The organism is Streptomyces sp. NPDC001443, assembly GCF_053597355.1.
The window spans coordinates 1-57,671 of the sequence record NZ_JBSFIA010000029.1 but is presented as its reverse complement, the minus strand read 5'-3'; the positions used below and the strand labels follow the sequence as shown (position 1 = coordinate 57,671).

General features: G+C 71.0%; 45 protein-coding genes and 1 riboswitch (1 of these 46 running past the window's edge). Of the genes, 32 read left to right on the top strand and 13 right to left on the bottom strand.

Annotated features, from left to right (window positions below; translation table 11 throughout):
* On the top strand, positions 1-1,725 hold the 3' portion of the coding sequence (locus ACWC24_RS27070; protein WP_450665482.1) for an ATP-dependent DNA helicase. Its footprint begins 261 nt before the window's first position; the window shows 1,725 of its 1,986 coding nt (coding positions 262-1,986); its start codon lies off the left edge, out of view; the stop codon is at positions 1,723-1,725.
* A 230-nt stretch (positions 1,726-1,955) separates the two neighbouring features.
* Here ACWC24_RS27070 and lexA read toward each other — a convergent pair whose 3' ends face one another.
* Entirely contained in the window at positions 1,956-2,735 is a 780-nt protein-coding gene (lexA, locus tag ACWC24_RS27065; protein WP_351621887.1) for a transcriptional repressor LexA, read from the bottom strand.
* Between the two features lie 613 nt (positions 2,736-3,348).
* On the opposite strand from lexA, the gene nrdR reads away from it, so the two are divergent.
* Both nrdR and ACWC24_RS27055 read left to right on the top strand, forming a co-directional pair.
* Positions 3,349-3,930, top strand: a complete 582-nt coding sequence (gene nrdR / locus ACWC24_RS27060) for a transcriptional regulator NrdR (protein ID WP_450665481.1) — start codon at positions 3,349-3,351, stop codon at positions 3,928-3,930.
* Between the two features lie 162 nt (positions 3,931-4,092).
* A complete protein-coding gene (locus ACWC24_RS27055) occupies positions 4,093-6,996 on the top strand; it encodes a vitamin B12-dependent ribonucleotide reductase (protein ID WP_450665480.1) in 2,904 nt (967 codons plus the stop codon).
* A 130-nt stretch (positions 6,997-7,126) separates the two neighbouring features.
* Here the strand turns inward: ACWC24_RS27055 and ACWC24_RS27050 are convergent, their stop codons facing one another.
* Positions 7,127-7,660 (bottom strand): TerD family protein, encoded by a 534-nt coding sequence (locus ACWC24_RS27050; protein ID WP_450665479.1) that lies wholly within the window; start codon positions 7,658-7,660, stop codon positions 7,127-7,129.
* Positions 7,661-7,814: 154 nt separating this feature from the next.
* Between ACWC24_RS27050 and ACWC24_RS27045 the strand changes: the two genes are divergently transcribed.
* From ACWC24_RS27045 to ACWC24_RS27035, 3 genes are all read left to right on the top strand, one after another.
* Entirely contained in the window at positions 7,815-8,420 is a 606-nt protein-coding gene (locus tag ACWC24_RS27045; RefSeq protein WP_450665478.1) for a YdbC family protein, read from the top strand.
* 280 nt (positions 8,421-8,700) lie between these two features.
* Entirely contained in the window at positions 8,701-9,360 is a 660-nt protein-coding gene (locus ACWC24_RS27040; protein WP_450665477.1) for a histidine phosphatase family protein, read from the top strand.
* Positions 9,361-9,372: 12 nt separating this feature from the next.
* Positions 9,373-10,281: an ADP-ribosylglycohydrolase family protein gene (locus tag ACWC24_RS27035; protein ID WP_450665476.1), complete on the top strand. Its 909-nt coding sequence runs from the start codon at positions 9,373-9,375 to the stop codon at positions 10,279-10,281.
* 90 nt (positions 10,282-10,371) lie between these two features.
* Here ACWC24_RS27035 and ACWC24_RS27030 read toward each other — a convergent pair whose 3' ends face one another.
* Positions 10,372-11,922: an MFS transporter gene (locus ACWC24_RS27030; protein WP_450665475.1), complete on the bottom strand. Its 1,551-nt coding sequence runs from the start codon at positions 11,920-11,922 to the stop codon at positions 10,372-10,374.
* Between the two features lie 184 nt (positions 11,923-12,106).
* Here ACWC24_RS27030 and ACWC24_RS27025 point away from each other — a divergent pair, with 184 nt between their 5' ends.
* From ACWC24_RS27025 to ACWC24_RS27015, 3 genes are all read left to right on the top strand, one after another.
* Positions 12,107-12,730, top strand: a complete 624-nt coding sequence (locus tag ACWC24_RS27025) for a TetR/AcrR family transcriptional regulator (protein WP_450665474.1) — start codon at positions 12,107-12,109, stop codon at positions 12,728-12,730.
* Between the two features lie 81 nt (positions 12,731-12,811).
* Positions 12,812-13,513 (top strand): ribonuclease HII, encoded by a 702-nt coding sequence (locus ACWC24_RS27020; protein WP_450665473.1) that lies wholly within the window; start codon positions 12,812-12,814, stop codon positions 13,511-13,513.
* A gap of 68 nt (positions 13,514-13,581) precedes the next feature.
* Entirely contained in the window at positions 13,582-14,211 is a 630-nt protein-coding gene (locus ACWC24_RS27015) for a hypothetical protein (protein WP_450665472.1), read from the top strand.
* A gap of 614 nt (positions 14,212-14,825) precedes the next feature.
* Here ACWC24_RS27015 and ACWC24_RS27010 read toward each other — a convergent pair.
* Positions 14,826-15,446, bottom strand: coding sequence for a hypothetical protein (locus tag ACWC24_RS27010; protein WP_450665471.1), 621 nt, complete (start codon positions 15,444-15,446; stop codon positions 14,826-14,828).
* Between the two features lie 307 nt (positions 15,447-15,753).
* The gene (locus tag ACWC24_RS27005; protein WP_450665470.1) at positions 15,754-17,919 is read right to left on the bottom strand and encodes a RecQ family ATP-dependent DNA helicase; all 2,166 of its coding nucleotides are present in this window, start codon (positions 17,917-17,919) and stop codon (positions 15,754-15,756) included.
* 215 nt (positions 17,920-18,134) lie between these two features.
* Between ACWC24_RS27005 and ACWC24_RS27000 the strand changes: the two genes are divergently transcribed.
* The 8 genes from ACWC24_RS27000 to ACWC24_RS26965 all read left to right on the top strand — a co-directional run bounded on the left by ACWC24_RS27000 (position 18,135) and on the right by ACWC24_RS26965 (position 30,246).
* On the top strand, positions 18,135-19,640 hold the full coding sequence (locus ACWC24_RS27000; RefSeq protein ID WP_450665469.1) for a DUF4192 domain-containing protein: 1,506 nt from the start codon (positions 18,135-18,137) through the stop codon (positions 19,638-19,640).
* 47 nt (positions 19,641-19,687) lie between these two features.
* Entirely contained in the window at positions 19,688-19,864 is a 177-nt protein-coding gene (locus ACWC24_RS26995) for a hypothetical protein (RefSeq protein WP_450665468.1), read from the top strand.
* Positions 19,865-20,554: 690 nt separating this feature from the next.
* The gene (locus ACWC24_RS26990; protein WP_450665467.1) at positions 20,555-22,453 is read left to right on the top strand and encodes a glycogen debranching N-terminal domain-containing protein; all 1,899 of its coding nucleotides are present in this window, start codon (positions 20,555-20,557) and stop codon (positions 22,451-22,453) included.
* A 156-nt stretch (positions 22,454-22,609) separates the two neighbouring features.
* On the top strand, positions 22,610-23,368 hold the full coding sequence (locus ACWC24_RS26985; protein WP_450665466.1) for an NUDIX hydrolase: 759 nt from the start codon (positions 22,610-22,612) through the stop codon (positions 23,366-23,368).
* A 127-nt stretch (positions 23,369-23,495) separates the two neighbouring features.
* A complete protein-coding gene (locus ACWC24_RS26980; RefSeq protein ID WP_450665465.1) occupies positions 23,496-26,201 on the top strand; it encodes an ATP-binding cassette domain-containing protein in 2,706 nt (901 codons plus the stop codon).
* Between the two features lie 162 nt (positions 26,202-26,363).
* Positions 26,364-27,251, top strand: coding sequence for a FadR/GntR family transcriptional regulator (locus tag ACWC24_RS26975; RefSeq protein ID WP_450665464.1), 888 nt, complete (start codon positions 26,364-26,366; stop codon positions 27,249-27,251).
* Between the two features lie 434 nt (positions 27,252-27,685).
* Positions 27,686-29,236 (top strand): RNA polymerase sigma factor, encoded by a 1,551-nt coding sequence (locus ACWC24_RS26970; protein WP_450665463.1) that lies wholly within the window; start codon positions 27,686-27,688, stop codon positions 29,234-29,236.
* Positions 29,237-29,370: 134 nt separating this feature from the next.
* On the top strand, positions 29,371-30,246 hold the full coding sequence (locus tag ACWC24_RS26965) for a S1 family peptidase (RefSeq protein ID WP_450665462.1): 876 nt from the start codon (positions 29,371-29,373) through the stop codon (positions 30,244-30,246).
* Positions 30,247-30,531: 285 nt separating this feature from the next.
* Here the strand turns inward: ACWC24_RS26965 and ACWC24_RS26960 are convergent, their stop codons facing one another.
* Positions 30,532-30,762 (bottom strand): DUF7455 domain-containing protein, encoded by a 231-nt coding sequence (locus ACWC24_RS26960; protein WP_450665461.1) that lies wholly within the window; start codon positions 30,760-30,762, stop codon positions 30,532-30,534.
* 442 nt (positions 30,763-31,204) lie between these two features.
* On the opposite strand from ACWC24_RS26960, the gene ACWC24_RS26955 reads away from it, so the two are divergent.
* From ACWC24_RS26955 to ACWC24_RS26930, 6 genes are all read left to right on the top strand, one after another.
* Positions 31,205-33,325 (top strand): DNA gyrase/topoisomerase IV subunit B, encoded by a 2,121-nt coding sequence (locus tag ACWC24_RS26955; protein ID WP_450665460.1) that lies wholly within the window; start codon positions 31,205-31,207, stop codon positions 33,323-33,325.
* Between the two features lie 305 nt (positions 33,326-33,630).
* On the top strand, positions 33,631-34,155 hold the full coding sequence (locus tag ACWC24_RS26950) for a DUF1453 domain-containing protein (protein WP_450665459.1): 525 nt from the start codon (positions 33,631-33,633) through the stop codon (positions 34,153-34,155).
* Positions 34,152-35,303 carry a sensor histidine kinase gene (locus ACWC24_RS26945; RefSeq protein WP_450665458.1) on the top strand — a complete coding sequence of 384 codons (1,152 nt, stop codon included), beginning with the start codon at positions 34,152-34,154 and terminating at the stop codon, positions 35,301-35,303. The genes ACWC24_RS26950 and ACWC24_RS26945 overlap by 4 nt, the downstream gene beginning before the upstream one ends.
* Entirely contained in the window at positions 35,300-35,983 is a 684-nt protein-coding gene (locus ACWC24_RS26940) for a response regulator transcription factor (protein WP_450665457.1), read from the top strand. The genes ACWC24_RS26945 and ACWC24_RS26940 overlap by 4 nt, the downstream gene beginning before the upstream one ends.
* Positions 35,984-36,052: 69 nt before the next feature.
* A complete protein-coding gene (locus tag ACWC24_RS26935; RefSeq protein WP_450665456.1) occupies positions 36,053-36,622 on the top strand; it encodes a DUF485 domain-containing protein in 570 nt (189 codons plus the stop codon).
* The gene (locus tag ACWC24_RS26930; RefSeq protein ID WP_450665455.1) at positions 36,619-38,211 is read left to right on the top strand and encodes a solute symporter family protein; all 1,593 of its coding nucleotides are present in this window, start codon (positions 36,619-36,621) and stop codon (positions 38,209-38,211) included. The genes ACWC24_RS26935 and ACWC24_RS26930 overlap by 4 nt, the downstream gene beginning before the upstream one ends.
* 69 nt (positions 38,212-38,280) lie before the next feature.
* On the opposite strand, the gene ACWC24_RS26925 is transcribed toward ACWC24_RS26930, so the two are convergent.
* A complete protein-coding gene (locus ACWC24_RS26925) occupies positions 38,281-38,973 on the bottom strand; it encodes a response regulator (RefSeq protein ID WP_450665454.1) in 693 nt (230 codons plus the stop codon).
* A gap of 160 nt (positions 38,974-39,133) precedes the next feature.
* Here ACWC24_RS26925 and ACWC24_RS26920 point away from each other — a divergent pair, with 160 nt between their 5' ends.
* The 3 genes from ACWC24_RS26920 to ACWC24_RS26910 all read left to right on the top strand — a co-directional run bounded on the left by ACWC24_RS26920 (position 39,134) and on the right by ACWC24_RS26910 (position 41,956).
* Positions 39,134-39,949 carry an ABC transporter ATP-binding protein gene (locus ACWC24_RS26920; RefSeq protein ID WP_450665453.1) on the top strand — a complete coding sequence of 272 codons (816 nt, stop codon included), beginning with the start codon at positions 39,134-39,136 and terminating at the stop codon, positions 39,947-39,949.
* Positions 39,939-40,814, top strand: a complete 876-nt coding sequence (locus ACWC24_RS26915; protein ID WP_450665452.1) for an ABC transporter permease — start codon at positions 39,939-39,941, stop codon at positions 40,812-40,814. Before ACWC24_RS26920 ends, ACWC24_RS26915 begins: the two co-directional genes overlap by 11 nt.
* Before the next feature lie 80 nt (positions 40,815-40,894).
* On the top strand, positions 40,895-41,956 hold the full coding sequence (locus ACWC24_RS26910) for an ABC transporter substrate-binding protein (protein WP_450665451.1): 1,062 nt from the start codon (positions 40,895-40,897) through the stop codon (positions 41,954-41,956).
* Between the two features lie 97 nt (positions 41,957-42,053).
* Here ACWC24_RS26910 and ACWC24_RS26905 read toward each other — a convergent pair whose 3' ends face one another.
* The 3 genes from ACWC24_RS26905 to ACWC24_RS26895 all read right to left on the bottom strand — a co-directional run bounded on the left by ACWC24_RS26905 (position 42,054) and on the right by ACWC24_RS26895 (position 46,148).
* On the bottom strand, positions 42,054-43,730 hold the full coding sequence (locus ACWC24_RS26905) for an ATP-binding protein (RefSeq protein WP_450665450.1): 1,677 nt from the start codon (positions 43,728-43,730) through the stop codon (positions 42,054-42,056).
* An 86-nt stretch (positions 43,731-43,816) separates the two neighbouring features.
* Entirely contained in the window at positions 43,817-44,758 is a 942-nt protein-coding gene (locus tag ACWC24_RS26900; RefSeq protein WP_450665449.1) for a sucrase ferredoxin, read from the bottom strand.
* 133 nt (positions 44,759-44,891) lie between these two features.
* Positions 44,892-46,148, bottom strand: a complete 1,257-nt coding sequence (locus tag ACWC24_RS26895) for a citrate synthase family protein (protein WP_450665448.1) — start codon at positions 46,146-46,148, stop codon at positions 44,892-44,894.
* A gap of 98 nt (positions 46,149-46,246) precedes the next feature.
* Between ACWC24_RS26895 and ACWC24_RS26890 the strand changes: the two genes are divergently transcribed.
* Positions 46,247-47,413, top strand: coding sequence for a citrate synthase/methylcitrate synthase (locus tag ACWC24_RS26890; RefSeq protein WP_450665447.1), 1,167 nt, complete (start codon positions 46,247-46,249; stop codon positions 47,411-47,413).
* Between the two features lie 174 nt (positions 47,414-47,587).
* Here ACWC24_RS26890 and ACWC24_RS26885 read toward each other — a convergent pair whose 3' ends face one another.
* A complete protein-coding gene (locus tag ACWC24_RS26885; RefSeq protein WP_351607391.1) occupies positions 47,588-47,824 on the bottom strand; it encodes a hypothetical protein in 237 nt (78 codons plus the stop codon).
* 144 nt (positions 47,825-47,968) lie between these two features.
* Complete coding sequence (locus tag ACWC24_RS26880) at positions 47,969-48,520, bottom strand: DUF6082 family protein (protein ID WP_450665446.1); 552 nt, start codon at positions 48,518-48,520, stop codon at positions 47,969-47,971.
* A gap of 319 nt (positions 48,521-48,839) precedes the next feature.
* Here ACWC24_RS26880 and ACWC24_RS26875 point away from each other — a divergent pair, with 319 nt between their 5' ends.
* Positions 48,840-49,913: a CobW family GTP-binding protein gene (locus ACWC24_RS26875; protein WP_450665445.1), complete on the top strand. Its 1,074-nt coding sequence runs from the start codon at positions 48,840-48,842 to the stop codon at positions 49,911-49,913.
* A 28-nt stretch (positions 49,914-49,941) separates the two neighbouring features.
* Here the strand turns inward: ACWC24_RS26875 and ACWC24_RS26870 are convergent, their stop codons facing one another.
* Complete coding sequence (locus tag ACWC24_RS26870; protein ID WP_450665444.1) at positions 49,942-52,398, bottom strand: DNA gyrase/topoisomerase IV subunit A; 2,457 nt, start codon at positions 52,396-52,398, stop codon at positions 49,942-49,944.
* Between the two features lie 269 nt (positions 52,399-52,667).
* On the opposite strand from ACWC24_RS26870, the gene ACWC24_RS26865 reads away from it, so the two are divergent.
* The 4 genes from ACWC24_RS26865 to ACWC24_RS26850 all read left to right on the top strand — a co-directional run bounded on the left by ACWC24_RS26865 (position 52,668) and on the right by ACWC24_RS26850 (position 57,490).
* Positions 52,668-54,071, top strand: coding sequence for a M16 family metallopeptidase (locus ACWC24_RS26865; protein ID WP_450665443.1), 1,404 nt, complete (start codon positions 52,668-52,670; stop codon positions 54,069-54,071).
* Entirely contained in the window at positions 54,068-55,456 is a 1,389-nt protein-coding gene (locus ACWC24_RS26860; protein WP_450665442.1) for a M16 family metallopeptidase, read from the top strand. Before ACWC24_RS26865 ends, ACWC24_RS26860 begins: the two co-directional genes overlap by 4 nt.
* A 200-nt stretch (positions 55,457-55,656) precedes the next feature.
* A riboswitch (cyclic di-AMP (ydaO/yuaA leader) is annotated at positions 55,657-55,816 on the top strand.
* 12 nt (positions 55,817-55,828) lie between these two features.
* A complete protein-coding gene (locus ACWC24_RS26855) occupies positions 55,829-56,581 on the top strand; it encodes a M23 family metallopeptidase (protein WP_450665441.1) in 753 nt (250 codons plus the stop codon).
* A 213-nt stretch (positions 56,582-56,794) separates the two neighbouring features.
* Positions 56,795-57,490 (top strand): GntR family transcriptional regulator, encoded by a 696-nt coding sequence (locus tag ACWC24_RS26850; RefSeq protein WP_450665440.1) that lies wholly within the window; start codon positions 56,795-56,797, stop codon positions 57,488-57,490.
* The last annotated feature ends 181 nt before the right edge of the window (positions 57,491-57,671 follow it).

The following is a 57,671-nucleotide window of genomic DNA, read 5'->3' as shown; positions in this document are numbered from 1 at the left end:
ACGGTCGACGCGCTGCACCCGCTGCTGCGCCGCCGCCCGGAGTTCGCCATGCTCAAGGGCAGATCGAACTACCTGTGCCTGCACCGCCTGCACGAGGGGGTCCCGCAGGACGAGGAGGAGGGCCTCTTCGACCAGTTCGAGGCGGCCGCGCCCAGCAGCAAGCTGGGCCAGGACCTGCTGCGCCTGCGCGACTGGGCCGACGAGACGGAGTCCGGCGACCGCGACGACCTGACTCCCGGCGTCTCCGACCGGGCCTGGGGCCAGGTGTCGGTCTCGTCCCGGGAGTGCCTGGGTGCTACGAAGTGCGCGTACGGCGCGGAGTGCTTCGCGGAGAGTGCGCGTGAGCGGGCCAAGCTGGCCGAGGTCGTCGTCACCAACCACGCGCTGCTCGCGATCGACGCCATCGAGGGCGCCCCGGTCCTCCCGCAGCACGAGGTGCTGATCGTCGACGAGGCGCACGAACTGGTCTCGCGGGTCACCGGGGTCGCCACCGGCGAGCTCACTCCGGGCCAGGTCAACCGCGCGGTGCGCCGCTCCGCCAAGCTCGTCAACGAGAAGGCCGCCGACCAGCTCCAGACCGCCGCCGAGGGCTTCGAACGGCTGATGGAGCTGGCGCTGCCCGGCCGACTGGAGGAGATCCCGGAAGACCTCGGCTACGCGCTGATGGCGCTGCGCGACGCCGCCCGTACGGTCATCTCCGCCATCGGCGCGACCCGTGACAAGTCCGTCCAGGACGAGGACGCGGTCCGCAAGCAGGCCCTGGCCTCGGTGGAGAGCGTGCACGACGTGGCGGAGCGGATCGTGAACGGCTCCGAGTGGGACGTCGTCTGGTACGAGCGGCACGACCGCTTCGGCGCCTCCCTGCGGGTGGCCCCCATGTCCGTGTCGGGCCTGCTGCGCGAGAAGCTCTTCGCCGACCGGTCGGTGGTGCTGACCTCCGCGACCCTGAAGCTCGGCGGCGACTTCAACGGCGTGGGCGCCTCCCTGGGGCTCGCCCCCGAGGGCACGGCGGGCAAGGATGACGAGGACGTCCCCCAGTGGAAGGGGGTCGACGTGGGATCCCCCTTCGACTACCCGCGGCAGGGGATCCTCTACGTCGCCAAGCATCTGTCCCGTCCCGCGCGCGACGGTGACCGGGCGGACATGCTCGACGAGCTGACCGAACTGATCCAGGCGGCCGGCGGCCGTACGCTCGGCCTCTTCTCCTCCATGCGCGCGGCCCAGCTGGCCGCCGAGGAGCTGCGCGGCCGGATTCCCGAGTTCCCGATCCTCCTCCAGGGCGAGGAGACCCTCGGCGAGCTGATCAAGAACTTCGCGGCGGATCCCCGTACGTGCCTGTTCGGCACGCTGTCGCTGTGGCAGGGCGTCGACGTGCCCGGTCCGAGCTGCCAGCTGGTCGTCATGGACAAGATCCCGTTCCCGCGTCCGGACGACCCCTTGATGAGCGCCCGGCAGAAGGCGGTGGAGGACGCCGGCGGCAACGGCTTCATGGCGGTCGCGGCCACGCACGCGGCCCTGCTCATGGCCCAGGGCGCCGGTCGACTCGTACGGGCGTCGGGGGACCGGGGTGTGGTCGCCGTACTGGACCAGCGACTGGCCACCGCGCGTTACGGAAGCTATCTGAAGGCGTCACTGCCCGATTTCTGGTACACCACGGACCGTAACCAGGTGCGCAGGTCGCTGGCGGCCATCGACGCGGCGGCGAAGCAGTCGGAAACGGAGTGACGGCCATGGGCCGGTCCGCGCCACGACCGCGCCGGGCCGTCCCGTGATCGTGGGGGCGCCTGCGTAGGGTCCCGTGCCGGGCGCCGCCCCACAGCACCGTGCGGGAGCCCGTGGCAGGCCCTGCCTCGGCGGCGGGAGGCGGTCCCGGACAACGCAGGGCCCCGGAACCGGCGCAGGGGTCCCGGGGCCCAGTCAGGTGGCGGGTCGGTGCGATCGACCCGCCGTTGTCCTCACACGCGGCGCAGCACGGCGACGACCTTGCCGAGGATGGTCGCGTCGTCGCCGGGGATCGGCTCGTAGGCCGCGTTGTGCGGGAGCAGCCAGACATGGCCGTCCTCGCGCTTGAAGCGCTTGACGGTGGCCTCGCCGTCGAGCATCGCCGCGACGATGTCGCCGTTCTCGGCGACGGGCTGGCGGCGGACGGTGACCCAGTCGCCGTCGCAGATCGCGGCCTCGATCATCGAGTCGCCGACGACCTTCAGGACGAACAGTTCACCGTCACCGACCAGCTGCCTCGGGAGCGGGAAGACGTCCTCGACGGATTCCTCGGCGAGGATCGGGCCACCGGCGGCGATACGGCCCACCAGGGGGACGTACGACGCGGCAGGCTTGCCCGCGGTGTCCGTGGGCTGCACGGAGGCGGCCTGGTCGGAGCCGCGGACCTCGTACGCGCGCGGGCGGTGCGGGTCGCGCCGCAGGAAGCCCTTGCGTTCCAGTGCCATGAGCTGGTGTGCGACCGACGAGGTGCTGGACAGGCCGACCGCCTGGCCGATCTCCCGCATCGACGGCGGGTAGCCCCGCCGCTGCACCGAGTCCCTGATGACCTCGATCACCCGGCGCTGCCGGTCGGTGAGTCCCGAGCTGTCCGCCCGGATCCCTGGAGGTCGGCCCGGCAGGGAGCGCTTGTGCCCCTCGGGACTCGTGGCTTCGTTCATCGCATGCACCGGCTCGAGTCGGCCCTGGGAGCGGTCCTGGTCAGTGATGGTGGCACTGTCTGCGGTGGTGGTCACGTCGGCCCCTCTCGATGGTCTCCCTGCTGGACAACGGTAGTTGCTTTCGAAAGGTTGCGCCAAACACACGTTCGAGTGAAAAATCGCGGATTCACTGCCGCGATCATGTGTCTGGGTGTATGGCTGACGCGCTGTCCGGCTGGTGGAAGGGGCGCTCGTTGTACCCTTCTTCGTCGGGGTCGACGACCTGCCGGGGTGTCGCCCCAGTCTGCCATCCGCGATCCCGTCGACCGTGAAGCGCTCGTGTCCCCGTGCGGGAGTGCCGTGCCCCTCCGTGTGCCGCTCACGCTATCCCTGTCGGTGCCGAAACGGTACGTCCGTGTCCCCCGTTCGCCGCGTACGGCGCCCGCGCATCCGGGTGAAGGGCCGGGTCCGCGCGTGCTGCGGGGTGGTACGGGCGTCCGGCACGTGCCAATCCTCATGTCACACACGTGTTCGGCGTGTTTGTATGAGTCGAGCCCCACATCTAGTGGTTGGATTGCTGTCCTGGCCCAGAAGTTGTGGTCCCATGGGTCTCGCGGCCCTCGGCGATCGCCTATGCTTGGGGCTGCTTCGAGGGGGCCGGGAGGGCTTCCGAGGATGTTGAGTCTGCTGTGAGGAGGGTTCGGAGTTCATGCACTGCCCCTTCTGCAGGCACCCCGACAGCCGCGTCGTCGACAGTCGTACCACCGACGACGGCACATCGATCCGCAGGCGCCGCCAGTGCCCCGACTGCTCCCGTCGTTTCACGACCGTGGAGACGTGCTCGCTGATGGTGGTGAAGCGGTCCGGGGTCACCGAACCGTTCAGCCGGACCAAGGTCATCAACGGCGTGCGCAAGGCGTGCCAGGGGCGGCCTGTCACCGAGGACGCGCTCGCGCAGCTCGGCCAGCGGGTCGAGGAGGCCGTGCGGGCCACCGGGAGCGCCGAGCTGACCACTCACGACGTGGGGCTGGCGATCCTCGGCCCGTTGCAGGAGCTCGACGTCGTCGCGTATCTGCGATTCGCCTCGGTCTACCGGGCGTTCGACTCGCTCGAGGACTTCGAGGCCGCGATCACGGAGCTGAGGGAACACACGGGACACCCCGCCGCGGTCAATGAGGACCGCGAGGGCTGCGCGTGCCGCGAGGGCGATGCGGTCGCGGGGAGCCGGGAAGACCGGCGCGGGCACGGCGGGACCGACCAGGTCCCCGGGCCCGCCCACGCCGCCGACTGACCGGCGGGCCGGGACCGGGCGGAGGCACCGGAACCGGCCGGCGGCGGCGATCCAAGACTTGTTGCGGGCGGCGGTACGAGGGTGCCCGCAGCACCAGAGAGAACACCGTGCCACGGGAACATCGGGGCACTTCAGGGCGTTTTGCCCGTAATGGGAGGCGGCATGACAGAGACGGCGAGCGGTCCGGCACGGAGTTCCCGCGCCAAGGGCACCAAGGCGAACAAGGGGCTGCGTGTCGAGCGCGTCCACACCACTCCCGGCGTGCACCCGTACGACGAGGTGGCCTGGGAGCGCCGTGACGTCGTCATGACCAACTGGCGCGACGGCTCGATCAACTTCGAGCAGCGTGGCGTCGAGTTCCCCGACTTCTGGTCGGTGAACGCGGTCAACATCGTCACCAGCAAGTACTTCCGGGGTGCCGTCGGCACCCCGCAGCGCGAGACCGGTCTCAAGCAGCTGATCGACCGCATCGTGAAGACGTACCGGAAGGCCGGTGAGGACTTCAAGTACTTCGCCTCGCCCGCCGACGCCGAGATCTTCGAGCACGAGCTGGCGTACGCCCTCCTGCACCAGATCTTCAGCTTCAACAGCCCCGTCTGGTTCAACGTGGGCACCCCGCAGCCGCAGCAGGTCTCCGCCTGCTTCATCCTGGCCGTCGACGACTCCATGGAGTCGATCCTCGACTGGTACAAGGAAGAGGGCATGATCTTCAAGGGCGGCTCCGGCGCCGGCCTGAACCTCTCCCGCATCCGCTCCTCCAAGGAGCTGCTCTCCTCCGGTGGCAACGCCTCCGGCCCGGTCTCCTTCATGCGCGGCGCCGACGCCTCCGCCGGCACGATCAAGTCCGGTGGTGCCACCCGCCGCGCGGCCAAGATGGTCATCCTCGACGTCGACCACCCCGACATCGAGGACTTCATCGAGACCAAGGTCAAGGAGGAGGAGAAGATCCGCGCCCTGCGTGACGCGGGCTTCGACATGGACCTGGGCGGCGACGACATCACGTCCGTCCAGTACCAGAACGCCAACAACTCGGTCCGCGTGAACGACGAGTTCATGAAGGCCGTCGAGAACGGCGGCAAGTTCGGCCTGCGTGCCCGTATGACCGGCGAGGTCATCGAGGAGGTCGACGCCAAGTCCCTGTTCCGCAAGATGGCCGAGGCCGCCTGGGCCTGCGCCGACCCGGGCATCCAGTACGACGACACGATCAACCAGTGGCACACCTGCCCGGAGTCCGGTCGTATCAACGGCTCGAACCCGTGCAGCGAGTACATGCACCTGGACAACACGTCCTGCAACCTCGCCTCGCTGAACCTGATGAAGTTCCTCAAGGACGACGGCAAGGGCCACCAGTCCTTCGACGTCGAGCGCTTCGCCCAGGTCGTCGAGCTCGTCATCACCGCGATGGACATCTCCATCTGTTTCGCGGACTTTCCGACCCAGAAGATCGGCGAGAACACGCGCGCGTTCCGCCAGCTCGGCATCGGCTACGCCAACCTCGGCGCCCTGCTGATGGCGACCGGCCACGCGTACGACTCCGCGGGCGGCCGCGCCCTCGCCGGCGCGATCACCTCCCTGATGACCGGCACGTCGTACCGCCGTTCGGCCGAACTGGCCGCGGTCGTCGGCCCGTACGACGGCTACGCCCGCAACGCCGACGCCCACCAGCGCGTCATGAAGCAGCACGCCGACGCCAACGGCACGGCCGTGCGCATGGACGACCTGGACAGCCCGATCTGGGCCGCCGCCACGGAGGCCTGGCAGGACGTCGTCCGCCTCGGCGAGCAGAACGGTTTCCGTAACTCCCAGGCGTCCGTCATCGCCCCGACCGGCACCATCGGTCTCGCGATGTCCTGCGACACCACCGGCCTGGAGCCCGACCTCGCCCTGGTCAAGTTCAAGAAGCTGGTCGGCGGCGGCTCGATGCAGATCGTCAACGGCACCGTCCCGCAGGCCCTGCGCCGCCTGGGCTACCAGGAGGAGCAGATCGAGGCGATCGTCGCCCACATCGCCGAGCACGGCAATGTCGTCGACGCCCCCGGCCTCAAGCACGAGCACTACGAGGTCTTCGACTGCGCCATGGGCGAGCGCTCCATCTCCGCGATGGGCCACGTCCGCATGATGGCCGCGATCCAGCCGTGGATCTCGGGCGCCCTCTCCAAGACGGTCAACCTCCCCGAGACCGCCACCGTCGAGGACGTCGAGGAGGTCTACTTCGAGGCCTGGAAGATGGGCGTCAAGGCGCTCGCCATCTACCGCGACAACTGCAAGGTCGGCCAGCCCCTCTCCGCGAAGACCAAGGAGAAGGAGAAGTCCGCGACCGACGCCGTCACGGCGAAGGCCGAGGACACCATCCGTACCGCGGTCGAGAAGGTCGTCGAGTACCGCCCGGTCCGCAAGCGCCTCCCGAAGGGACGCCCCGGCATCACCACGTCCTTCACCGTCGGCGGCGCCGAGGGTTACATGACCGCCAACTCCTACCCGGACGACGGTCTCGGCGAGGTCTTCCTGAAGATGTCCAAGCAGGGTTCCACCCTCGCGGGCATGATGGACGCCTTCTCCATCGCGGTCTCCGTCGGCCTCCAGTACGGCGTGCCGCTGGAGACGTACGTCTCGAAGTTCACCAACATGCGCTTCGAGCCGGCCGGCATGACGGACGACCCGGACGTGCGGATGGCGCAGTCGATCGTCGACTACATCTTCCGCCGCCTGGCGCTGGACTTCCTGCCCTTCGAGACCCGCTCCGCGCTCGGCATCCACTCCGCCGAGGAGCGCCAGCGCCACCTCGAGACCGGCTCCTACGAGCCGGCCGAGGAAGAGGAGGTCGACGTCGAGGCGCTGGCCCAGTCCGCCCCGCGCCAGACGGACCTGAAGGCCGTCGTCGTGCCGAAGGCCGAGGAGCCCCGGCCGGCCGCCCCCAAGCAGGCCCACACCAGCGCCGAGCTGGTGGAGATGCAGCTGGGCATCCAGGCCGACGCCCCGCTGTGCTTCTCCTGCGGCACCAAGATGCAGCGGGCCGGCTCCTGCTACATCTGCGAGGGCTGCGGCTCGACCAGCGGTTGCAGCTGACCCGCGGACAGGACGGCGAGTGCCTTGAATCTCTGAGGCAACCGGCGTCGGGTTCCTGAGAAGAGGGGTGCCGACCACGTGTCGGCACCCCTCTTCCCGTCGGCGCCCGCGGTGCCACGGGGGGTGTGGGTCAGGGCCGTTCCGGCCGGCCCATGGTCCGGGTGAAGGTCGCGGGGTCGCCGTCGAAGCCCTCGACACCCGGGCGGAAGATCCAGCCCCCCGACGGGTCACGGACGAACTCCGCGACCGTCGCCCCCGTCGCGCCGAGGACACTGCCGAAGTCGGTCACGGCCAGGACCTGGTAGCCCTCGCGGATGCGCAGCCCCGGGTTGAGGACGCCGACGAACGTCCGGTCGGCGGTGCGCTGCTGGATGACGACGCCGACCACCACGCGCGCGTACCGGGCGTCGAGCCGGTCGAGCTCCAGGGTCATGACCTCGTCCCAGCCGAACCCCTTGCCGTCCTTGCTGTCCCGGTTGAGGTAGATCGTGCCGTCGGGGGAGCGACTGTCGAAGTACACCGCGTAGGCCGGGGTGCCGTGCGGATCGCTCGCGAGATAGGTCGCGGCGACGATGTCCAGGTCGGTGGGGGGCTCCCCCGGCGGACTCGGATCCCACTTCAGCGCGACTTCGACCTTGCGGATGCCTTTGCTGAGGCCGCTCACCGGACTCCCCTTCCCCGTACGCCCTGCTGTTCCCGGGCCGAACTGCCCTTTCCGCAGGGCTGTTTGTCCATCCTGCCACGCACGCGTGGCGATCGGGCGGCTGCTCTCGGCCGCACCGTGACGGAGGCCACGCTCCGGGCCGTACGATGGCGCGGTGCTGGTCAAGTGGATTCGCTGCACCGTGGTGGACCGCCGCGGCTTCGAGCGGGGGCAGCGAAAGTGGGCGGGGCTTCTCGGCGAGCCGGGGTTTCGGGGGCAGGGCGGGGGCTGGAGCAGGGCACGGCCCTCGGTCGCGCATGTCTTCGCGTTCTGGGAGAGCCGCGCCTTCTACGACTCCTTCATGGCCCGTTCCCACGACCGACTGGCGGCGTCGCAGGCCGGCACGTTCAAGGACAGCCAGGTCAAGCTGTTCGACCACCGCTTCGACGTGAAGACCGGCTTCGAGCCGCGCTTCACCGACGCGGACCTGATCCGGGTGGCTCTCTGCCGAGTCCACGAGGAGCGCGCCGAACACTTCACCCTGATGCAGGAGAAGGTCTGGAACCCCGCGATGGCCGGTTCGCCCGGCATGGTCCGCGGGCTGTTCGGCGAGGCGCCGGGGCCCGAGTTCATGGTCCTGTCCATGTGGCGCTCGGAGGCCGAGCACGGCAAGTACCGCACCGAGCGGGTGGAACGGCTCGCGCTGCGGGCCCAGTTGGAGGCGGACGTCGCCGCGCTGACCGGGGACATCGTTGAGATGGAGCCGGGCTGGACGGTGTGACGGGCGCCGGGACGGTGATCGGGGGGCCTTCCGTGCCGTAGGACGGTCGGGCCGTCGTGCGGACGCAGGGAATCCGACTCGGCGACCGAATCGAATTTTCGTACGATAACGAGCGAGCCGATCGGCTGCTTTCGTGCGGCTTCGACAGGGTCGACCTGGGCGGGGACCGGTTCGGACGACGTGGTGCTGATGTGGTCCCAGGTGTGAGATCTGTGTGACCTGCGCCGTATGTGGGCCGTAGAAGTCTTCGCCGAGCCGTCACTCGATCTAGGGTTTTGGCATGGCACGACCACGGCGCATCGTTCTTGTCCGGCACGGCGAGTCGACGGGCAATGTTGATGACACCGTCTACGAGCGGGAGCCCGACCACGCCCTCGCCCTGACCGAACGGGGCTGGCGGCAGGCCGAGGAGACGGGCAAGCGCCTGCGCGAGGTGTTCGGCCGCGAGCGCGTCAGCGTGTACGTCTCCCCCTACCGACGCACCCACGAGACCTTCCGGGCCTTCCACCTCGACCCCGAGTTCATACGAGTACGCGAGGAGCCGCGACTGCGCGAGCAGGACTGGGGAAACTGGCAGGACCGCGACGACGTGCGGCTGCAGAAGACCTATCGGGACGCCTACGGGCACTTCTTCTTCCGCTTCCCCCAGGGCGAGTCGGGCGCCGATGTGTACGACCGGGTCGGCGGCTTCCTGGAGAGCCTGTTCCGCAGCTTCGAGGACCCCGACCACCCGCCGAACGTGCTCCTGGTGACCCACGGACTGGCCATGCGGTTGTTCTGCATGCGCTGGTTCCACTGGACGGTCGCGGAATTCGAGTCGCTGTCGAATCCGGGGAACGCGGAGGTCAGGATGCTCGTTCTGGGGGACGACGACCGGTACACGCTGGACCGGCCGTTCGTACGCTGGCGAGATCCGGAGCCGTACGGGATCACCGGATAGAGTGGGAGAGCGATGACCCCTGATTCCTCACGTGACGGGCGCATGGACCGCGCCCTGGCGAGCCTGCGCGGACTGGCGGTGGGGGACGCACTCGGCTCGCAGTTCTTCGTGCCCGTGAACTATCCCCTGCTCAAGCAGCGAGAGCTGCCGCCCGGCCCCTGGCAGTGGACCGACGACACCGAGATGGCGTGCTCCGTGGTCGCCGTCCTGTCCACCCACCACCGCGTCGACCAGGACGCCCTGGCCAGGTCCTTCGCCGAGCACCACGACTTCGACCGCGGGTACGGCCCGGCGGTCAACCGCCTGCTGCGCCTCGTCCGGGAAGGCGGCGACTGGCGTGAGCTGGCCGCGGCGCTCTTCAACGGACAGGGCTCGTGGGGCAACGGCGCCGCGATGCGCATCGCCCCGCTGGGCGCCTACTACGCGGACGATCCCGAGCAGGCGACCCACCAGGCGGAGATCTCCGCCTACCCGACGCACCAGCACCGTGAGGCCGTCGTCGGCGCCATGGCCGTCGCCGCGGCCGCCGCGCTGGCGGGCGCCCCGGGCGGGCCGCCCAGCGCCGAGGACCTGCTGGACGGGGTCGTCGCGCTGATCCCGAGGAGCGCCGTCGGCGCGGGTCTGCGGCGCGCCCGGAGCATGCTGGACTACGGGGACGCGGGCACGGTCGCGGCCGTCCTGGGCTGCGGACGGCGTACGACCGCCCATGACACGGTGCCCTTCGCCCTCTGGTCGGCGGCACGAGCACTGGGTGACTACGAACAGGCGTTCTGGACGACCGCGCAGGTCGGCGGTGACGTGGACACGACCTGCGCCATCGTGGGCGGGGTGCTGGCCGCGGGCAAGGCGGGGGCGCCGCCGGCCGGCTGGCTGGAGCAGACGGAGGCCCTGCCGGACTGGGCCGTGCCGACGTCTTCGTGAGCCGACGCGGGGGACCGGACCGCCGACGGCCCCGTCATGGGACCGTCGGGCGCGGCCCGTCACCCCTGGTGCCTCGTCGGGCCGGCCGGATCAGCCGGCCGCGGGGCCCGCCGTTCCCGCGAGTGCCTCCAGGTCGCTCCTGCGGACCCGGATCACCAGCCAGGCCGTCACCAGGGCGAGCAGCGCCATGGCGGCGGCCGGGACGAACGCGGTGGAGATGCCCTGAGCGAGCACCTCGTGCCCCCAGGGCGCGGGCAGTTGGTGCGTCTTCGCGAACTCCGCCTTCTGTTCCGCCGAACCGTCGGCGAGGAACTTCGGCAGCTGCTTCTCCGCCTCGTTCTTGCTGGCCGTGCCGAACACGGTCGTCAGAATGGACAGGCCGAGCGAACCGCCCACCTGCTGCGTCGCGTTCAGCAGCCCGGACGCGGCGCCCGCCTCGTGCTGGGCGACCCCGGAGACCGCGGTCACCGTCACCGTGACGAAGTTCAGACCCATGCCGAAGCCGAACACCAGCATCGGACCCAGTACCCCGCCCGCGTAGGAGCTGTCGGGGCTGATGAGGGACTGCCAGGCGAGACCGACCACCACGAGCGCGGAGCCGGTGAGCAGGAACGGCTTGGGGCCGAGCACCGGCAGGAACCGCTGCGACAGTCCGGCGCCCACCGCGATCGCGGCCGTGACCGGGAGGAAGGCGAGACCCGCCTTGATCGGGCTGTAGCCGAGCACGTTCTGCACGAACAGCACGATGTAGAAGAACATGCCGAACATCGCCGCCGCCAGGCTCAGCATGATCACGTACGTGCCCGAGCGGTTGCGGTCGCCGAACATCCGCAGCGGGGTGATCGGCTCCCGTGCCCGCCTCTCGATGAACACGAAGGCCAGCAGCAGCACGGCCGCGACCCCGAAGGAACCGCGGGCGAGACCGTCCCGCCAGCCCTCCTCGGCGGCTCGGATGAAGCCGTACACCAAGGACGCCATGCCGACCGTCGAGGTCAGGGCGCCCGCGATGTCGAAGCGTCCGGGGTGGCGTTCGGACTCGTTGATGTAGAGCGGGGCCAGTGCGGCTATCAGTACACCGATCGGCACGTTGACGAACAGCACCCAGCGCCAGTCGAGCCACTGGGTGAGCATGCCTCCCGCGAGCAGACCGATGGCCCCGCCGCCCGCGGACACGGCGGCGAACACACCGAAGGCCCGGTTGCGCTCCGGGCCCTCCGGGAAGGTGGTGGTGATGAGCGCCAGCGAGGTGGGCGACGCGATCGCGCCCCCCATGCCCTGCAGGGCGCGCGCCGCGAGCAACTGCCAGGGCTCCTGCGCGAGTCCGCCCAGCAGTGAGGCGAAGGTGAACAGCAGGATGCCGGTCATGAACACCCGGCGGCGGCCCAGGATGTCACCTGCCCGCGCGCCGAGCAGCAGCAGCCCGCCGAAGGTGAGGGTGTAGGCGCTGACCACCCAGGTGAGATCGGTCGTGCTGAATTCGAGCGCGTCTTGAATGTGCGGCAGGGCGATGTTCACAATCGTCGCGTCGAGTACCACCATGAGTTGGCAGGCCGCGATGACGGTGAGTGCTATGCCGGGATGCCCTTCCCGGCGAGCCGCTCCTGACTTCTGGTTCTTGATCGACTGAGAGGCAGTCACCATGGGTCCCCCACAAGAGCGTTAGTGAACGCTCGCGTTCACTGTCGCGTCAACGGTAGTGAGTCCCCGATAGTGAACGCAAGCGTTCACTCAATGCTTTGCCGTCCGGCGTGTCCCCCAACGGCGCCGCACCGCACGCCCCTTGTCCCCGGAACACCCGCTTCCCCTGCTCGCTGGAGACGCTCAGATGGTTACTTCGCGCTGGACGGCCGCCCCCGCTCGGGCGGCCTCGCTCCGTCGGCGCGGCGCCGTACTCGAACGCGCGATCCTGGACGCCGCGCTGGAGCAACTCGGCACGGTCGGCTGGAACGGCCTCACGATGGAAGGGGTCGCCGCCGGCGCCCAGACGGGCAAGGCCGCGGTCTACCGGCGATGGCCGTCGAAGGAGGATCTGGTCGCGGACGCGCTCCAGGCCGGACTGCCGCGGCTGGACGCGGCCCCTGATCTGGGCAGCGTGCGCTCGGATCTGATCGCGCTGTGCTCGCAGGCCCGCGAGGCGATGTTCTCGCGCCCCGGATTCGCTCTGCGCTCAGTGGTTCACGAATGCGACCAGGCGCAAGCCGAACGCTTCCATCAGGTGATCGTCGAAGGGGTCGTGGAGCCGACCATAAGGCTCCTGCGCGAGATCGTCGAGCGTGGTATCGGGCGGAACGAGGTCCGACCCGACGCGGTCAACGGTTACGTCCTCGATGCCATCCCGGCCATGATGATGTACCGATCGAAGATGTGCGTGAGCGAATGGAACGATCGGGAGATCGAGGAGATGATCGACCAGTTGATGATGCCGCTGCTCCGTCCAGACGGCGCCTGAGGGCGTTCCGGACAGGCGTCGGGACCGCTCGGGCAACCGGGGTGTCGCGCGGGGATCCGGGCGGCGTAGGCTAAGGGCGCCATGCCGTACGAACCACCTACCCACACCGTCGAGCGCTCCCTCCGCGCCACGACCGGAGCGAAGGTCATTGCCGGTGTCGACGAAGTGGGCCGCGGTGCGTGGGCCGGGCCCGTCACCGTCTGCGCGGCGGTCACCGGACTGCGCCGGCCCCCGCAGGGGCTCACCGACTCGAAGCTGCTCACCGTCAAGCGGCGCACCGAACTCGACCTGGAACTCCGGACGTGGGTGACGTCGTACGCCCTGGGTCACTCCTCCCCGGAGGAGATCGACGACCTGGGGATGACGGCGGCGCTGCGGCTCGCGGCGGTGCGCGCCCTCGACGCCCTGCCGGTCCGGCCCGACGCGGTGATCCTCGACGGGAAGCACGACTACCTGGGCGCGCCCTGGCAGGTGCGCACGGTCATCAAGGGCGACAGGTCCTGTGTGGCCGTCGCGGCGGCCTCGGTGATCGCCAAGGTGCACCGCGACAAAATGATGGCCGAACTCGGCGTCGGCCATGCAGACTTCGGCTTTGCGGACAACGCGGGCTATCCGTCGCCCGTCCACAAGGCCGCGCTGGCGGAGCGGGGCCCCACCCCGTACCACCGGTTGTCGTGGGCGTATCTTGATGCGCTGCCCCAGTGGCGGCATCTCAAGAAGGCCCGCAGCTGGGCGGATGGACGCGTTCCGGAGATCGAGGGTCAGCTCGGCTTCGACTTCTGACGATTCCGCTCGCGCCGATGTGTCACCCGCCGACGCGAGCCGCACCAATGTTTGATAAATAACAGCTCATGCCTCTCATTCCCGAGGAGCCTCAGATTCACGAGAGTGCCCAGGGTCCCCGCGCCACTTCGGCCAGCGGCCGCATTGCGCCGACCCCCCGCCCCGTACCCGGCCCACGTCCCGCGGCGCCACCACGCCCCGGTCGTCCCGGACCTCTTCGGCCCGCGCCGCCGGTGCAACGCACTTCGCGCGACGTGGCCAAGCCCGAACCATCGGGCCCCGCTGTTCCCGTCCCCGCCGCCTCGGCGTCTCCGCAGCTCCAGCTGATCCCGGCTTCGGCCGAGGGCGCGCTCGACGCCGCGGAGGAAGCCGTGGACCTGCTCCTGGACTCGGGCCGTGTTCCCGGTGACGTTCTTGTGCTCACCACCGGCGATCCGCACCCCTGGGCCGCTCACGAGCTGTCCTTCGGCGAAGCCTCCTACTGGGCGCAGCACGACGCGCGAGACGACGTCTTCTACACCGACGTCACCATCGCGGGCCGTGCGGGATCCCGCCCCGTGGTCGTCGTGGCCGTCAACGGCGGCCCGGCCGACGCTGCCGCCTCCGCGCTGTCGCTCGCTCGGGCCAAGGCCGGTGTGCTGCTGATCGCCTGCGGCGACCCGCAGCAGATCGACACGCTGCCGGGCGCGGGCGCCTGAATCCAGCACGTCGGTTCCGGCGGACGCCGGAGCGACGGAGATGCCACTGCGGCGGCATCGGCACGGTGGGCGTTTCGGCATGCCCGGACGGCCGTGGGCGTGCTCCGGGCGGGCTCCTGCCCGCTCCGGGAATGCCGCACGGATGCCGCACGCCGGGGCGGGGCTCCACCGCCCGGCCCGCTGGCCGGAACCATTCCTCGACGCACGTCGGTCACCCGCACCCGCCGTCCGAACGGCGCGTGCGGGTGACCGCTGACCGCGGTGCGGAGACGCTCGACGTCCACCGGGCCGTGGCGCTCGGTGTCCGCCGGTCCGTGGGAATCCGGGACATCCGGGATTCCCACGGACCGGGACAGCCCGGCGATGTCACGAGGGCGCGGCGAGCCCGCGCCCGGCGTGGCCGAGCCGAACAAGCCCATGGCGAAGCCGCGCTCCGCACGAAGGTCACGCTTCGCACGGAGAAGTCACGTTCCGTACGGAAGTCGCGCACTCGCCCGGCAGGAGGCCGTGCCTCGCCGATGCCTTACGGGCACGGCGAGGCACGGCCCCGCTGCCGCTGAAGAACCCGGACCGCACAGGCCGGAACTCCACCGGTGCCGCCGGGCGGCCGGTCCTCAGCGGGCGGCCGCCCGCAGCAGGACCTCCGAAGCGACGCCACCGGTACGGGGGATGCGTGGCGGCATCTCGGACAACGCGAAGGGCTCCGGCGCCGAATCGGCGTGCGGACGACGGCCACCACGGCCCTCGCCGAACACCTGCCAGCCGTCGTCGGTCAGCGTGATGTACGCCCCGCACCGCAACCCGTGCAGCGTGCAGGCGTCGCGCAGCCCCCACATCCAGGCGCCGTCCTCCTCCGTCCAGCGGGCGTCGCCCTCACGGCAGTAGAGCAGCACCGCGGTGCGTACCGGAGTACGGCGCCGCAGGTCGTGCGGAATGACCCGGCGTAGTTGGGCGAGCAGCGCGTTACGGAACATCCAGCCGTCGGCCGGAGCCGACCGGCGGACGAAGGAGGCACTCGCCAGTACGCGTTCCTCCTGGTCGAGTACCGCCACGATCGCCATCGCCGGCCGAGGGCTGTGCCGGGAATGGAGGCCGCTGACGACCTCTCGTGGGTTGCGCAGCAACGGAATCCCTGCGGCGGCCCACTCCGCGGGTTCGAGCTTGCGGCTGACGGAAGCGGCGGACGTGGATGTCGACAACGATGCTGCCGAGGACGGAGCGAATCCGAAGGTCACGGTCCTCCCTTCGGCTACGCGCCCACTGCGGGCGGGTCGGATTCGGGGGAGCGCGCACCGCAGCAAAGCCCTACCTGGTCACGGACGGACGAGCCGTGCGGGGAGCGGACCTCAATTCTTGCTGTCGAACTTGGATGCGGCAACGAGCAAATGGGGCCACCGACCTGTATGTGGCCGTGTGTGACTTATATCCCTACCCCGTGTTTCACCCGGTGATACGTGGGACGGCGTCGTACGTCTCGTCCGGCGCTGGTGAGGGAACGGAGCGCGGCGCATTCGATCGCCCGCGCCCATGTCCGGCGTCCGGTCAGCCCTGCACGGCGAGCACCAGCGGCAGCACGTCCTGAGCGCCGGCCCGGCGCAGCATCCGGGCCGCCACCGCCAGCGTCCAGCCGGTCTCGGTGAAGTCGTCCACGAGCAGGACCGGCCCGCCCGCCTCGGCCAGCGCGGCCGCGAGCGCGGGCGGCACGGTCAGTGCTCCGGCGAGCGCCTTGAGGCGCTGGGCACTGTTGCTGCGGAAGACCGCGGCGGCGTCCCCGGCGTACTCCACGCCTCCGAGCAGCGGCAGACGTCCGACCTCCGCGATACGGGCGCCGAGGGACTGCACCAGCCGCGGTCGGGTGCGGGAGGCGACCGTGACCACGCCCACCGGGCGCCGCCGGGCGTCCGCAGCGCCCGAGGCCCAGCCGTCGGGACCCTTCGCCCAGTCGGCCAGCACACCCACCACGGCCTTCGCCACATCGTCCGGAACCGGCCCGTCGGGGGCCGCGGGCGCGAGCATCGGCCGCAGCCGGTTGCCCCAGCCGATGTCCGACAATCGCCCCAGCGCCCGCCCGGAAGCGGCCTGCTCGGCGGCGGGAATCCGCCCCTTGAGCTCCACACCGATCGCCGGCAGCCCCGTGGGCCACATGCGACGGGGCTCCACCTCGACACCGGCCCGGCCCAGATCGCCCCGCGCGGCCTCCACCGAGACCGAGGACGTGTCGGCGACGAAGCGCGCACCCGCGCAGTTGTCGCACCGGCCGCAGGGCTTGGCACCCTCGTCGTCGAGCTGCCGCTGGAGGAATTCCATCCGGCAGCCCGTCGTCCGCGCGTACTCGCGCATCGCCTGCTGCTCGGCCTTTCGCTGCCGCGCCACCCAGGCGTACCGCTCCGTGTCGTAGGTCCACGGCTGCCCGGTGGCGACCCAGCCGCCCTTGACCCGCCGGACCGCCCCGTCCACGTCGAGGACCTTGAGCATCGTCTCCAGCCGGGAGCGGCGCAGTTCCACCAGCGGTTCCAGCGCGGGCAGCGACATCGGCCGGTCCGCACGGGCGAGCACGTCGATGGTCCGGCGCACCAGATCCTCCGGCGGGAAGGCGAGCGAGGCGAAGTACTCCCAGATCGCCTCGTCCTCCTTCCCGGGAAGGAGGAGCACCTCGGCATGCTCGACACCGCGACCGGCACGGCCGACCTGCTGGTAGTAGGCGATGGGGGAGGACGGCGATCCCAGGTGCACCACGAACCCAAGGTCGGGCTTGTCGAATCCCATCCCGAGGGCGGAGGTGGCGACCAGCGCCTTGACCTTGTTGCCGAGCAGATCGTCCTCGGCCTGCTGCCGGTCGGCGTTCTCCGTCTTTCCCGTGTACGAGGCGACGGTGTGCCCGCGCTGCCGCAGGAAGGCGGAGACCTCCTCGGCGGCCGCCACGGTGAGCGTGTAGATGATCCCCGACCCCGGCAGCTCGTCCAGACGGTCGGCGAGCCACGCCATCCGGTGAGCGGCGTCCGGCAGCGGCAGCACCCCCAGGCTCAGGCTGTCCCGGTCCAGCGGGCCGCGCAGCACCAGGGCGTCCGACGTGCCCCCGGTGCCGAGTTGTTCGGCGACATCGGCGGTCACGCGCGCGTTGGCGGTGGCGGTGGTCGCGAGCACCGGAACGCCTGCCGGGAGATCGGTGAGCATGGTCCGCAGGCGCCGGTAGTCGGGGCGGAAGTCGTGGCCCCAGTCGGAGATGCAGTGGGCCTCGTCCACGACGAGAAGTCCGGTGGCGGCGGCCAGCTTCGGCAGCACATGGTCCCGGAAGTCCGGGTTGTTCAGCCGCTCCGGGCTGACCAGCAGGACGTCCACCGTGCCGGCGGCGATCTCCTCCTGGACGGTCTCCCACTCCTCCGTGTTCGCGGAGTTGATGGTCCGGGCTCGGATGCCGGCCCGGGCCGCGGCGTCGACCTGGTTGCGCATCAGCGCGAGCAACGGGGAGACGATCACCGTGGGCCCGCTGCCGCGGGCCCGCAGCAGTGAAGTCGCCACGAAGTAGACCGCGGACTTTCCCCACCCCGTGCGCTGCACCACCAGCGCCCGGCGCTTCTCGGCGACCAGCGCCTCGATCGCCCGCCACTGGTCCTCGCGCAGCCGGGCCGCTCCGGTGGGGTCCCCGACGAGGCGGGCGAGGACCGTGTCGGCGGCAGCCCGGAGGTCCGCGTTGCTCGTGTGCTCCATGCGGTCCATACAACACGACCGCACTGACAGACGGCGGCCGCGTCGGGATGCGCCGGGAGCCGTCGGACCTCCGTCGGGCTTCTGTCGGGCTTCCGCCGGGTTGATGTGTCCCTGATCGAAGTTGTCCACAGGGTCAAGCGGAACCTCGCAATCCGCGAGATCGTCGGCGCATGACGAATCACGGCGAAACGACTGGACCGTTCGAAAACGGCGACATGGCACGTCACGCGGGCATGGAGCGGCACCACGCCTTCGCGGGTCCCGCGGACACGCACCACGTCACCCTGCGGACCCCGGCCGAGCTGGCCGACGCCCTGCCCTATCTGCTCGGGTACCGACCGGAGGACAGCATCGTCCTGGTCGCCCTGCACGACCAGGGCGGCCGGGGCCGGTTCGGCGGCAGGGCACGGCTCGGTATTCCGGCCGGCCCTGACGACTGGGCCTCGGCAGCCCGCCAGCTGGCGCACGGACTGGTGACCGGCAGCGAGCGCAGGGGCCACCGGCCCGCGCAGATGGTCGCCTACCTCTGCCAGGAACCGGGCCAGGGGGAATCGGGCCGACACGTCATGGAGCGGCTGCGCCCCCTGGCCCAGCACATCCGTCTCGAGTGCGGTCTCCTCGACGCACCGGTCGTCGAGGCACTGTGCGTCTCCGGCGGCCGTCTGTGGTCGTACTGCTGCACCGGCGAAGCCTGCTGTCCGGCCGAAGGCGTCGCCATGGGCCTGCCCGGAACCTCCGTACTGGCCGCCGCGGCCACCTACGCCGGACTCCAGGTGCGCGGCACCCTGCGCGAACTCCGGGCCAGGCTGCTGCCCTGGGAGACGGCGGCAGCGCTCGACCAGGAGGCGGCCCTGGACGGCGCAGGCCGAAAGCTGGTCCCCAGGATTTTGGACGACACGAGCCGTGCCCTGGTGGCCGACGAGACCATGGCGCTGGCCCGGCAGGTCATGCGGCGCTACGCCGAGGCGCCTGCCGTCTCCGGCACGCTCCGGGCCGACGGCCGGGACGACGAACTGCTGGAACACACAGAAGCCGCGGTGCTCATCCTCGGACTTCAGGACCGCACCACCCGCGACTGGGCCGCCGCATGGATGGAGGGCGACGAGGCCGGCCCCGCCCTCCGGCTCTGGCGCGCACTCGCCCGCCGCTGCGTAGGGTCCTACGGCGAACACGCCGCCGCCCCGCTCACCCTGGCCGGCTGGGTCGCATGGTCGACCGGCGACGAGCTGGAGGCCAGGGAAGCGCTGGCCATGGCTTTGGGCGCCGATCCCGAGTACCTCTTCGCCCGTCTGCTGCACCAGGCCTGCAACGATGGCCTCGATCCGGAGTCGGTCCGCCGCTGCCTGCGCGCCGAGCGCCTGGAACGCGAGCGCCGCGGGCGTCCCGCGCTCGAGCAGGCCGAGCAGGCGGTCGAAGCGGGGCTTACGGGGATCGACGTCCAGGCCTCGGACGGGACGACCGAGTCGGTCGTCGACGACGTGGCCGCGCCGCTGCCGGGTTCTGCCGCGAGCCCCGTGGCCGCCCCCGCTCAGGCGGAGGGATCCCGGCGCCGACGTCGCGCCCGCCGGGCCGGTACGGCGGAGGACCGTGCCGGTACCACTGCGCCGGGCCACACGCGTCCGCCCGGTGCCGGGACGGGGAAAGCCGTCGGGCGGCGTCGCAGTGCGGGTGGCGCGGAGGGCGTGCGCCTCGGCCGCGGCGAGACCGAGGGGGAGGCCTGAGTCGTCGGGACGACGACCCCTGGCCGCTGACGCGCTCGCTCGCGCGAGTGGCGGCGGTGGAACGAGTCGCGGGATCGTGCCTCGAAGCCGAAGCCGAAGCCGAAGCCGAAGCCGAAGCCGAAGCCGAAGCCGAAGCCGAAGCCGAAGCCGAAGCCGAAGCCGAAGCCGAAGCCGGGGGTGCTGTGACACCGCCATTCGGTGGGGCCGTCGCGGCAGGGCCGTGACCCGAGGGTTCTCGATTCCGTTCACCTGAGTGGCGGAACGCGTGGTCGGGGCGCGCCGCCGAACTCCACGTACCGCCCCAGCACTCCGCCCGGCGCCGCCCACGCCAGGGGCGCACAGAGCGCAGAAGAAGCCGCCGCATGCACAGACACCAGCCCACTCCGCCCTCCGCCGCCCATACCCCCTTCGCCTCCGGGCAGCCCGCACCACCTTTCCCGCCCGGCGCGGATCCGCAGGCCGCGGACGATTTCGGTGCAGGCCGCAACCAGCCGCCCGCGCCCCCGGGCCCGGAACAGTCGCGGGTGTCCGAGCACCCGGGGCATTCGCCCGGGCCAGTCCATCAGGAGGAGCTGTCGCATGCACCGGTGAGCCAGGGCCAGGCAGCCGAGCCCGAAAGCCAGGGGCCGCTCCCCGCGCCCCGGAGCCCTGACCAGACCCACCTGGCCGCAGACCAGGACCGCACCGCCCGGCCTTTGGGAGGCGGATCACCCGCTTCACCTTCATCCCCTCTTGCGCCCACAGGCCGGACGCAGCCGCCCCGGCCGGCGGACCGTGCGTGGGCTCCGCCCCCGCGCGGCGGCCAGGCCCGCCGTCCCTCCACCCCCGTGCCAGGAGGGACTCCGCAGCCGGCCCCGCCCCCCACATCCCGTCGGGCCACCGACCTGCCCCCCACCCACACCGCGCTGATCTGTGTGGCTCTTCCCGGGCTCGCGATCTCCACCGACCAGGCGCAGCTCACCGGCCGGGGACTGGAGGGCTACTACCGAGCGGGCCGACGCCTGCTGTCCCGTTGTCAGGTTCGCGTGGCCGGGCGGGAACCGCTGGCGGTCCAGGCGCGGATGATCACGGCGGACCAGGCCCGCTTCCTGGGGACCCTGCGCTCCTCGCCCGGTGCCGGCCCCGATCCGGACATCGTCGTCGAGCGGGTCCGCCACGCGGACGGCACAGAACGGATCACGCTGCACAGCACTTCGCCACGCCCTCTGCGTTTCCCGGTAGAGGTGGCCCTGGGCACCGACCTGGCCGACCTGGGCGCCATCGCGGCCGGGACCGCGGGGCCCGAGCTGCCCGCCAGCGTCCATGACGGCGGCCTGCGCTGGTCCTGCGCCCTCGGCACGTCGGCCGTCACCGCCGATCCGTCGCCGGCGGACGCGCTGGCCTCGGCGGGACTGCTGCGCTGGGACATCGAACTGCCTCCCGGAGGCAGGACGACTCTGGAACTGCGCGTGCGATCGGACGGCGCCGGACCCGTCCGCGCGGTCGGCCGAACGGCGACGGCCCCGCTCGCCGCCGCGCGGGCGACCGGCGATCATCCGGGCGTTCAGACGCTGATGCGGGTGAGCGTCGAGGACCTCCAGGCACTGTTGCTGCGCGACCCGGCGCACCCTGCCGACACCTACCTCGCGGCCGGGGTGCCCTGGCGCTGCGGCCTGGCGCCGGCGGAGGCGCTCACCGCGGCCCGGATGGCTCTGCCGCTCGGCACCCGGCTGGCCGCGAGCACGCTGCGCGTCCTCGCCCGCACCCAGCACCCGGGCTCGGGCGCGATCCCGGGCCCGCTGCGGGACGCGGGCCCACGGCTGCCTCCGACCTGTACGTCCACCGAGGCCACCGTGCTGTTCCCGGTGCTTCTCGCCGAGGCGCGCCGCTGGGGGCTCCCCGAGCGCGAGACCGAGGAGTTGCTGCCGGCGGCCGAACGCTGTCTGACCTGGCTGCGGACCACGGTGGGCGACGGGACCTACCTGTACGACCCGCAGACCGACGGCCCCGCCCGCTGCGAGACGCAGGCCCACGCCCATCGTGCCGCACTGCTCGGCGCCGATCTGCTGGATGCCTGCGGACGGCCCGGCGGTGACGGACTGCGGCAGTGGGCGAGAGCACTGCGGAGCGCGTTCCGGGAGGACTTCTGGGTAGAACAGCCCGGCGGCGGTCGGCCCGCGGCCGCGCGTGCCTCCGACGGACGTCTCCTGACACACCTCGGAGCCTTCGCCGTCCACCTGCTCGATACCGGCCTGCTCGGCGGAGGCGAACTGGCACCCGGTCTGCTCGACGAGGTACGGACGGAGCAGCTCGCCCGACTGCTCGGCGGCCCGGCGATGGACTCCGGCTGGGGACTGCGCGGGCTCGGTGCCGATGAAGCGGGGTACAACCCCCTCGGCCACCGCGGCGGTGCCGTGCGGGTCCAGGAGACAGCCGTGGCCGTCGCGGGTCTTGCCGTCGCGGGGTACGAGAAGGAAGCGACCTCACTGCTGCGCGGAGTCCTGGCGGCAGCCGACGCCTTCGGTCACCGGCTGCCGGAGATGTACGCGGGCGAACAGCGCGCCGACGGGAGCGCTCCCGTGCCGCACCCTGCGGCCTGCCGCCCGGCGGCCGTCGCGGCGGCCGCCGGGGTCCTGATGCTGACCACCCTCGCCGGGATCCGCCCCGACGCCCCGGCCGGCACCGTCATGCTGCGCCCCGTGCGCAGCGCGCCCCTGGGCGAGATCGGCCTGACCGGCCTGCGCGTGGCGGGCGCCCCCTTCTCGGTGCGGGTCGGCAGACCCGGCCTCGCCATGGTCGAGGAGGCGGCCGACGGACTCCAGCTGGGAGTGTGACCGCCGGCCGCGTCACACCGCGCAGGGCACCACGCCGTCCCGCGGCGGCCCGGGCGGGTGGGCCGCCATGAGGTGCTCTTCGAGCGGAGTGCGTCAGCCGTCGATGGGACCGAAGAAGGGAGTGTTTATCGTCAGGAAGACGACTATGATCGCGGCATGCCCTACGACCCGTCAGCCTTCCCGCCCTTTGCCGTCACCGTGGACCTGGTCGTGCTGACCGTGCGCCGCCATGCCCTGTGCGCGCTGGCGGTACGCAGGGGGGAATCGCCGTTCCAGGGGCGTTGGGCGCTTCCCGGCGGCTTCGTGCGGGACGACGAGGATCTTTCGCAGGCCGCGGCGCGCGAGCTCGCCGAGGAGACGGGGCTGCGCGCCCACGACCCGGACGTCCCCGCCCAGGACAACGGTGCTCACCTCGAGCAGCTCGCCACCTACGGCGACCCCAAGCGAGACCCGCGGATGCGTGTGGTCAGCGTCGCCCACCTCGCGCTCGCCCCGGATCTGCCGGCGCCCCGCGCCGGTGGCGACGCCAGCAACGCGCGCTGGGCACCCGTGGAGGAACTGTTGCGGCAGGGCGGTTACGGCCGTGACGGCGAACCTGTCGCGCCGCTCGCCTTCGACCACGCCCAGATCCTCTCCGACGGTGTGGAGCGTGCCCGCTCCAAGATCGAGTACTCGTCGCTGGCCACGGCGTTCTGCCCCACCGAGTTCACCGTCGGAGAGCTGCGGCGGGTCTACGAGGCGGTGTGGGGCGTGGCACTCGACCCCCGCAACTTCCACCGCAAGGTGACGGGCACGCCCGGCTTCCTGGTCCCCACCGGCGGTACCACCACCCGGCAGGGCGGCCGCCCGGCCCAGCTGTTCCGGGCCGGCGGCGCCACGCTGCTCAACCCTCCGATGCTTCGCCCCGAGGTCTGAACCCGGCCGCCGGAAGCCGTCATTGCGGCGGGCCGTCCCGCGATGACGGACAGGCGCCGGGCCAACCGGTCGTCTGCCGCCGCAGCACGCCGTGCGATACCTGGCAAATCGGACATTGCGCGCTATCTTGCTTCAGGTGATCCAGGCCTTCGGACTGACCAGCAACCACCGCAAGGGCCTTCCGCCCGCGGTCGACGACGTCTCCTTCGAGGCGCGCGGGGGCCGCGTGACCACGCTGCTCGGCGCAGCGGACGCGGGCAAGACCGCGGCTCTCAAACTCATGCTCGAACTCCAACACGGCCGTGGTGTCACCCACTTCAGGGGGCGCCCGCTGCACCACATCCCCCATCCCTCGCACGAGGTGGGCGTGCTGCTCGGCGACGTTCCGGGGCACCCGGCCCGTACGGTCCGCGGCCACCTCCGCATGCTGTGCGCCGCCGCCGGGGTCCCGGCACGCAGAGCCGACGAAGTCCTCGAGGTCGTCGGCCTCGTCAGCCTGCGCCACGAGCGCCTCGGCACCCTCTCGCGCGGCATGGACCGACGCCTCGGTCTCGCCTGTGCTCTGCTCCCCGACCCGCACACCCTTGTGCTCGACGCTCCCACGGCGGGCCTCAACGCCCGCGAGGGCCGGTGGCTGCACGGAATGCTGCGCGCGCACGCCGCTCAAGGCGGCACGGTCCTGCTCACCACCGCCGACCCCAAGGAGGCCGCCCGTACCGCCGACCGGATCGTCACGCTGGAGCGGGGCCGGGTCGTCGCCGACCAGGAGGCCGAGGACTTCGCCCGCACGCGGCTGCGCCCCCGTGTCGCCGTCCGCAGCCCGCAGGCCACCCGGCTCGCGGCCGCGCTCTCGAAGGAGGCCCGCGCCGCCCGGCGGTCCGTCGAGGTCGTGCAGGACGGCGGCAATCGCCTCTGCGTCTACGGCAGTACCTGCGCCGACGTCGGCGAGACCGCGTTCCGGCACGGCATCCTCGTACACAAACTCGCCGACGAGACCGGCGACATGGGGCCCGGAGCCGAGGCCGGGCCGAACGGCCCGTGGAGCGGCGAGCTGCCCGACGCGGGTGAGCCGGGGACGAGGACCCGCTGGAGGGGGAGGAGGCTCCCCGTCGTCCCCGACACCGCCTCCCTCGCCGTCGGTCCTCCTCCCGCTCCCACGCAGACCTCCCTCGAACACGGCACGGTCCACCCCGCCGGCCGGCCGCATCCGTCCGACGAGGACCTGCTGTCCGCCGATGTGCCGCACCCGTCGGTCGGCGACCTGCCGTACGACGATGGGCCGGATCCGTCCGACGGCGGGCCGCCCGCGCCCGACGCACCGCATCCGTCCATGGGTGAGTCGCCGTCCGTCGACGTACCGCATCCGTCCGCCGATGTACCGCGTCCGTCCGTGGGCGAGCCGAAGTCCGCCGGCGTACCGCAGCCGTCCGTGGACGTGTCGCGCCCGTCCGTCGACGGGTCACCGTCCGTCGACGGACGGCGGTCCGCTGCCGCCGTTGCCGCCGTGTCACTTCCGCTCGCCAACGCATCCGCCCCACTCGCCGACGAGCCACCCCGGCGCACCGACGCACCGCTTCCGTTCCCGGCCACGTCACCGCATCCCCGTACGGCGACCGTCCCGGGCGGCGGGGAGGCGACCCACGCCCATGAGTCGCCCAGGGTCCGGGAGGCGTCGAAGACGAGGGAGCTGTCCGACGCCGGGGAGACGCATGCCGTCGTGGTGCTGACCGAGGCGCCCGGAGCGGCAGTGCCGGAGGCTTCCGGAACGGCAGTGTCGGAGGCCGCCGAAGCGGCGGTCTCCACGGGGGCGCAGGCGGTTGCGTCCGCCGGGCCGGTCCCTGACGGCACACCTTCGTCGGGGACCGCCGGACCGCACGCCTCCGGCACGTCACCCACGCCAGCCGAGCCTCCCACGCCCGACGGGGCGGGCGCCTCGGGGCGATCGGGCACCCACCCCCCGCGCACACCCGGTCCGCGGACCGCGGCGCGCACCCCCCGGCCCGTCGGGCCGGGCGCGCTCGACTCGCTGTCCGAACTCCCGCCCCCGATCTCCGTCCGCCCCGCCCCCAGTCCCCTCCGCCCCCTTCGCTACGAACTCCGCCGTGCCGCCGGCATCGGCACCGGGTTCTTCACGGCCGCCGCCGTGCTTGTCGCCTCGGCTCTCACCGCCGTACTCCTGGCACGCGCCGGCCACACCTCCCCACCGCGGCTGCTGGCGGCCTGGCCGCGGGAGCTTCCGCTGCCGCCCGCGGCGCTGGGTGCCGGGCTGCTCGGTGCGTTCGCCTTCGGGGACGAGTTCCGCCATCCCGCCCTCGCGGCGGATCGCGGCACCGTGCCCAGGCGGCTCGGACTGCTCGCCGCCAAGCTCCTCGTCTCCGCGGTCACCGCGCTGCTGCTGGCCTTCCTCACGGTGGGCTGCGACGCGGAAGCGCTCTATGTCGTGTACGGACGAGAGCTCGCCCAGGTTCCCGCCGACTGGTTCTCGCTGAGCTTCGCCTGGGCCGGGCTCGTGGTCGGCTGTGCCTGGGCCGGCGTACTGGCGGCGGGCGTCTTCCGGTCCACCTCCGCAGGGCTTGCCGCGGTGGTCGCGGTGCCCGTCGTCGTCGTACCGCTCGTACAGGAGGTCCTTCAGGGCGCGTCTGTACGGAGAGCGGCCGGGCTCTCGGTGCGACTGCGCGAGGTGTTCCTGTGGCAGTGGCCCTTCGGGGGGGAGCGGTATCTGGCGGGAGTGGCCCGCGTGATCGTCCAACCCGTCGGTGGCGCAATGACGTTGTCGCTCACCGCGCTGCTCTGCGCCTATCTGCTCATGATCCTGCGCAGCAGGGCTCGATGATCACCGATCGTGCGCTTCCCATCCCGGCCTGCGCACAACTCCCCGGAGTGCGCCCATTTCTTTCCGATAAGGCGTCAATTGCGACGGGGTGAGCGATCACCCTTTCGTGTGCTTTTCACCAAAGACCTCAAGGGAGTTGTAGACGGCGCCGACAAAGGATCCGTGAGTACCCTTGCGCACACCATGATGACCGTCGCCCGCTCCGCCGACTCCGGCCTCGTCGGCCCGGGCGAACTCGACCGCTATCCCTACACCGAGGCTTCCGCCGGTGAACGGGTCGGAACCACCGTATGGGAGGGAGCCGAGCCGGAGCTGGGCCGCGTGGGCCGGCGGGCCGCGGGCAGCCGCGGCCGCGGACTGCACGGCCAACTCGTCCAGCAGCTGGGCCAGATGATCGTCTCCGGCGACCTGGGCGCCGACCGGCCCCTGGTGCCCGAGGAGATCGGGCAGCGCTTCGAGGTCTCCCGGACGGTCGTCCGCGAGTCGCTCCGCGTCCTGGAGGCCAAGGGCCTGGTCAGCGCCCGCCCGAACGTGGGCACGCGCGTGCGCCCCGTCAGTGACTGGAACCTCCTCGACCCGGACATCATCGAGTGGCGGGCCTTCGGGCCGCAGCGGGACGATCAGCGCCGCGAGCTGAGCGAGCTGCGCTGGACGATCGAGCCGCTGGCCGCCAGGCTCGCCGCCGGGCACGGCCGGGAGGACGTCCAGCAGCGGCTCGGGGACATGGTCGAGATCATGGGCCATGCCATGGGGCAGGGTGACGCCCTCACCTTCTCCAGGGCCGACGCCGAGTTCCACTCGCTGCTCATCCAGGTCGCGGGCAACCGCATGCTGGAGCACCTCTCCGGGATCGTGTCCGCCGCCCTTCAGGTCTCCGGAGGCCCGGTCGCGGGCTGTGACCGGCCGACCGAGGCGTCCCTGGCCCACCACGGCAGGATCGTCGAAGCCCTCGCCGAGGGCGACGGCGCGGCGGCCGAGTCGGCCATGCGGCTGCTCCTCACCACCCACCCTGAGGTGGACCGTGTGGTGCCCGCGCCGCGCGAGCACTGACCGCGACCGTGCCCCAGGCGCGATCCGGCCGGAGATGTCTCCCCCCTCCTGTGACATCACCCGGTCGGCGTACCGTGCTCCGCCGGACCCCGCAGGAGCCCCGGTTCCTGCGGGGTCCGGCGGTGCGACGGGACGAAGGGTGTGCCGGAGTCGACGCCAGGTGGTAACCCGGGTGACACTTATTGTCCACATCTGGACGCTTTTGAGCGCTTAAGGGGTGTGACTCGGGCCACGCAGATTGGGCGTAACGCTCATGGAGACAACGCGATGACCTAAGAGGTGACTGCCGCGGAGGGAATACGGACGCCGTATCCGGCGCTGTGAATCTTCCCGGCCCCCGCCCGCGCCGTCGGCCCATCCCCAGGCCGGTGGTCGGCTCCTGTCCGTCGTGGACGGGGCCGGAAGCCGTTTTCCAACGTTCCGAGAGGTTGTTCGTGTCGGCCAGCACATCCCGTACGCTCCCGCCGGAGATCGCCGAGTCCGTCTCTGTCATGGCGCTCATTGAGCGGGGAAAGGCTGAGGGGCAGATCGCCGGCGATGACGTGCGTCGGGCCTTCGAAGCTGACCAGATTCCGGCCACTCAGTGGAAGAACGTACTGCGCAGCCTCAACCAGATCCTCGAGGAAGAGGGTGTGACGCTGATGGTCAGTGCCGCGGAGCCCAAGCGCACCCGAAAAAGCGTCGCTGCGAAGAGTCCGGCCAAGCGCACCGCCACCAAGACGGTTGCGGCGAAGACGGTGACCACCAGGAAGGCCACCGCCACCACGGCCGCCGCTGCGTCCCCGGCCGACCCCACCGCCGATTCCGCCGAGGAAGCCGCGACCGCCAAGAAGGCGGCAGCGAAGAAGACCACCGCCGCCAAGAAGACCGTGGCGAAGAAGACGACCGCCGTGGCCAAGAAGACGGCGGCCAAGAAGACCAGCGCCAAGAAGGACGACGCCGACCTCGTCGAGGACGAGGCCCTCGAAGAGGTCAAGGGTGGCGCCGAGGAGCCCGAGGGCACCGAGAGCGCCGGCTTCGTGCTCTCCGACGAGGACGAGGACGACGCGCCCGCCCAGCAGGTCGCGGCCGCCGGTGCCACCGCGGACCCCGTCAAGGACTACCTCAAGCAGATCGGCAAGGTCCCCCTGCTCAACGCCGAGCAGGAGGTCGAGCTCGCCAAGCGCATCGAGGCGGGCCTGTTCGCCGAGGACAAGCTGGCCAACGCCGACAAGCTGGCGCCGAAGCTCAAGCGCGAGCTGGAGATCATCGCCGAGGACGGCCGCCGCGCCAAGAACCACCTCCTGGAGGCCAACCTCCGTCTGGTGGTCTCCCTGGCCAAGCGCTACACCGGCCGCGGCATGCTCTTCCTGGACCTCATCCAGGAGGGCAACCTCGGCCTGATCCGCGCGGTCGAGAAGTTCGACTACACCAAGGGCTACAAGTTCTCCACGTACGCCACCTGGTGGATCCGTCAGGCGATCACCCGCGCCATGGCCGACCAGGCCCGCACCATCCGTATCCCGGTGCACATGGTCGAGGTCATCAACAAGCTCGCGCGCGTGCAGCGCCAGATGCTCCAGGACCTGGGCCGCGAGCCCACCCCGGAGGAGCTGGCCAAGGAACTCGACATGACCCCCGAGAAGGTCATCGAGGTCCAGAAGTACGGCCGCGAGCCCATCTCCCTGCACACCCCGCTGGGCGAGGACGGCGACAGCGAGTTCGGTGACCTCATCGAGGACTCCGAGGCCGTCGTCCCCGCGGACGCGGTCAGCTTCACTCTCCTGCAGGAGCAGTTGCACTCTGTCCTCGACACCCTGTCCGAGCGCGAGGCGGGCGTCGTCTCCATGCGTTTCGGTCTCACCGACGGTCAGCCGAAGACCCTCGACGAGATCGGCAAGGTGTACGGCGTCACGCGTGAGCGCATCCGGCAGATCGAGTCCAAGACGATGTCCAAGCTGCGTCACCCGTCGCGTTCCCAGGTGCTGCGCGACTACCTCGACTAGACCGTAGTCGTACGAAGCCGAAGGCCCGGTTCTCCCGAGGAGGACCGGGCCTTCGGCGTCCGTGTGCGCATGCGCGCCGCGCCGCACTGGATCACTCTGGGTCTCCCACGACCACCCCAGAGTGAGGAACGTGCATGAGGCGTCTTTCTGTCCGGGCCCTGACCCGGCCGTTGGTGCTGGCGGCCGTGGCGACCGCCATGCCGCTGGTGTCCGCCGCTTCCGCGTCCGCCGACAACATCGTCGTCGGCGGATTCCCCGTCGATGTGTCCACCAGTCCGTGGACGGTGGCACTGTCGAGCGTTGACCGGTTCGGAGGTACGCGAGCGGGCCAATTCTGCGGCGGGGTGGCGATCGGCTCGGCCAAGATCCTCACCGCCGCCCACTGCCTGGGCGACGAGGCGCTGGGGACGGGGTCGGGGCGTGCCGACGACCTCAAGGTCATCGCGAACCGTACCGACCTGCTGTCGACGATCCAGGGCCAGGAGATAGCCGTGCGCGACACCTGGGTGAATCCGGACTACGACAGTGTCAGTAACGCCGGTGACTTCGCCGTGCTGACCCTCGCGGAGCCGCTGCCCGCGAGCTCGGTCATCAAGATGGCCGCCGAGAAGGATCCCGGATACGCACCCGGTACGGCCGCCACGGTCTACGGATGGGGCGATGTCTCCGGCGCCGGCGACTATGTGCACACTCTGCGGGCCGCGCAGGTGCACGTGCTGGAGGACGCCCGGTGCGAGAAGGCCTATCCGCGCGGCGGTGCCGACGGGACCTATCTCGCGGCCAGCATGCTCTGCGCCGGGGAGACCGCGGGGGGCCGGGACGCCTGCCAGGGGGACAGCGGCGGCCCGCTGGTGGCCGGGGGGAAGCTGATCGGGCTCGTGTCGTGGGGGAGCGGCTGCGGACGGGCTGGAAGCCCCGGTGTCTACACGCGCGTGTCCGAGGTCGTACGGGTGCTGGGACAAGCCGGGACCGGTGCCGGTCGGACAGGGCGTGGGCATGACGCCGCGTGACGCCCTCAGGGCCTTGCCGGGGCCATAGGCGTCGGCGGCCGGGCGGCACGGCCCGCACGGTGGCCGATGGTCACCGTCCACTGGCTCTGGGGCTCAGCCGGTGCACCGTGGCCGGGCGGCGGGCTCCGGGGCTCTGCCGGTGGACCGGTCGCCGGGCCGCAGGCCCCGGGTCTTTGCCGGTGTGCGGAGAGTCATGATGACGAGACGGGCGGTCGCCCCTGGGTTCAGGGGCGACCGCCCGTGCGCCGGCCTGTGCCGGAGCTGGCTCGTCGTCGGTCCGAAGCGTCAGCGCTCTTCGGCGGCGGCGGACTCGGGAACGGAGGTCAGCCGCTCCGTCTCGTCCTGTATCTCAGCGGCGATCTTCTTGAGTTCCGGCTCGAACTTGCGGCCGTGGTGGGCGCAGAAGAGCAGTTCTCCGCCGCTCAGCAGGACGACGCGCAGGTATGCCTGGGCGCCGCAGCGGTCGCAGCGATCAGCGGCCGTCAGCGGGCTCGCGGGGGTCAGAACAGTAGTCACGTCGCCTCTTCTCTAGCTCGACGAGCTGTCGTACCAGGGTCAACATCCAACCAGCCCCAAAACGTTCCCGCTCGTGGCTTTTCCTCGAAAGATTCTTCCGAGGTGGCAGGCTGCTGCCGGTTTGGCGGCGAATGTGCCGTATTGCGTGTCTGTCGGCTTACGGTTTCGCACGTTCGGTCATGGTCAGGTCCTCCCGGCCGGGTTGCCGGTTTGTTCATGAGGACGTGCCCGGAGCCTAAATGGTTCATGCGTCGAAGGGAACGTGATATGTACTTCACTCCATCGAGGGATCGAACGTGTATGCGACCCTGGACTACTGTGAGTTCGGAAGCAGGGTGGCGTTACAACGGCTCTACCAGGCCTCGGTACCCTCTTGGCGGCAACCCAAGCCGCGCCCTTACCCACAGGGGCCTCATTTGAAATTCAGCGAGGAGCGAACCGCGTGACCGCCGAAACGTCCGTGCCGTCCACAGCGCTGCTGGCAGGAGCAGACCGGGACGGTTCCAATTACACCGCGCGGCACCTGCTCGTCCTGGAGGGTCTCGAGGCCGTACGCAAGCGCCCGGGCATGTACATCGGGTCCACCGACAGTCGCGGTCTGATGCACTGCCTGTGGGAGATCATCGACAACTCCGTGGACGAGGCCCTCGGCGGCTACTGCGACCACATCGAGGTGATCCTGCACGACGACGGCTCGGTGGAGGTGCGGGACAACGGCCGCGGCATCCCGGTCGACGTCGAGCCCAAGACCGGCCTGTCCGGCGTCGAGGTCGTCATGACCAAGCTGCACGCGGGCGGCAAGTTCGGCGGCGGCTCGTACGCGGCCTCCGGTGGTCTGCACGGCGTCGGCGCCTCCGTGGTGAACGCCCTGTCGGCACGGCTCGACGTCGAGGTGGACCGCGACGGGCACACCCACGCGATCGGCTTCCGGCGCGGTGTCCCCGGCGGGTTCGCCGCCGACGGTCCCGACGCCAAGTTCGAGCCGGGCGGTCTGCGCAAGACCAAGCGGATCGCCAAGACCCGCACCGGCACGCGCGTGCGCTACTGGGCGGACCGGCAGATCTTCCTCAAGGACGCCAAGCTCTCCCTGGAGAACCTCCACCAGCGCGCCCGCCAGACCGCGTTCCTGGTGCCCGGCCTGACCATCGTCGTCCGTGACGAGTACGGCCTCGGGGAAGGCGGCAGCAAGGGTGAGGAATCCTTCCGTTTCGACGGGGGCATCAGCGAGTTCTGCGAGTACCTGGCCACCGACAAGGCCGTCTGCGACGTCCTCCGCTTCACCGGGCAGGGCACCTTCAAGGAGACCGTCCCGGTCCTCGACGACCACGGTCAGATGACGCCGACCGAGGTCACCCGGGAGCTCGGCGTCGATGTCGCGCTGCGCTGGGGAACCGGCTACGACACGACGCTCAAGTCGTTCGTGAACATCATCGCCACCCCCAAGGGCGGCACCCACGTCGCCGGCTTCGAGCAGGCCGTCGCCAAGACGATGAACGAGGTCCTGCGCGCCAAGAAGCTGCTGCGCGTCGCCGAGGACGACATCGTCAAGGACGACGCCCTGGAAGGTCTGACCGCCGTCGTCACCGTCCGTCTCGCCGAACCCCAGTTCGAGGGTCAGACCAAGGAGGTCCTCGGCACCTCGGCGGCCCGCCGCATCGTGAACACCGTGATCTCCAAGGAGCTCAAGGCGTTCCTGACCTCCACGAAGCGTGACGACGCGGCCCAGGCCCGGGTGGTCATGGAGAAGGCCGTCGCCGCCGCGCGGACCCGCATCGCGGCGCGGCAGCACAAGGACGCTCAGCGCCGCAAGACGGCTCTGGAGTCCTCCTCCCTGCCCGCCAAGCTGGCCGACTGCCGCAGCGACGACGTCGACCGCAGCGAGCTGTTCATCGTCGAGGGAGACTCCGCGCTCGGCACCGCCAAGCTCGCCCGCAACTCCGAGTTCCAGGCGCTGCTGCCGATCCGCGGCAAGATCCTCAACGTGCAGAAGTCGTCCGTGACGGACATGCTCAAGAACGCCGAGTGCGGTGCGATCATCCAGGTCATAGGAGCCGGATCCGGCCGGACCTTCGACATCGAGGCGGCCCGCTACGGCAAGATCATCATGATGACCGACGCCGATGTGGACGGCTCCCACATCCGCACCCTGCTGCTGACCCTGTTCCACCGCTACATGCGGCCCATGGTCGAGTCCGGCCGGGTGTTCGCCGCCGTGCCCCCGTTGCACCGGATCGAGCTGACCCAGCCGAAGCGCGGCCAGGACAAGTACGTCTACACGTACTCGGACCGTGAGCTGCGCGACAAGCTCATGGAGTTCCAGAGCAAGAACATCCGGTACAAGGACTCCATCCAGCGCTACAAGGGTCTGGGCGAGATGGACGCCGACCAGCTGGCCGAGACGACCATGGACCCGCGCCACCGCACCCTGCGCCGTATCAACCTCTCCGACCTGGAATCGGCCGAGCAGGTCTTCGACCTGTTGATGGGCAACGACGTGGCACCCCGCAAGGAGTTCATCTCGAGCTCGGCGGCGACGCTGGACCGGTCGCGCATCGACGCGTAGCGGGGCGCCGGGAGCGGACCGGACCGGAGCAGGTCCGGGTCCGGTCGGCCCGATCAGGAACCTGCTCGGGTCCGCGCCTGCCGGGGCGGGCTCCGGCAGGCGCGGACCCGAGCCCACCGCCGGTGGGCTCGGTACGGCCTCGCCTTGTCGTCGAGGCCGTCTCCACCTCTGGGTGGAAAGGGTGAGCCTGCGGGATCCACCCGTGATCCACCCCGGCTCCGATCTGCTGTTCCGCGGATTTCCGTAGCGTCGAAGGCGTCGACGGCACTCGCTGTCGGTCTCCCCTTGCGCCCACGGAGGCTGTGATGTCCGGGCTGGTCAACGCGTTGCTGATCGTCGCCGTGGTCGTCGTGGTGGTCGTACGGCAGTTCCGCGCACGTCGCGTCGACGCCGACCGGCGCTGGTGGCTGTTGCCCGTGATCCTGGCCGTGGTGGCGCTGCGGGAACCGGACGTACTCGACGTTCACCACCGCACGGCGGCGGTGCTGCTGCTGGGCGTCGAACTCCTCATCGGACTGGCCGTGGGGGCCGGCTGGGCCTGGACCACCCGGATATGGGTGGAGCCCGGCGGTGCCGTGTGGAGCAAGGGCACCGGGGCCGGCGTGGCCGTCTGGATCGTCGGTATCGGTCTGCGCGCGGGCCTCTTCGGGCTCGGCCTGGCACTCGGTGTGCATCAGGGCGGTTCGGTCCTGATGCTCGGCCTCGCGGCCACCCTGCTGGTCCGCTCCGGCATCCTGGTCCTGCGGGCGCGGGCCGTGGCCTCGGCGGATGCCCGGACCGTGACGTGCGGTGACGGCGTGCTTCTGTCCCTGCGGAAGGAGCGGGTATGACGCGCAATGCCTGGACGCGCTGGCCGTCCCCGGAGGCACTGGGCCGCAACGGCCTCTCGCGGCCGAGGCGCCTGATGTCCTGGGGCATCCGCGTCCTGGTCCTCGGGATGCTGCTGTGGAGCGTGTTCGACAGCAAGCACGTGCACGGCTGGGGCAACGTGCTCGCCGTCGCGGGGATCGCCGTGACCGGAGCACTCGCCTGGGGATTCTGGCGGACCACTCTCCTGCACCGGCTCGTGCCGTCGCTCGTCCTGGTCGTCCCGCTGCTCGGGATGGCGGTGCTGGCCCAGTTCGCGGGCTTCGACGGGCCGGCCCTCGTCCTGTGGTGCGGCTGCGCGATCTCCGCGCTGGAGAGAATGCCCCTGGGCGCCGCGCTGCCCGTCGCCTCCGTCGCCCTCGCCTCGTTCGCCGCCGTCAACAACGACGTCTGGCTGACGACCGCCGCGACCGTCACCGGGATGGCCCTCGCCGGCTATGTCCTGCGGCTGGACGCCGAGGCCCGCGGCAGCGCCCAGCGACTGCTCGCCCAGGAGCGGGCGGCACGGGCCGCCGAGGCGGAATCCGCGGCGCTGGCGGAGCGGACCCGCATCGCGAGGGAGATCCACGACGTGCTGGCCCACAGTCTCTCGGCGCAACTCGTGCACCTGGAGGCGGCCAGGCTGCTGATCGAGCGGGGAGCCGACCGGGACCGGATCCTCGAACGGGTCGTGGCGGCCCGCGGAATGGCCCGCGACGGGCTCGCCGAGACCCGGCAGGCGCTGTCCGCCCTGCGCGGGGAGATGACACCGCTGGAGGACTATCTGGAAGAACTCGTCCGGGCGGCCGACGGAGCGGAGGTCACCATAACGGGTGAGCGCAGACCGCTTCCTGCCGAGGCGTCCCAGGCAGTGCGCAGGGTCGCCCAGGAAGCCCTCACGAACGTCCGCAAGCACGCTCCGGGCGCCGAGGTCCGGGTCCGGCTCGACTACCGGGCGCACGAAGTGACTCTGGACGTGAGGGACTCGGGCGGCTCGCCGGGCGAACTCTCCGAGGCGGGAGGCGGGTACGGTCTGCTGGGCATGCGGGAGCGCGCCGAACTGCTCGGCGGTTCGCTCCGGGCCGGTCCGGGTGAGGAGGGGTTCGTGGTGACGCTGAAGGTGCCGACATGAGCGACGGGACGGCACCGAAGCCTGCGCGGGTCGTGGTCGCCGACGACCAGACCGTCGTCCGGGAGGGCATCGTGATGCTTCTGGGGCTGCTGCCAGGGATCGAGGTCGTCGGCTCCGCGGGCGACGGGGACGAGGCGGTGCGACTGGTCGCCGAACTCGCGCCGGACGTGGTCCTGATGGACCTGCGTATGCCCCGCTGCGACGGAGTGGAGGCGACGCGGAGGATCCGCTCGGAGTATCCCGGGACGCACGTGGTGGTGCTCACGACCTTCGCGGACGACGACTCGCTGTTTCCGGCCCTGCGGGCAGGGGCGCGCGGTTATCTCACCAAGGACGCCGGAGGCGAAGAGATCGTACGGGCCGTGCACAGCGTGCTGTCCGGTGACGCGGGACTGGCGCCGAGCATCCAACGGCGGCTGCTGGAGCGGCTGTCCGAGCCCGAACCGGCTCCGGCGGTGCCCGCCGACGCGCCCGACGGGCTCACGGCCCGGGAGACCGACGTACTGACCCTGATCGCCGAAGGACTCAGCAACCAGGAGATCGCCCGCAGACTGCACGTCTCCACGGCGACCGTGAAGACCCACATCAACAACCTGTTCGCGAAGACCGGACTCAAGGACCGTGCTCAGGCGGTGCGTTATGCGTTTGCGAAGGGATTGGCGCGCCCACCAGCGGGTTGAGTCACCTGATGGGGTGAAGGGCAGAGGGAAGAAGAGTCGGGGATGTTCCCGTTCTGTCCATGCTTGGGTATGCAGTCAAGCAACGGGCACCCGCGCGGAGGCGAGGGCGGTCCCGAGAGTCCCGACGAGAATCACGAACGGCCTGCCCCGGACCACGCCGGGGCGCCGGAGGTCCTGCCGTACGACGACCCCTGGTACGACGTGCTCGCCTCGGACTGGGGTGAGGCGGACGTCGGCCGCCTGCCGACGGGTTCCGTTCCGCGGGCCCGTGAGGAGCGGGAGGAGCCGCAGGACGAGGCGTGGGCCATGGCGGACGTCTACCTGGAGGTACAGCGCAGCGCCGCCTTCCAGGAGGTACGCAGTCGGTACCGGAGGTTCGTGGTGCCGGCCGTCGCCGCCTTCTTCGCCTGGTACGTGGCGTACGTGGTGACCGCGACGACAGCGCCGGGCTTCATGGCGCGGCCGGTGGCGGGCGCCGTGAACGTGGCGATGCTCGCCGGGCTCGGACAGTTCCTCACCACGTTCCTGCTCACCTGGGCCTACGCCCGGCACGCTCGGCTGCACAGGGACCGGGCCGCGCTCGAACTGCGCTGGGACACCCAGGAACTGACCCGCGGAGTCGGGGGCGGTAGGTCGTGACGGGTCATCACCAGACGCTGGCGCTCGTGCTGTTCAGCGTCTTCATCGCCGTGACGCTGGGGATCACCACGTGGGTGAGCCGCAACCGGCACGGCTCCGCCGAGGAGTTCTATGCCGGCGGCCGCCTCTTCTCGCCGATGGAGAACGGCTTCGCCATCGCGGGCGACTACATGTCGGCCGCGTCCTTCCTCGGAATCTCCGGTCTGATCGCGCTGTTCGGCTACGACGGCCTGCTGTATTCGGTGGGTTTCCTCGTGGCCTGGCTGCTCGTGCTGTTCCTCGTCGCGGAACTGGTCCGCAACTGCGGCCGGTTCACACTGGCCGATGTGGTCGCGGCACGGATGAAGGAGCGTCCCGTGCGGATCGCGGCGGGAACCTCCTCGGTCACCGTGTCCGTTCTCTACCTGGTGGCGCAGATGGTGGGCGCGGGCAGCCTGGTCGCTCTGCTGCTCGGGCGGACGGGTGCGGCGGCGCAGACGTGGACCGTGATCGGTGTCGGCGCGCTCATGGTGATCTATGTGTCGCTGGGGGGTATGCGGGCCACCACCTGGATCCAGATCGTCAAGGCGGTGCTGCTGCTCGGGGGGACCGTCGTGCTGACCGTTCTCGTGCTGACGCGGTTCCACGGCGACTTCGACCGACTGCTGCTCACAGCGGCCGAGCGCAGCGGCCACGGGTCCGCGTTCCTGGCGCCGGGACTGAAGTACGGCGGGGACTGGACGGCCCGTCTCGATTTCATCAGCCTGGGGCTGGCGCTCGTGCTGGGCACGGCAGGACTGCCGCACATCCTGTCCCGCTTCTACACCGTGCCCACCGCGCGGGCGGCACGGCGTTCGGTCGTGTGGTCGATCGGGCTCATCGGCGGCTTCTATCTGATGACGATCGTCCTCGGCTTCGGGGCGGCCGCGATCGTGGGGCCCGAAGCGGTGCGGACATCCAACGCGGCCGGCAACACGGCGGTCCCGCTGCTGGCACTCGACCTGGGCGGCGGCGCGGACTCCACCGGCGGCACGGTCCTGTTCGCGATCGTGGCCGCGGTCGCCTTCGCCACGATCCTCGCGGTGGTCGCCGGGATCACCCTCGCGTCCTCGGCCTCCGTCGCACACGACCTGTACGCGTCGCTGCGCCGCCGACGGGCGGAACCGTACAGCGAGGTGGCCGTGGCGCGGACCGCCGCGGTCGGCATCGGAGCGCTGGCGATCGGGCTCGGACTGCTGGCCCGTGATCTCAACGTCGCGTTCCTCGTGGGGCTCGCCTTCGCCGTCGCGGCGTCCGCGAACCTGCCGGTGCTGCTCTACTCGCTGTTCTGGCGCGGCTTCACCACGCGCGGCGCGGTGTGGGCCGTGTACGGCGGGCTGGTTCCCGCACTGGCGCTCGTCGTGCTGTCGCCGGTGGTGTCGGGCAGTCCGGAGTCGCTGTTCCCGGGTGTCGACTTCCAGTACTTCCCGCTCCAGAACCCCGGGCTCGTCTCGATTCCGCTGGGGTTTGTCGCGGGCTGGCTCGGCACCGTCACCTCGGCCGAGCCACCGGACGACGCCAAGCACGCGGAGATCGAGGTGCGGTCGCTGACGGGAGCGGGGGCCGTGTAGCACCGCTCCGGCCGTCCAGTCGCTGCCGCTGCCGCTGCCGCTGCCGCTGCCACTGTCGACGTACGGCTCTTACGGTGCCACCCAGGCGTATCGGTGCTCCGGGCGGCCGGTGTCGCCGTATCTGAGGGTGAGGCGCAGCCGTCCGGCCTGTTCCAGACGGCGGAGGTAGCGCTGGGCGGTGGAGCGGCTCAGGCCGGTCTCGGCGGCGACCTCGTGGGCGGACAGCGGTTGGTCCGCGCGGTGGAGCACGGTGCAGATCAGGTCGGTGGTCGGCTCCGAGTGCCCGCTCGGCAGCCCCGGCGCCGTCGTCCCCGGCGCGGTGCGCAGCGCGCTGAAGATCCGGTCGACCTGCTCCTGACCCGCGATGCCGCGGCCGCCGACCCGGTCGACGGTGCGGCGCAGGGCCGCGTAGGAGTCGAGGCGGGTGCGCAGCGCGGCGAAGGTGAACGGTTTCACCAGGTAGTGCAGGGCGCCCAGGCGCATGGCGGCCTGCACGGTCGCTATATCGCCGGCCGCCGTGATCATGATGACGTCGGTGCCGTGCCCCTGTTCCCTCATGCGGTGGACGAGCTGCAGGCCCGTCCGGTCAGGGAGGTAGTGGTCGAGCAGCACCAGGTCGATAGGGCTCTGTTCGACGGTGGCCAGCGCCTGGGCAGCGCTGTGCGCGCGGGCGGCCACCCGGAATCCGGGAACCTTTTCCACGTATCTGGCGTTGATCTCGGCGACACGGAAGTCGTCGTCCACGACCATGACGTCAATCATTGGCCCTCTCTTCCTCAAGGCCAGCGGGCGTTACGCCCATGTTTCGGCTCCGCTTTTGTAGCGCGATCAAAAAGAGCACAACAGGTTCCTGCGAGCAAAACATCGGCCAGCGCGCAGAAGACTGCTGCCGAGGTACCGGCCGGATCTACGGTCCTCGGCCATGAGCCCAGACACCAGCCCCGCCATCGAACTACGGGGCGCGAGCAAGATCTTCAAGACCCCGTCGGGGGGTCTGCACACCGCTGTCAGAGATCTCGACCTGACGGTCGGGCGCGGTGAGTTCGTGGCGGTCGTCGGCCCCACGGGCTGCGGCAAGTCCACCACGTTGACGCTGGTCAGCGGCCTGGAAGAGCCCACCGAGGGTGAGGTGCTGGTCTCGGGGGAGCCAGTGCGCGGCGTAGGCGGCAAGGTCGGTTTCGTCTTCCAGCAGGACGCCACCTTCCCCTGGCGCACGGTCCTGTCCAACGTGATGGCCGGCCCGCTCTTTCGCGGTGTGCCCAAGGCGGAGGCCCGGGAGAAGGCTCGTGAATGGCTGGCCCGGGTGGGCCTCGCCGCCTTCGAGGACCGCTATCCGCACCAGCTCTCCGGTGGTCAGCGCAAGCGTGTCGCTCTTGCCGCGACCTTCGTCAACGATCCCGAGATCCTGCTGATGGACGAGCCGTTCTCGGCGCTCGACGTGCAGACCAGGGCCCTGATGTCGGACGAGCTGCTGGAGCTGTGGGAGGGCACGGGCGCCTCTGTCGTCTTCGTCACCCACGACCTGGAGGAGTCCATCGCCCTGGCCGACAAGGTCGTCGTCATGACGGCCGGGCCCGCCACCGTCAAGCAGATCTTCGACATCGACCTGCCGCGGCCGCGCAAGGTCGAGGCGGTGCGGCTGGAGCCGCGGTTCATCGAGATCTACCGCGAGATCTGGGAGTCGCTCGGCGAAGAGGTCCGCATCACTCGCGAGAGGGGCGCCGCGAATGTCGCCTGAGGTCATGTCCGAGGCCGTGGTCGCCCCGGCCGGAAAAGAGACGGACCAGCGAGGTCGCGCGCACTCGCGGGCCCGTGCCGCGCGCAGACGCCGCATCGTCGTCATGGCGTCCCGTGTGCTGCTGCTGGTCGCCGTCCTCGGCCTGTGGGAGGTGCTCTCCCGGGCCAATGCGATCGATCCGTTCAACTTCTCGATGCCCTCGAAGATCTGGGACCAGATCTACACCTGGGTGACCCACGGGACCGCGCTGGGCTCCCTGGGCGAGCAGATCTGGTACACGATCTACGAGGCGCTGCTCGGCTGGGTCATCGGCGTGGCCGGCGGTGTCGTGTGCGGTATCGCTCTGGGTCGGGTCACCTTCCTCGCCGATGTCCTTGGTCCATACATCAAGGTGCTCAACTCCATACCCAGGATCGTCCTTGCTCCGATCTTCGTGATCTGGTTCGGACTCGGTCCCGCGTCCAAGGTCGCGTCCGCCGTCGTCCTGGTGTTCTTCCCGGTGTTCTTCAACGCCTTCCAGGGCGCCCGTGAAGTCGACCGCAACCTGGTGGCCAACGCCAGGATCCTCGGCGCCAGCGATCGCAGGGTGACCCTTCAGGTGGTCATCCCGTCCGCCACTTCATGGATCTTCACCAGCCTCCACGTCAGCTTCGGCTTCGCCCTCATCGGCGCCATCGTCGGCGAGTACATCGGCGCGACCAAGGGCATCGGCCTGCTCGTCGCACAGTCCCAGGGCACCTTCAACGCGGCCGGTGTGTACGCCGCGATGGTCATCCTCGCCGTCGTCGCGCTCGTCGCCGAGGGACTGCTGACCTTCGCAGAGAGCCGCATCTTCCGGTGGAAGCCGTCGGGCTCCGGCGACTGAGCCCTCTGCGGAACCTCTCCTTCCCGCACTTCTCCCTCCCGTCTGTCTCGCACCGCCATCTCACAAGGACGTGAACCGCCATGCGCAAGACCGCCAGATACACCACCCTGGCAGCCGCCGGACTGCTCGCCCTGTCCTCCCTCACCGCCTGTGCCAACGACGCCGCCGGTACCGCGTCCTCCGGCTCCGGCGCCAAGGGCGGCGGAAAGGGCGAGAAGGTCAAGATCATGGTCGGTGGCCTGGACAAGGTCATCTACATGCCGGCGATGCTCACCCAGCGGCTCGGCTTCTTCGACGCCGAGGGCCTCGACGTGGAGCTGCTCAGCGAGCCCGCGGGCGTCCAGGCCGAGACGGCCCTCGTCTCCGGCCAGGTCCAGGGGGCGGTCGGTTTCTACGACCACACGCTCGACCTCCAGGTGAAGGGCAAGGCCGTGGAGTCGGTCGTGCAGTTCTCCCATGCGCCCGGAGAGGTGGAGGTCGTCTCCACCAAGGCCGCCGGCGACATCACCTCGCCCAAGGACTTCAAGGGCAAGAAGCTCGGCGTCACCGGCCTCGGATCGTCGACCGACTTCCTCACCAAGTACCTCGCGGTCAAGAACGGGGTGAAGGTCAGCGAGTTCACACCGGTCGCGGTGGGCGCGGGGCCCACGTTCATCTCGGCCCTCCAGCAGGGCGCCATCGACGGCGGTATGACGACCGACCCGACCGTCGCCACGATCCTCGACAAGAAGGCGGGCCGGGTCCTCCTCGACATGCGGACGCCCGAGGGTTCGCAGGAGGCGCTGGGCGGCCCGTACCCGTCGTCCAGTCTGTACATGCAGACGGACTGGGTGAACGGGCACAAGGCCACCGTCCAGAAGTTGGCCAATGCGTTCGTCAAGACGCTCAAGTGGATGTCCACCCACAGCGCCACCGAGATCGCCGACAAGATGCCCGCCGACTACTCCCAGGGCAACAAGACGCTCTACGCGGACGCCATCAAGAGCACGCTGCCGATGTTCACCGTCGACGGGGTGATGCCCGAGGGCGGGCCCGAGACCGTCGAGAAGGTGCTCAAGGCGTTCAACCCCACCATCCAGAACGCCGACGTCGACCTGGACAAGACGTACACCACGGAGTTCGTCAAGAAGGCGACCGGCTGATTCACCCCAAGGGGGGCGGCGCGATCCCGGCCCGCCCCCATGGTCCCGTAGTGCCGCAGGCGTGAGCCGCCCCCACCTCAAGGTGGTTCCGGGCGGCTCACGGCGTGTTTGCCGCCGGCCACGCCGCGCCCGGCGTGGCCGCACGGCGGGCGGGATCCAGCTCCGCCTCGGCCAGCGCCTCCGGCAGGACCACCGTGAACTCCGCGCCCCCGCCGTCCGCGTCGCCCACCGTCGCCGTGCCACCCTGCCGCTCGGCGAGCCTGCGCACCAGGGGGAGGCCGATCCCGCGCTTGCCGTGCGGGGGAGGCTCCTTCGTGGACCAGCCCTCGGCGAAGGCCAGCTCCCGTTGCTCCGCCGGGATCCCGGGGCCGGTGTCCCGCACCCGCAGGACGACGGTACGGCCCTCGGCACACAGTTCGACCTCCACGCGCGCGTGCGGTGTGCCCCCGACCGCGTCCAGCGCGTTGTCCACCAGGTTGCCGACGACCGTGACCAGACCCCTGGGATCGACGAGCCGGTCCGGCAGCCAGGTGCGGTCCGAGACCCACAGGGCCACAGCGCGCTCGGCCGCCACGGTCGCCTTGCCGACCAGCAGGGCCGCCAGCAGCGGGTCCTGGATCTTCTCGGTGACCTGTTCCGCCGTCACGCGGTGGTCGCCGACCACCTCTCCGATGAACTCGACCGCGTCGTCGAACATCTCCAGCTCCAGCAGTCCGAGCAGGGTGTGCAACCGGTTGGCGTGCTCGTGGTCCTGGGCGCGCAGCGCGTCGATGAGGCCGCGCGTGGAGTCCAGCTCCCGGCCGAGTTGTTCCAGCTCGGTGCGGTCGCGCAGGGTGGCCACGGCGCCCCCGTCGTCGGTCGGCATACGGTTGGCGACCAGGACGCGCTGACCACGGACGGTGAGCAGATCGGTGCCGGTCACCCGGCCGGCCAGTACGTCCGCCGTACGTCCCTCGCCGAGCGCCTCGTCGGGAGACTCGCCGACGACCTCCTCCCCGATGTCCAGCAGACGCTGCGCCTCGTCGTTGAGGAGGCGTATGCGGCCGGCGCGGTCCAGGGCGACGACACCCTCCCGAATGCCGTGCAGCATCGCCTCGCGTTCCACCAGCAGCGCGGAGATGTCCGAGAAGGCCAGGTCACGGGTCTGCCGCTGGACGCGCCGGGAGATCAGCCAGGCGGCCAGCGCGCCGACGGCGAGCGCACTGCCCGCGTAGGCCAGCAGGCCCGGGATCGCGTGGAGCAGCCGGGTCCGGACGTTGCTGTACTCGATGCCGACCGACACCGCCCCGATGATCTCGCCGTGGCTGTCGCGCAGGGGCACCTTGCCGCGCGCGGAGCGTCCCAGGGTGCCGCTGTCGATCTCCATCACCTCCTGCCCGCCCAGGGCCCGGCGGGGGTCGGTCGAGACCGGGCGGCCCACCTGCGCGGGGTCCCGGTGCGACCAGCGCGTGCCGGCCATGTTCATCACCACGACGTACTCGGCCCCGCTGGCCCTTCTGATCCGCTCCGCCTCCCGCTGCACCGGCCCGTCGACCGTGGCAGGCGTGCTCTCCAGGTCCTCGGCGATCTGCGGCTGGGCGGCGGTGCTCTGCGCGATCGCGAGCGCGCGTCGCATCGCCTCGGCGTCGAGCTGGTGACCGAGCGGCGCCAGGAACAGACCGGTCGCCAGGACCGCGACCCCGGCGGCGATCGCCACCTGCATCAGCAGGACCTGCGAGAACGCCCGCCGGGGCAGTCTCAGGCGCAGGCGGCGTACGGGTGAAATGGGGCTCATGACCCCAGACCGTACGTGGGTTCGTGGGTCGTACGGCAGGGGAGGGGCGTGGATGCCCTCCCCTGCCGACGTCCGGGGAGGGGCGGTCAGCCCGCCAGCGCGACCGCGGTCAGCTCACGCACCGCCAGGACGTCCATCCGGGCCGGTGTGCCGAGGAGCGAGGCTCCGCAGCTCTCGGGGCGGGGCGGCAGACAGGCGCCCCGGGCCACGACGACCCGCCAGTGACGGCCGTCGGCATGGGCGACGGTCACTTCCCAGCGCGGCGCCGCACCGTCCGTCCGTACGACGCTCAGCACGCCGGCCGCGTCCTCGTCCACCGAGGCGCGTACGGCCAGCTCGGCCGCCTGGCCGGGCCGCTCCCAGGCGGAGCTCCCGCGGCACCCCCGGGTCACGATCCGCCCCTCCCGGACGCCCTGGAGGACCTCCACGACGGTCCGGGCGTCGGCCCGTCCGTACGCGTATCCGTGGGGCAGGACGAGCACCGTCGGGGAAAAGCGATGACCACCCAGATGGGTGACCTCCCAGATGCCCTCCACTCCGCTCGCGGCGAGCTCCGCCGCGAGCGGGCGGCCGAGCAGGGCGCAGCAGCGGTCGCGCTTGCCGTTGGTGCAGACGAGCGCGAGGGGGTCCCCGGTGTGGGGCCGGCCGCCCAGCGCGGCCGCGAAGGTCCGGTGGTCGCCCTGGCCGAGCGCGGCGAAGTCCAGGTCGAGCAGGCGTTCCGGGGCGGCCGTCGTGGCGCTGTGCAGCCACGCGTTCCCGGGCGTGGTGTGGGCCGCGTAGACCTTCCGGACGAGCGGCGTGCCGAAGTCGGCGTGCGGGCCGGGGCGGCGGATGAGCGCGATGCGTACGCCCGTGCCGTCGGCCGCCGCCTCCAGGGCGCGGCCCAGTGCCGGATCCAGGTGGCTCGAAGTGAGCGCCTTGACACCCCATGGACCCGGCTGTTCCAGCAGGAGCCACGTCCGTGCCGTGGCCGCGGTTCCGGAAACGGGCTCGTCGAGGTCTCCCGAGACGGTCGCACACGTACTCACAGAGGTGAGCCTAACCTGACTTGACAGGTGGTGGCTTCCGGCCGGGTCCGCGACGACTTCGCCCGGGCCGCCGTCCGCCCCCGTGACCAGGTCCCGGTCCGGCCGTGACGGCGTCCGGACCGGGACTTCGTCGCTACTCCGGGAGGGGCTGCGGCGGCCGCGGCCCCACGTAGTGGCCGCTCGGCCGCATGCGCAGCGGTCGCTCCCCGTACTCCTCCAGGGCGTGGGCGATCCAGCCTGCGGTGCGGGCGACGGCGAAGATCGTCTCGCCCGCCGAGGCCGGCATCCCGCAGCACACGGTCAGCACGGCCAGGGCGAGGTCCACGTTGGCGTGCAGCGGGGTGTGGCGGGCGGTGGTGGTCACGATGTCGTGGGCGGCCGCGAGGGCGGGCGCGGCCCGGGGGATGTCCTCCAGAAGGGTGAACAGGGCACGCGCGCGTGGGTCCTCCCCGGGGTAGAGCCGGTGACCGAGGCCGGGGACACGGCGGCCGGCCCGCAGCTCCTCCGCGATCACGGGCACCGCGTCCCCCTGGTCGAGCACCTCCAGCAGCAGACGGTGGGCGAGTCCGCTGGCGGCGCCGTGCAGGGGGCCTTCGAGGACGCCGAGGCCGGCGGAGACGGCCGCGTAGGGATGGGCCCGGGCCGACGCCGCGACGCGCACCGCGAGAGTGGACGCGGCCAGGTCGTGGTCGACGAGCAGGCCGAGCGCCGTGTCCAGGGCGCGCAGCGACGCCTCGTCGGCCTCCCGGCCGGTCAGCCGCGGCCAGAGCCGGTGGGCCAGCGGGCCCGTGTCGCGGTGGATGGGCAGCACCGGTGGCAGCGCCGCGACGAGGGTGGGGACGAGGATGCGTGCGGTGCCGAGCACGGCGTCCTCGGTCAGGTCGAAGCGCAGCGGGTCGGCGGTCGCGGCGGCGATCGCGGCGACCCGCAACCGGTCGGTGGGCCCGGTGTGTTCGGGCAGCGCGGCAACCGCGTGGCGGGCGACGGAGACGGACGCCTCGGGGGCGGTGAACGCGACGCCGGGGCGCAGCCGTCCCGTCCACAGCCACTCGGCGATCTCCTCGTAGGAGTGCCGTGCGGCCAGCTCGGTGGCGTCGACGCCGCGGAAGTAGTACCGGTCCTTGTCGATGAGCGTGATGCGGGTGCGTACGGACAGCTCGGAGCCGCTGCCGGAAGTCCCGCCGCTCTCCCGCCGATTGCGCCGGGCGAGCGCCTCGACCTCCTTGGCGTCGAAGGTGCTGCCGCGGGCGCCCGGTCGGCGTCGGCTGCCGAGCTGGCCGCGGCTCACGTACGCGTACACGGTCTCGGGCTTCACGCCGAGCAGCTCGGCGGCCTCCTTGGTGCTCAGCCGCCGCCCCGGGTGACCTGGGTCGGGCTCTTGATCGCGCATGAAGGTCACCGTAGCGGCACCTGGTCATATTGATGCAATCAATATTGACAGAGAAATAGTCAACCCTGGACAGTTCAATCAACTTCAGGGAGGCAATCATGTCCGTCAATAGAGCCGCGGCCACTCATATCGACGTGCCGCGGGGACTCGCGGGCGTTGTCGTCACCGACACCGAGGTCGGTGACGTCAGGGGGGTCGAGGGCTTCTACCACTACCGCCAGTACTCGGCCGTCGAACTCGCACGGACCCGCGGCTTCGAGGACGTCTGGCACCTCCTGGTCCACGGCGAGCTGCCGGACGCCGGACGGAGCGCCGCCTTCGCCGCCAGGACCGCGGAACTGCGTCGGCTGCCCGACGGCGTGCGCGCGGCGCTGCCGGCCATCGCCGCGGCCGGCGGTGACTCCGGTCCCCTCGCCGGCATGCGTACGGCGCTGTCCCTGCTCGGCGCGGCCCAGGGTTTTCGCCCCGTGTACGACATCGACGCCGCCCGGCGCCGAGAGGACACCGTCGTGGCCGCCGCGGCCGTACCGACACTGCTCACCGCGCTGCACCGGCTGCGGTCGGGGCTCGCCCCGGTGGAACCCCGCGCGGACCTGTCGTACGCGGCGAACTACCTGTACATGCTGACCGGGGTCGAGCCCGACCCGCGCAAGGCGCGAGCGGTCGAGCAATATCTGATCTCAACCATTGATCATGGCTTCAATGCGTCAACCTTCACCGCGCGTGTCATCGCGTCGACGGGGGCGGACGTGGCGGCCTGTCTGGTCGGCGCCGTGGGCGCGCTGTCGGGACCGCTGCACGGCGGTGCCCCCAGTCGTGCCCTGGACACCCTGGACGCGATCGGCACGCCCGATCGGATCGACCCCTGGATCCGTGAGCGGGTTCTCGCGGGCGAGCGCATCATGGGCTTCGGTCACGCCGTCTACCGCACGGAGGATCCGCGTTCCAGGATGCTGCGGGAGATCGCGCAGGGGTTCGGTGGCCCGCGGGTGGATTTCGCCGTCGAGGTCGAGCGCCGGGTGGAGGCGATCCTCGCCGAACTCAAACCGGGGCGCGAACTGCACACCAACGTCGAGTTCTACGCGGGTGTGGTCATGGAGCTCTGCGGCCTGCCGCGGTCGATGTTCACGCCCACCTTCGCGGCGGGGCGTGTGGTGGGCTGGAGCGCGAACATCCTGGAGCAGGCGGAGGACTCGAAGATCATCCGTCCGGTGGCGCGGTATGTGGGGCCGGGAGCGCCGGTGAAGGTACCGGACGCGGCCTGAGGGGCGCGTGTGGCCTGGTGCCGTTCTGACGCCAGGCCTCATCGGTGACTGAACGAGCGCTGACGGGGTGCCGGGCTGCTCGCCGGATCGGTCCCGGCTCGCTCGACGGTTGCGGGCAGCCGGGGGTGACGGGACGGGTCGACGCGGACGCGGACGCGTGCTCGTGGGAGAGCGTCAGGCGTCGGGAATGTCCGCCTTGGCGCGGATCAGGGTCTCCCGGCTCACGATGACGATGCGTTCGTAGTCTGCGCGGGAAGCGTCGAGGGGAAGCTCGCCGTCCAGCGCCTCGGTGGCCTCGGTGCCGATGACGGCGAAGTTGCCGTCACTGAGCTCGAACACGTCGGGGCAGTTGGCTCCTGAGTTACTGCCTCGGGCGCTCGGGGGCACACCGATGCGGCGCACGATCTTCAAGGGATACCGGTCCTTACGGATTCTGGACATAGTGGTGGCAGAACCGTAGCCCTGTGGAAGTGACCTTCGTGGCGGCATGGGTGAAAGTCACTCAGTCGTGTTGCTGGTGCCGGTGTGTTGACCTGTCTGGCTCACGGGAACGGGTCATTCGGACGGAGGGTTACCCACCACCCACCACTCGTCGGTGTCCGCTTCGTCGAGGTCTCTGACGAGGCTGTCGGCCATTTGTCCGATGCGGGCCTCGTCGGACGACTCCTTCAAGGTCGCGCGCTGACTTCGCGAGGCCTCCCAGTACTCGCGGAAGAGCGGGCTCTGGAAGAACTCCCGCAGATAGGTGTACAGCTCCTCCCGGTCCAGTACTTCCGCGCGGTAGAGGTGGAAGAGGTAGGTGTACCACGCGTTGGCGTAGAGGAACTGACGGCGCTTCTCGGCCGGGATGCTCTTGTCGTAGGTGTCGATCACCGCGGCGAGCGAGGGGTCGTCGATCGCCCTGGCCAGCAATTCCCAGTGCATACGCTGCTGATGTGCCAGAGCCTTGCGGCGGACCGCCAACTCCTCCAGTTCCAGCCGCCTTTGCAGCAGATGCTCCTCCTCGACCCGCCTCTGCCGCGCGGCCAGCGTCAAGGCGGCGGTGGCGAGCGTCAGACCGGCTGCGGCGGCGCCCAGCCTCCCCGCAGAGTGCTTCCGTATGGCCATGTAGATCCCCGATTCAAGCGACCGCCCGCCGGTCGTCGGAGTGTGGGTCGACTGGTGGGGACCGGCGAGCGATGGGCGGCGCGTGCCGCCTCCAGGGTGCCGAGCGGCTCTGACCGGCGGGGAGGCGGAGAGGAGGCGCACGGAAGGAAGCGAGGGTCGCACACTTCGACGCCATGCCCAACGTCTGCCCCGCCGACGCTGCTAACAATCGTTCACTCAGCGGGGATTCTTCCGGCTCGTATCCTGGGGCGGCACTACGTTCCACGTAGATGCGCCGGTCGTGAGCCGGTGTACGCGACGGTGTGAGAGAGGTCGTACGTTGAGCCAGCCGAGCCCGGCCCGGGGGTCGCAGCAGATTCCGGTGATCGTACTCGCCGGATTCCTCGGCTCGGGCAAGACGACCCTGCTCAACCATCTGCTCCACCGCGGCGGCGGCAGCCGGATCGGGGCGATCGTCAACGACTTCGGGGCCATCGAGATCGACGCGATGGCGGTGGCCGGGGCGCTCGGGGACTCCACCGTCTCCCTCGGCAACGGTTGTCTGTGCTGTGCCGTCGACAGCAGCGAGCTGGACGTCTTCCTCGACCGGCTGGCGCAGCCGGCCGCCGGCATCGACGTCGTCGTCATCGAGGCCAGCGGGCTCGCCGAGCCCCAGGAGCTCGTCCGGATGCTGCTCGCCAGTGAGCATCCCGGGATCGTCTACGGCGGACTCGTCGAGGTCGTGGACGCCGCCGAGCTCGACGACACGCGCGCGAGGCACCCCGAGATCGACCGGCACCTCGCTCTCGCCGATCTCGTCGTCGTGAACAAACTCGACCGGGTTGAGCGGGACGGCGAGCGCGTCCTGGAACTCGTCCGTTCGCTCACCGACCGGGCCGCCGCCGTCGTACCGGCCACCTACGGCCGTATCGATCCCGAGTATCTGTTCGACTGCCGGCCCGGTGAGGAGCGCATCGGGCAGCTCTCCTTCGACGACCTGCACGACCATGACGCCGAAGGTGCGCACGCGGGACATCTGCACACCGCGTACGACAGCCTGTCCTTCACCCGCGAGCTGCCCCTCGATCCCCGCAGGCTCATGACCTTCCTCGACAGCAGGCCCCGGGGGCTCTACCGGATCAAGGGGTACGTCGACTTCGGGCCGTACGACACCGGGAACCGGTACGCCGTGCACGCCGTCGGGCGGTTCCTGCGTTTCTACCCGGAGCCCTGGGGGCCGGACGAGGCACGGCTCACCCAGCTCGTGCTCATCGGCTCCGGCATCGACGCGCCCGCCCTGCGCAAGGAGTTGGAGGCGTGCACGAGCGACGCCCCGCACGCCGACGAGCACGGCATGTGGGGCGTCCTGCGGTACGTCCAGGGCGACGACGACCACGACGAGGCCGAGTCCTAGAACGGACCCGCCACGACGAGGCCGAGTCCTAGAACGGACCCGCCACCACGCCCACCGTCTTCGACAGCGACACGCCCGAGCCGTCGCGACGCGGGTCGATATCCGGGAGCTCGGCCGGGGTGCCGTTCTTCTGCGCCGCCCGCGCCGGGACGGGACCCGCCCAGGCCACGGACAAGCAGTCCTCGCCCTTCAGGAACCGCTGGCAGCGGACACCGCCGGTGGCACGGCCCTTGCGCGGGTACTGGTCGAACGGGGTCATCTTGCCGGTCGTCTGCACGGAGTCGTCCAGGGTGCCGCGCGAACCGGCGACGGTGAAGACGACCGCGTCCACGGCCGGGTCCACCACGGTGAACGAGATCACCTTCGCGCCCTCGGTGAGCTTGATGCCCGCCATGCCGCCCGCCGGACGGCCCTGCGGGCGCACCTGCGACGCCTGGTAGCGCAGCAGCTGCGCGTCGTCCGTGATGAAGACCAGGTCCTCCTCGCCGGTGCGCAGTTCCATCGCGCCGACGATCCGGTCACCCTCCTTGAGGGCGATGACCTCCAGCTCGTCCTTGTTGGTGGGGTAGTCCGGGACCACCCGCTTGACCACGCCCTGTTCGGTGCCGATGGCCAGACCGGGGGACGACTCGTCCAGCGTGGTCAGACAGATCAGCGTCTCGTCGTCGTCGAGGGAGACGAACTCGCCGAGCGGGGCGCCGCCCGACAGGTTCGGCGCGGACGCGGTGTCCGGGAGCTGCGGCAGGTCGACGACGTTGATCCGCAGCAGGCGGCCCGCCGAGGTGACGGCACCGATCTCGCCGCGCGCGGTGGCGGGCACCGCCGAGACGATCACGTCGTGCTTGGTGCGGTGGGCGTCGGGGTCCGCCGGGAAGGGCTCCGCGTTCGCCGTACGGGCCAGCAGGCCGGTCGACGACAGCAGCACCCGGCACGGGTCGTCCGCGACCTGGAGCGGCACGGCGGCGGCCGTGGTGCCGGCGGACTCCAGCAGCACCGTACGCCGCTCGGTGCCGAACTTCTTCGCCACCGCGGCCAGCTCGGCCGAGACCAGCTTGCGCAGCTCCGCGTCCGACTCCAGGATCCGGGTCAGCTCCGCGATCTCCGTGTTGAGCCGCTCCTGCTCCGACTCCAGCTCGATCCGGTCGAAGCGGGTCAGCCGGCGCAGCGGGGTGTCCAGGATGTACTGCGTCTGGATCTCCGACAGCCCGAAGCGCTCCATCAGGCGTTCCTTCGCCTGCGCGGAGTTGTCGCTGGAGCGGATCAGCCGGATGACCTCGTCGATGTCGACGAGCGCCGTCAGCAGGCCCTCCACCAGGTGCAGCCGGTCGCGCCGCTTGGTGCGCCGGAACTCCGAGCGGCGCCGGACGACCTCGAACCGGTGGTCGAGGTAGACCTCGAGGAGCTCCTTCAGACCCAGCGTGAGCGGCTGGCCGTCGACCAGCGCGACGTTGTTGATGCCGAAGGACTCCTCCATCGGCGTCAGCTTGTAGAGCTGCTCCAGGACCGCCTCCGGCACGAAGCCGTTCTTGATCTCGATGACCAGGCGCAGGCCGTGCGCGCGGTCGGTGAGGTCCTTGACGTCGGCGATGCCCTGGATCTTCTTCGAGCCGACCAGGTCCTTGATCTTGGCGATCACCTTCTCCGGGCCGACCGTGAAGGGCAGCTCGGTGACGATCAGGCCCTTGCGGCGGGCCGTGACGGTCTCCACCGCGACCGTGGCGCGGATCTTGAAGGTGCCGCGGCCGTTCTCGTACGCGTCCCTGATGCCGCCGAGGCCGACGATCCGGCCGCCGGTGGGCAGGTCCGGGCCCGGGACGAACCGCATCAGGGCGTCCAGGTCCGCGGCCGGATAGCGGATGAGGTGGCGGGCGGCCGCGATGACCTCGCCGAGGTTGTGCGGCGGCATGTTCGTGGCCATGCCGACCGCGATGCCCGACGAGCCGTTCACCAGGAGGTTCGGGAAGGCCGCAGGCAGCGTGGCCGGCTCCTGCTCCTGACCGTCGTAGTTGGGGGCGAAGTCGACGGTGTCCTCGTCGATCGACTCCGTCATCAGGCTCGCGGCGTCGGCGGCCCTGCACTCGGTGTACCGCATGGCGGCCGGCGGGTCGTCGTTGCCCAGCGAACCGAAGTTGCCGTGCCCGTCCACGAGCGGCACGCGCATGGAGAACGGCTGGGCCATGCGCACCAGGGCGTCGTAGATCGACGCGTCGCCGTGCGGGTGCAGCTTGCCCATCACCTCGCCGACGACACGGGCGCACTTCACATAGCCGCGCTCGGGACGCAGACCCATCTCGTTCATCTGGTACACGATGCGGCGGTGCACCGGCTTGAGGCCGTCGCGGGCGTCAGGCAGCGCGCGGGAGTAGATGACCGAGTACGCGTACTCGAGGAAGGAGCCCTGCATCTCGTCGACGACGTCGATGTCGAGGATCCGCTCCTCGTACGAGTCGTCGGGCGGCGGGGTCTTCGTGCTGCGGCGGGCCATCGCTGCCGGCTCCTTGCTGACGCGTGAACGGGTTCTGACGCGGACCATTGTGGACCGCGCTACTGACAGTGCGGGCGGGGCCCCGGCGTCGTCCGCCCGGCCCGGTGTGGAGCGGCGCCTGCCTCCACGACTGCCCGCAGGCTACGCGATCTCGCTCTCGGCGTACGTCCGGCGGGAACTTCGCCCATGGTCCGCCCGCTTGCATACAGTGGCAGGACAGGCACGAAACGCGCGGTCGGACGACCGCGTCCGCGATCGAAGGGACGTACATGCCCATGGGTCACACGGCCACAGCCGAGGCAGGCTCCGGGGGCCTGACAGCGACCGAGCACCGCTTGGCCAACGGCCTTCGCGTGGTGCTCTCCGAGGACCATCTGACCCCGGTCGCGGCGGTGTGCCTCTGGTACGACGTCGGCTCCCGCCACGAAGTCAAGGGCCGTACGGGCCTGGCTCACCTCTTCGAGCACCTGATGTTCCAGGGGTCCGGACAGGTCAAGGGCAACGGCCACTTCGAGCTGGTGCAGGGCGCGGGCGGCTCGCTGAACGGCACCACCAGCTTCGAGCGCACCAACTACTTCGAGACCATGCCCACCCACCAGCTGGAGCTCGCCCTCTGGCTGGAGGCCGACCGCATGGGCTCCCTGCTCGCCGCCCTCGACGACGAGTCCATGGAGAACCAGCGGGACGTCGTCAAGAACGAGCGCCGCCAGCGCTACGACAACGTGCCCTACGGCACCGCGTTCGAGAAGCTGACCGCCCTCGCGTACCCGGAGGGCCACCCCTACCACCACACGCCCATCGGCTCGATGGCCGACCTGGACGCGGCCACCCTGGAGGACGCGCGGGCGTTCTTCCGGACGTACTACGCGCCGAACAACGCCGTGCTCTCCGTGGTCGGCGACATCGACCCGGCGCAGACGCTCGCCTGGGTCGAGAAGTACTTCGGTTCCATCGCCTCCCACGACGGCAAGCCCGCCCCGCGCGACGGCTCGCTGCCCGAGGTCATCGGCGGTCAGCTCCGCGAGGTCGTCGAGGAGGAGGTCCCGGCGCGCGCCCTGATGGCCGCCTACCGGCTGCCGCACGACGGCACGCGCGCGTGCGACGCCGCCGACCTGGCGCTGACCGTCCTGGGCGGCGGGGAGTCCTCCCGCCTCTACAACCGGCTGGTACGGCGCGACCGTACGGCGGTCGCGGCCGGCTTCGGCCTGCTGCGGCTGGCGGGGGCGCCCTCCCTGGGCTGGCTGGACGTGAAGACCTCCGGTGACGTCGAGGTGCCGGTCATCGAGGCCGCCATCGACGAGGAGCTCGCCCGGTTCGCCGAGGAGGGTCCCACGGAGGAGGAGATGGAGCGCGCCCAGGCCCAGTTGGAGCGCGAGTGGCTGGACCGGCTGGGCACGGTCGCGGGCCGCGCCGACGAACTGTGCCGCTACGCCGTCCTGTTCGGCGACCCGCAGCTCGCCCTCACCGCCGTCGGGCGGGTGCTGGAAGTGACGGCCGAGGAGGTCCAGGAGGTCGCCAAGGCCCGCCTGCGCCCCGACAACCGCGCGGTGCTCGTGTACGAGCCGACCGTCCCCGAGGCGCTGGACGAGGCCGAGGCCGCGGAGCGCACCGAAGACCCGGAGTCCGCGGCGACCGTGGAAGCCACCGACGAGACCGAGGAGGCGGCCCAGTGACCGAGCTCGCCACGATGCAGTTCCACCCCCAGCCCCGGCCGGGAGATGCCAGGCCCTGGGCGTTCCCGGCGCCGGAGCGCGGCACCCTGGACAACGGCCTGACGCTCCTGCGCTGCCACCGCCCCGGCCAGCAGGTCGTCGCCGTCGAGGTGCTCCTCGACGCGCCGCTGGAGGCCGAGCCGGCCGGTCTCGACGGCGTGGCCACGATCATGGCGCGGGCCTTCTCGGAGGGCACCGACAAGCTCTCCGCGGAGGAGTTCGCCGCCGAACTGGAGCGCTGCGGCGCCACGCTGGACGCGCACGCCGACCACCCCGGCGTACGGCTGAGTCTCGAAGTGCCGGTCTCGCGCCTGGCGAAGGCGCTCGGCCTGCTCGCCGACGCCCTGCGCGCGCCGGCCTTCGCGGACAGCGAGGTCGAGCGGCTGGTGCGCAACCGGCTCGACGAGATCCCGCACGAGCTGGCCAACCCCGCGAGCCGCGCGGCCAAGGAGCTCTCCAAGGAGCTGTTCCCGGCGGCCTCGCGGATGTCGCGCCCCCGCCGGGGCACCGAGGAGACGGTCGTGAAGATCGACTCCGCGGCCGTGCGCGCCTTCTACGACCGGCATGTCCGCCCCGCCACGGCCACCGCCGTGATCGTCGGCGACCTCGCGGGCATCGACCTGGACGAGCTGCTCGGCGACACCCTGGGGGCCTGGAAGGGCTCCTCGGCCGAGCCCCGCCCGGTGCCGCCGGTGAACGCCGACGACACCGGCCGCGTCGTCATCGTGGACCGCCCCGGCGCGGTCCAGACGCAGCTGCTGATCGGCCGCACCGGGGCCGACCGGCACGACCGGGTCTGGCCCGCGCAGGTGCTCGGCACGTACTGCCTCGGCGGCACCCTCACCTCCCGGCTGGACCGCGTCCTGCGGGAGGAGAAGGGCTACACCTACGGCGTGCGCGCGTTCGGCCAGGTGCTCCGGTCGGCGCCGGACGGCACGGGCGCCGCGATGCTCGCGATCAGCGGCTCCGTGGACACCCCGAACACCGGTCCCGCCCTGGCGGACCTGTGGACCGTGCTGCGCACGCTCGCGGGGGAGGGCCTGACCGACGCGGAGCGCGACGTCGCCGTGCAGAACCTCGTCGGGGTGGCGCCGCTGAAGTACGAGACCGCGGCGGCCGTGGCGGCCACGCTGGCCGACCAGGTCGAGCAGCACCTGCCCGACGACTACCAGGCGACGCTCTACCAGCAGCTCGCCGCGACCGGCACGGTGGAGGCCACGGCCGCTGCCGTGAGCGCCTTCCCGGTGGACCGGCTGGTGACGATCCTCGTGGGCGACGCGGCACAGATCAAGGAGCCCGTCGAGGCGCTCGGCATCGGTGAGGTCACCGTCGTGTCCGCCGAGTAGGCACGCGCGCGAAGGGGCCCTGGCGACCTGTCGGCCGCCAGGGCCCCTGTCCGTGCAAGGAGTGTCCGAATTGGGGCGGAGACATCCTGTCTGCCGTGTGGCGTGCGCAACAAAACACGCGATCCGTTTGATGATCGAAAGGCGGCGCCCGTACCGTCATCTGAACTGTTCGTCGGGCAGTGCGCCGCATCCGCGGCAGCGGACAGTCATCGCCGAGTCCCCCGAGGCGCGAGCCAGGGGAGCCGGGGACCCATCGCAGTCCCTGGGGTGAATCGGACGTCCGCGCACGCGAGGCGTCCGTAGGAGACCTTCCTGCTCCGAACCCGTCAGCTAACCCGGTAGGCGAGAGGGAAGGAAAGGATCAGCCTCTACATGGCGTTCACGGGCGTTTCCGGCAAGCACCGTCGTCCCAGCCGGATGAAGCGCACCAGCGCTCACGCAGCCGGTATCGCGGCTCTCGCCACCACCGGCGTCGTCGGCACCCTCGCGGCCCCCGCGCTCGCCGCCGAGAACCCCGTCGAGCAGACGGGCCTCACCCCGGTCGTCACCCTCGGCGACGAGGCCGCCGAGCAGGTCGACGCCCAGGCGGCCGCCCAGCAGCAGGCGGCCGCACAGCAGCTGGCCGAGGAGATCGCCCACGCGAAGGCCGCGGCGAGGGCCGCGGCCGCCCGCAAGGCCGAGGAACGCGCCGCCCGCGAGGCCGAGCGCCAGCGCCTCAACACGTTCGTGTCGCCGATCACCGGCTCCTACGTCTCCACGGGCTACCTCGCCAGCAGCTCGCTGTGGTCCTCCGGCAGCCACACCGGCGTCGACTTCCACGCCGCCACCGGCACCACCGTCCACGCGGTCGGCTACGGCACCATCGTCGAGGCCGGCTGGGGCGGGGCCTACGGCAACCAGATCGTCATCAAGATGGACGACGGCACGTACACCCAGTACGGCCACCTGTCCTCCATCGGTGTCTCGGTGGGCCAGCGGGTCGTCACCGGCCAGCAGATCGGCCTCTCCGGCGCGACCGGCAACGTCACCGGACCGCACCTGCACTTCGAGGCCCGTACGACCGCCGAGTACGGCTCGGACATCGACCCGGTCGCCTACCTCCGCAGCCACGGTGTGAACGTCTGACATCCGTCCGCGCCGCGGACGTCCGGCGACGACCGCGCGACATACCGAAGCCCCGGCTCACCGAGCCGGGGCTTTCGGCGTTTCCGGCACCGTCCTGTCCAAAAAATATCCATGGATTCCGGCCGCCCGTCGGAAATTACGTCCGATTGCAATAGAGTCGCTGAACACATGTCAATCGGCGACGTTTCACGGGCATTAAGGCGGAGGTCGGTCATGCGTATTCCGGCGCACTCGGTGTGCACGGCGATCCGGGACGACATCGTCGCCGGTGTCTACGAGCGTGGCAGCCGGCTCACCGAGGAACTTCTCGCCCGGCGCTACGGCGTCTCGCGCGTCCCCGTCCGGGAGGCCCTGCGCACGCTGGAGGCGGAGGGCTTCGTGGTGACCCGCCGGCACGCGGGCGCGTGCGTGGCGGAACCCACCGAGCAGGAGGCCTCCGACCTGCTGGAGATGCGCATGCTCCTGGAACCGCTGGGTGCCTCCCGGGCCGCCCAGCGGCGCACCGAGGCCCATCTCAAGGTGCTGCGCGGCCTGGTCCGGCTCGGCCAGGAGCGGGCCAGGCGGGGCAACAGCGAGGATCTGCGCTCCCTGGGCGGATGGTTCCACGAGACGCTCGCCCAGGCTTCCGGCAGCCAGGCGCTGACCGCCACGCTCACCCAGCTGCGACACAAGATCGCCTGGATGTACGCGACGGAGGCGCCCGCCGACCCCGTGGAGTCCTGGGCCGAGCACGGCGCGATCGTGGACGCGGTGGCGCGCGGCGACGGCGAGCGCGCACGGGCGGTCACGGCGCTGCACGCCGAGCGCGCGGGTCCGGCGCACCGACTGCGGTTCTCCGGCGCGGGCGAACGCGCCGACCGTGTGAGGACTTCGCAACATCCCGTAAACGTGACGGGTCTGCGGAATTAACAGAAGCGCCGTATACAAAGAAGAAGTATTCGGCGGAGATGTATTTCCGCTGCCCTTGTTCGCGTGTGCCGGGAATTCCTCGTCGCACTTTCTTGGTGTGCTCGCAGAATTCCAGAACGACGTGTGAAAACGGCGGAGCCGCGTCGACCGGAAAGGTCGACGCGGCTCCGCCGTTTTCACC

Bases quoted from the DNA above. Each gene is read 5' to 3' on its own strand.
- ACWC24_RS26865 (WP_450665443.1), top strand. From the start codon at position 52,668: ATGCCCATGGGTCACACGGCCACAGCCGAGGCAGGCTCCGGGGGCCTG.
- ACWC24_RS26905 (WP_450665450.1), bottom strand. From the start codon at position 43,730: ATGAGCCCCATTTCACCCGTACGCCGCCTGCGCCTGAGACTGCCCCGG.
- ACWC24_RS26965 (WP_450665462.1), top strand. From the start codon at position 29,371: ATGAGGCGTCTTTCTGTCCGGGCCCTGACCCGGCCGTTGGTGCTGGCG.
- ACWC24_RS27005 (WP_450665470.1), bottom strand. From the start codon at position 17,919: ATGGAGCACACGAGCAACGCGGACCTCCGGGCTGCCGCCGACACGGTC.
- ACWC24_RS26950 (WP_450665459.1), top strand. From the start codon at position 33,631: ATGTCCGGGCTGGTCAACGCGTTGCTGATCGTCGCCGTGGTCGTCGTG.
- ACWC24_RS27030 (WP_450665475.1), bottom strand. From the start codon at position 11,922: ATGGTGACTGCCTCTCAGTCGATCAAGAACCAGAAGTCAGGAGCGGCT.
- ACWC24_RS26910 (WP_450665451.1), top strand. From the start codon at position 40,895: ATGCGCAAGACCGCCAGATACACCACCCTGGCAGCCGCCGGACTGCTC.
- ACWC24_RS26855 (WP_450665441.1), top strand. From the start codon at position 55,829: ATGGCGTTCACGGGCGTTTCCGGCAAGCACCGTCGTCCCAGCCGGATG.
- ACWC24_RS26920 (WP_450665453.1), top strand. From the start codon at position 39,134: ATGAGCCCAGACACCAGCCCCGCCATCGAACTACGGGGCGCGAGCAAG.
- ACWC24_RS26870 (WP_450665444.1), bottom strand. From the start codon at position 52,398: ATGGCCCGCCGCAGCACGAAGACCCCGCCGCCCGACGACTCGTACGAG.
- ACWC24_RS26925 (WP_450665454.1), bottom strand. From the start codon at position 38,973: ATGATTGACGTCATGGTCGTGGACGACGACTTCCGTGTCGCCGAGATC.
- ACWC24_RS27040 (WP_450665477.1), top strand. From the start codon at position 8,701: ATGGCACGACCACGGCGCATCGTTCTTGTCCGGCACGGCGAGTCGACG.
- ACWC24_RS26890 (WP_450665447.1), top strand. From the start codon at position 46,247: ATGTCCGTCAATAGAGCCGCGGCCACTCATATCGACGTGCCGCGGGGA.
- ACWC24_RS26850 (WP_450665440.1), top strand. From the start codon at position 56,795: ATGCGTATTCCGGCGCACTCGGTGTGCACGGCGATCCGGGACGACATC.
- ACWC24_RS26985 (WP_450665466.1), top strand. From the start codon at position 22,610: ATGCCCTACGACCCGTCAGCCTTCCCGCCCTTTGCCGTCACCGTGGAC.
- ACWC24_RS26935 (WP_450665456.1), top strand. From the start codon at position 36,053: ATGCAGTCAAGCAACGGGCACCCGCGCGGAGGCGAGGGCGGTCCCGAG.
- ACWC24_RS26895 (WP_450665448.1), bottom strand. From the start codon at position 46,148: ATGCGCGATCAAGAGCCCGACCCAGGTCACCCGGGGCGGCGGCTGAGC.
- ACWC24_RS27015 (WP_450665472.1), top strand. From the start codon at position 13,582: ATGCCTCTCATTCCCGAGGAGCCTCAGATTCACGAGAGTGCCCAGGGT.
- nrdR (WP_450665481.1), top strand. From the start codon at position 3,349: ATGCACTGCCCCTTCTGCAGGCACCCCGACAGCCGCGTCGTCGACAGT.
- ACWC24_RS27035 (WP_450665476.1), top strand. From the start codon at position 9,373: ATGACCCCTGATTCCTCACGTGACGGGCGCATGGACCGCGCCCTGGCG.
- ACWC24_RS27025 (WP_450665474.1), top strand. From the start codon at position 12,107: ATGGTTACTTCGCGCTGGACGGCCGCCCCCGCTCGGGCGGCCTCGCTC.
- ACWC24_RS27020 (WP_450665473.1), top strand. From the start codon at position 12,812: ATGCCGTACGAACCACCTACCCACACCGTCGAGCGCTCCCTCCGCGCC.
- ACWC24_RS26915 (WP_450665452.1), top strand. From the start codon at position 39,939: ATGTCGCCTGAGGTCATGTCCGAGGCCGTGGTCGCCCCGGCCGGAAAA.
- ACWC24_RS26945 (WP_450665458.1), top strand. From the start codon at position 34,152: ATGACGCGCAATGCCTGGACGCGCTGGCCGTCCCCGGAGGCACTGGGC.
- ACWC24_RS27055 (WP_450665480.1), top strand. From the start codon at position 4,093: ATGACAGAGACGGCGAGCGGTCCGGCACGGAGTTCCCGCGCCAAGGGC.
- ACWC24_RS26940 (WP_450665457.1), top strand. From the start codon at position 35,300: ATGAGCGACGGGACGGCACCGAAGCCTGCGCGGGTCGTGGTCGCCGAC.
- ACWC24_RS26880 (WP_450665446.1), bottom strand. From the start codon at position 48,520: ATGGCCATACGGAAGCACTCTGCGGGGAGGCTGGGCGCCGCCGCAGCC.
- ACWC24_RS27000 (WP_450665469.1), top strand. From the start codon at position 18,135: ATGGCACGTCACGCGGGCATGGAGCGGCACCACGCCTTCGCGGGTCCC.